Consider the following 57671-nt stretch of genomic DNA (forward strand, 5'->3'; position numbering starts at 1 on the left):
CTTTTGCAGAGAAAAGACCGTCTACAGTTACAAGCGCAGCCAGATCGGTCCGATCCCCCACTTTCGCACCTTCAAAGCCGATGGATGCGAAGGTTTTTTCGATATCATCTGGATAGGCTCCCGGTTCCTTTGGTGTGTAGCTGATACGAACAGGTTTGCCGTCGATAAACATGATATCCAACGCACCATCTTGATAGACAGCAGATACAGCCGGTACTCTTGTCTCCGTACCAGAAAGTCGGAAATTTTGCTCTTCTCGGCTGGATGGTTCACCGAGCAGTTTTTTCACTTCTTCCTCGCTCTTGCCGAGGATTTCTTTGACGTTGAGCACTGGCTTCACAGCTTCTGCTTTAGGAGCGTCTGCTGCCGGTTGAGCGGCTGCTGGCTGGGCTTGTTCTGCCTGTTTGGCGGCCTGTTTTTCCGGACTATTCGATCCACCAGTAATAGCATTGCTGATTCCACTTAGAATGACAAATGCAAGCACCCATACCCACCATTTTTTCCATAATGGTTTTTTCACTTTACATGACCCACTTTCGATAAGAATATGAGGCACTATCTATTTTTAATCGAATTTCCTAAAAATGTCAATCGAATAAATATTAAAAAGGGACCGATTGTAGGTATTCGGTCCCTTTTTACCATTGTTATGTATAGTCACGCAGTCTTATTCGGCCCATTCATCACTTGGCTGTCTGTCGCACGGAAGACTTCCCCATGCTCCCGGACAATCACCCGGTCCACTTGACGGCCTGCGATGGCAAGCAAGCGTTCCAGCGGCTCGTGTACTGGTTCACGCGACAGGACGAAGGTATCCCAGTGGATCGGCGCGATGTATGTAGCACCTGTGTCCATGAACATATCCCACGCCTGCTCCGGTGTGCAATGGGTGCCTTGGTATTCATCCGGGAAATACGCCCCGATCGGCATGAACGCTACGTCGATCCGTCCGTACTTGCGCAGATCGCGGAAGGTCGGAGTATAGGCGGTATCCCCTGCGAAGAAGAGCCGATATCCGTTCTTCTCGATTAGGAAGCCTGTAAAACCATAGGTGACATTCCACGGGAAGCGGTTCCCCCAGTGTCTGACCGGAACAGAGCGGACAGAGACACCTTGCTGGGTATGGATCTCCTGACCAAGCGGGATCTCCCGCACTTCCCGGAACGGCAAGCGTTTGAGCAGATGACCGATTCCCTGCGCCGTGATCACCCGTGTGCCTGGACCTGCCAGCTTCTTGAGTGTCGGCATATCGAAGTGATCCAAGTGAGCGTGGGACAGTAGGATCAGGTCTACATGTCCGATCTCCTCGATGGACAAGGCTGGAGCCGTGATCCGCTTCGGACCGATCTGCCAATTGCCACCGAGATGAACACCGACCCGCTCACCGAAGACCGGATCGGTCAGAATTTTGGTTCCATATAGATTAATGAGCACGGTAGAATGCCCGATCCACGTAAACGTGACTTCTTCATCAGACCATTGACGATGGTTGGGTTTGAAACGGGGATGCTTGTAATCCGGATTCGGCACGTTGTGATGATGCTTGAAGTACATGTATCCAAGTGCCGCAAGTGAAACCACGACGATAGCTGCAATGATGACTCCGACCATAACAATTGTATCCATATGTACTTTCATCCCCTCTTTTTAAATATTCATTACCCTATTATTTCCATTTTAAAACTAGTTACTTCCATGGTAAAGAGACCGAAAACCTACATATTCTTACAAAAAAATACACCCATCGAACCTTTCGACAGGTGTATTTTAATAGGGTTGCCAGTACTCCTAGGTCTATAGTAATTCTAGCAACTATTTTCCAAACGACAGTTCAGGAAGCTGGTACCATTCACCAGACATCCATTCTCCTGCTTTCCAGCGGAGCACGTCTGCATTGGCGAGCGGCATGATCTCTTGGAAAAAGGCAAGACGCTCAATCTCGGTCATCGGGGTGAACGCGACGGCGGCAGCCACGTCTTTTTCCAGCTCCTCCATCTTGCTGACACCCAAGATCGCTGTAGAGACAGGCAGGCTCCACGTGTAGCGGAGTGCTTGCTCATACCACGGAGCCAGCTTACCCAGAGCCATGACCTTCATCCCGATGACGGCGACGCCTTGTTCGACCGCGAGCGGTACGAAGTCATGGGCGAAGCTGTAGATGAAGTGATCCAGTGCAGACAGTGCAACCAAGGCACTGTCGAACGGATAGCGGCGGATCGCCTCAGCCAGCAGGCGTGGGTCGGTATGGCCGCTGATGCTGATTTTTTTGACCAGGCCTTGTTCCTTGGCTTGGATCATCGCTTCCAACACACCACCCGGGGCAAAGATCGCTTCGAGATCCTTGGGCTGCATAACGTTGTGGCAGCGCCATTCATCGACATAGTCGGTCTGAAGACGCGTCAGGCTGGACTCCAGCTCACGCAGAGCCTCGTCACGGGTGCGCTGCCCGGTTTTGGTAGCGATGCTTACGCGGTCACGCAAGCCCACCAAGCCAAGACCGACACGCTGCTCGGACTGACCGTCGCTGTAGCTTGGGGCGGTATCAAAATAATTGACTCCCAGCTCGACAGCACGGCGGATAATCTGAATCGCCTCTTCTTCGGTACAATCGTGCTCATCCACGATCCGCTGTGCCCCGAAGCCGAGCAGAGATACTTGTTCATTGTGACGGCCAAACTGGCGTAGTTGCATCTATGACAACCCTTTCTGTATGTAAAATTCCCGCTGCCACTCATTGTTCCCCACATCCCAAACGGAAACACGCCTAAGCACCGCAACTTCCAAGCGGGTTTAGGCGTGTAGTGGTATTATCTTACGTCAGGGATTAGTCGCAGTACTTATCGAACGCGTCAGTCAGAGACTTAACGATGCTCATGCCTTCGTTCCCCTCGATTTGGTGACGCTCGATCATCGCTACAAGCTTGCCGTCTTTGAGCAGAGCGTAGGATGGGGAGGATGGCGGATAGCCTTCGAAGTATTCGCGTGCTTTAGCTGTTGCCTCTTTATCTTGGCCGGCGAATACGGTGTAGAGCTTATCAGGGTGTTTGTCATGCTTGAGGGCATGAACAGCCGCTGGACGTGCAAGACCTGCTGCACAGCCACACACAGAGTTCACCACGACAAGCGCGGTACCTTTGAGATTATCGAATGCTTCTTGCACTTCTTCTGGTGTGCGAAGTTCAGTAAAACCGTTGTGAGTGAGTTCATCACGCATCGGTTGGATTACTTGGCTCATATACGCTTCATAAGACATCATAGCGAAAGACACGCTCCTTTTTGTTCCGTATGCTTCTTATTATAACCCGCTGACCACGATTGGAGAATACCGGGTTACACTTCCATGCTTGTGATTTTCAATCTTATCCTATTTTGGCTGATTTCCTAACATTTCACTCCCTCAATCTGATTCGCAGTTATCTCTTATTGACAACGATTCTCATTTTCAATATACTGATATCAATGATACTGAGAATCATTTTCAACTTAAAGAGGAGCGCTCATCCTATGGCAAAACTGATTATGATTTACGCGAGTATGACCGGTAACACCGAAGAAATGGCTGAACTGATCGCCTCCGCTGTCCGTGAAAGCAACCTCGACATCGAAGTCAAAGATGTGATGTCAGCCAAAGCATCTGACCTAAACGATTATGACGGGATTATATTGGGTGCCTATACATGGGGTGACGGTGAGCTGCCGGATGAATTTTTAGACTTTTATGAAGAGCTTGATTCGATCTCGCTGCTCGGTAAAAAAGTAGCCGTCTTCGGTTCGTGCGACTCCGCCTACGAGCATTATGGAGCCGCTGTAGATATTCTGATCCACAAAGCCAGAGAACTGGAAGCCGAAGTCGTACTCGAAGGGCTGAAGGTAGAGCTTTCCCCGGATGGAGATGACCAGCTCCGCTGCCAACAGTTCGGTCAAGCATTTGCCACATACTTTCTAAACTAAAAGGAGGCCAATCCCAATGGAAGTAACCCGCGACCTGATCCCCGTCACCACCATTGCCGATTTTCATTTGGAAGACTTTTTACATAGCCCAAAAGAATTTCTTCAGAAGCATGTCCTAAAAAAGGGGGCATCCGCTCTGACGTGGCAACAGCTTGCACAAGCCACGGTGAATCAGGTCGTTCGGGACTACCACAAGTTGCCGCCTGACAAGAGACATGCCCAGACGATCTTAGAAATGGTGCAGCGTTATTGGGTGAAAAAAGTCGAGGTCTTCGAATCGCACGCCCATTATTATATGGTGCTGGCACAGATCACAGATCACTTGCTGCAATTTTTGCTCCCCCTGCGCGGTCATCAGGAGCCTGTGCTTTTGCACGAACGTCTGCGGGTCTATAGTGAGGAGGTGCAGGTGGAATTATCCATGACGTTTCAAGTGATGGAGTGGTCGGAGCAATCATTTGTCATCCGCAAGTACATCGTCAAGGATGATGCACAGGTATGGGATTCGTACCGATTCATGACCACGCTGTTCTGTGCCAAAGCCTTTCAACAGCTTCCTGAGAAAATTGAAGTGTACTCGATGCTGTCAGGCAACGTCTATCAATGCCAGCCGTCACAGGATGATATCGGAAAAGCGGTTGATTATGTTCATCTGGCAAAGCACGCTCTGCAGGAAACCCGTTATTACGCCCACAAGCATGTGAATACAGAGAAACATGAACCATCCGGGATTGCAGCCGTGTACCAATAGAAGATAGACAAAAGAGCCAAAAACCTTGAACGTCCAGGGTTTTTGGCTCTTTTACATGTAGATGGATCTATACTTCCATGACGATGGTCAGGATCATCGGATTGCGCCCCGTTTTTTCAAAAATAAACGGTTTGAGCACCTGATTGATCTGGGATTTCAGCTCGGACCATTCTTTAACCTTCTTGTCGAGCACCTCAACCAGCTTGTTTTTGACCAGCACGGTTGCTTCTTGGATCAGCGATTCGGAGCCGCGTACGTAGACGAAGCCACGGCTGACGATGTCTGGGCCGGTGAGGATTTTGAAGTTTTTCATGTCGATGCTCACGACCACTACCATCAGACCGTCTTCGGCGAGATGCTTGCGGTCGCGCAGGACGATGTTGCCCACGTCACCTACACCAGAGCCGTCGATCAGCACGACGCCTGCTGGTACTTTGCCTTTGCTGGTGGATTCGCGGGTACAGCGGAGGACTTCGCCGTTGTCCATGACGAAGATGTTTTCTTTTGGTACGCCTGCCTGTTCGGCCAGCTTGCCGTGTGCCTTGAGCATACGGTATTCCCCGTGGATCGGGATGAAGTAGCGTGGACGGATGAAGTTGAGCATCAGGCGAAGCTCTTCACTACTGCCGTGACCAGAAGCATGGATGTCGAACAGCTTGCCGTGAATGACATTGGCGCCTGCACGGTACAGCTTGTCTATCGTACGGCTGACCGCTACCGTGTTGCCCGGGATCGGGGACGCGGAGATGATGACGGTATCATCTGGATAGATCTGGACAGAACGGTGTGCACCACCTGCGATACGGGTAAGCGCTGCCATCGGCTCTCCCTGGCTTCCGGTACAGATGATCAGAACTTCGTTGTCGGTGTAGTTGTCGATGTTTTTGATATCGATCAGCATACCCTCAGGCATCTGGATGTAGCCGAGCTCTTGTCCGATCAGGAATGCTTTTTCCATACTGCGTCCGATGATGGCGATCTTGCGGTCATCCTCGATCGCGGCATCGACGACCTGTTGCAATCTATGTACGTTGGATGCGAATGTAGCGAGGATGATGCGTCCTCTCGCTTTGGAGACGATCTCCGAGATCCCTTCGCCGACTGTGCGCTCAGACATAGTGAAGCCCGGACGTTCGCTGTTGGTACTGTCGGAGAGCAGCGCCAGTACGTCACCGCCGCCGATTTTTGCCAGCTTGTGGAACTCGGTTGGGCGGCCTACCGGAGTCATATCGAATTTGAAGTCACCTGTATGTACGACCATACCCTCCGGTGTATCCACTACGACCCCGAGTGAATCTGGAATCGAGTGATTGGTGCCGAAGAAAGAAACTCTCAGATTGGCAAATGGGATGACACTGTCCTCATGCACTGGAATCATCTGCACGTCATTGACCATGCGGTGCTCTTCCAGCTTCGCTTTGACCAGACCCAGTGTCAGGCGTCCTCCGTAGATCGGTGTCTTGATCTGCTTGAGTACATACGGAATCGCTCCGATGTGATCCTCATGCCCGTGGGTCAGGAACAACCCTTTGATTTTGTGTTGATTATCGATCAGATACTGTACGTCAGGGATGACCAGGTCGATCCCGAACATCTCTGACTCAGGGAATTTGACGCCACAGTCAATGATGACGATCTCGTCTTCGTACTCGACACAGTACATGTTTTTCCCGATTTCAGCGAGACCGCCCATCGCAAAGATTTTTACTTCACTCAACAGTAATACCTCCTACGACTCGAATCAAAAGGCCGTTCTTCCTTTATCTTTTCTATTTTAGCATATTGCGGGACAAACTTCTTAGCAGATTTTCTCAGAAAGTTTCAGCGGGGATGAAGAGATTCCCAATATCTGTTTGTAAATCTACTATTAACGTATCATGAAGTTTTATCCGGCAGTATCGACTGACCATGCCAACTCTTCTACAATATCCCTGTAGCCTCGCAGGTTGTTTGAGTCTAAAAGGAGAGTGAGTTCATCCCTATGAACAAAAAGCAAGGGTCGATCCTACATAAGCTGCTGCTCGGGATTTCTGCCATTGTCTTGTTTACCATGGCAACCACCGGACTGGTCATCGGCTATCAAGCCCAACAGACGCTGGAACAGAAAGCACGCGACCGATTAGCGGAAGCCTCCCAGACATCTCAGAACACCATCACCCTTCAGGTGCAGAACATCATCACTTCCCTGTCCACCTATGCATCCACCGCTCATTATGCCAAGATCAGTCAAGGTCAGGCTTTTGATATTTTCACCGAATTGGTGCAGAACAACCCCAATATCTCCGAGGTTCAGTTCGCCACACCGGATGGGCGTACCATCTCCTATCCCGGCTCCCCTACAGACAGCTCCTACGACCCCCGCGAGACCGTCTGGTACAACGGCGCGATTGCCGAAGACGGTGCCTATGTCTCCGAGGTTTTTCAATTCTCCGAGACCGAATTCCCCAAGTTCGCCATCTCCCATCCGATCTATGATGAAAAAGATGAGATCAGTGGGATCATCGTTGCCTTTGTCTCTGTTCCGAAGCTCAGTGAGTTCGTCCAGACGATGAAAATCGGGCAAACCGGATATGTCTTCCTCGTCGACCGCCAAGGCAAGCTGATCGCCCACCCCAATCAGAAGCTGGCTCTCGCCCGTGCGGATATGAGCCATCTGCCTGTCGTCCAAGAGATCGTCAAGGGGAACAGCGGCAACGGGGCTTTTGATGAGAACGGCCAGTCTTACCTAAGCTCTTATGTCTATAACACCAAGCTGGGCTGGGGCATCATCGTCGCCCAATCAGGTGCAGAGATTGAACAGGATGTCCATTCGATTCAATTTTCCATTCTTATTATTTCCATGATCAGTCTTGCTTTAATCGCCGTGGCCCTCTTCTTCTATGTCCGCAAAATCATTACCCCTGTCCGCGAAGTCCAGACCAAGATGGAGCAGCTCAGCACAGGCAACCTCACGCAGACCATCGAGATCAATACCAATGACGAGACACAGCAGCTGGCTGCCAGCTTTAACACGATGACGACCCGTTTCCAACATATTATTTCCAAAATCTCGACGGTTACTTCGGACGTACAGCAAATCGCCGAAAAAGTCACCTATGGCTCCGAGCAGACCAACCAGATGCAACGCGGTGTCGTGACCACGATGAATATGCTGGCCAATGAGATGGAACAGCAAAAGCTGCAGATGACCGATATCCTGACTACCATTGACGAGATCACCAAAGAGATCGACACCATTCACGAGACGATTCAGACCGCCTCGATCTACAGTGAGCAAGCCCGTCTCCAAGGCACAGAGGCCAATACAGCGATCGCCTGCCTGCATGCCGATATGACCCAGATCACCAATGACATGAGCAACTCCCAAGCGGCTTTTGACGAATTGAACCAGAGTATGCGCGAAGTCAGCGGCATCCTCACCTGGATCAATGACATCTCCAAAAAGACCAAGCTGCTCTCGCTCAACGCCCGGATCGAAGCCTCCCGTGCCGGTCAGGCGGGCCTTGGATTCAGTGTAGTGGCAGACGAAATCCGCGGACTCTCCGATCAGACCGAAGAAGCAACCGCCAAGATCGAATCCGTCCTGAGCGCCGTCCACGCCAAGCTGCAGATCGTCGCCGCCCATCTGTGCAAGACGGACAAAGCCGCACTCAACGGCATCCAGAGGCTCGGCTCCTCCAGTGCCCTCGTCAGTGAAGTCGTCTCGATGATCGCCGAGCTGCATACCCGCTTCATCACGATCAGTGACAACGCCAATCAGATCAAGCAGCAGAACCATACGATCCGGGAAGATATCAACCACCTGTCTATTTCCTATCTCAATGTGGTCGCAGGCACACAGCAGGCAGCCGCCTCCACACAGGAGTCGTCCGGTATTTTGGAAGAGTTCCAAGTCGAGTCCCAACGTCTGATCGAGCTGGTGGAAGGCTTGGAGCAGGAAGTCAGTTATTTTCAAATCAAATAAGCCTCAAACAAGAAAAACTGACCATGAATTCGGTCAGTTTTTTGTTTTTTTTCTAATAGGAAAATATTTGCAACTAATTTTCTGACTGGTTCGTATAATAAATGTATGCGAGAGAAAGAAGGGAGAGAGTTTTTGAGATGAAATGCTTCAACCAAGTTGCTGCTGTGCTACTCACTACAAGCATGCTATCGTCCGCCACACCCGCTTCCGCCCATAACCATACGGACTCAACCTCTCCACATTCCCCCAAATCCAATGAAAACGAAGGCACCCCGATCACTCCAACCAGCGCGATCCAGACCGCTGAGCTCTTTTTACAGAAACACCTCGGTCCTCAGGCCAAACACTACCGCCTGCTGGTACAAGACAGGATGACTGTCCCCGAAATCGTCACGGGTGACGCTGACAAGCTCACCGCGAACAGTCCCCTCACCTATGCCTATCCTATCCGGTTTGAACGACTGATCAACGGGATTCCGCTTGATCACAGCACAATCACCGTGTGGGTCGGCCAGACAGGTGAGATCCTCCGCTATGAAGATCACTCCCAGATACACGACCCCTCCGCCTTCCCCATTCCCTCCAGAGCGATCACGATGACGGAAGCCAAAAAAGCATTCACCAAGCATCTGGAGCTGTATCCATACTACCGCAAACAACAGCTGTTCACCTCTATCCAATCAGGTGAGCGACCTAAGACCGCACCTGTCCTAAAATACGAAGTAGAAACCGCCGTGATCAACGCCCTGACCGGCGAAAAAATATGGCTGGAACCAGCATCCCGCCACACCCAATACCCGGATACCATCGTTCCCTTGAAAAAAACCGGTACGGATCTGCTGATCTATTCGCAGGCAGACGCCGCTGCACTGATACAGCAACAATTCGGCATCCATCCTGATCAGATGCAACACTCTGTCCAGCTCGGGATTCATCCCGCATCAGGTCTGCCAGAGGACACCTACCAATGGGTGGATGAGCCTACCGGAAGAACCATCACCATGACCATCGATCACGCCCGCCGCCATATCACCTCGCTCATCCTGCCGGAGCCGCTAGCCACGCATACACCAGGCAAACGGATCACATCAGAGGCCGCACAGAGAGCTGCCATCTCCTATCTCGAGGGCTTCCTCAATACGAACGAGACGATGAAGATCACACAGGTCTTCCTCTCCAGCAGAGACAGTCTCATCCCCGGCTGGGTCGATCAGGGCAAGCTGGCGATGGAATCCCCCATCCGATTTGACGGTGACCAGTATGTTATCGTGTTCTCCAGACTGCATGACGGCATTCCTGTGCAGGATGACTCCTTCGGTGTATCCGTGGATGCCGCTACAGGAGCGTTCCGAAGCTATTACGCCTTTTCACCCGCGGCTACAGACAGCCTGCCAGCAGTCCCTGCCAAGCTGTCCGTCGACCAGGCGCGCAAAGCTTATCTCGACCAGCTTTCCCTCGAATTACGCTATGTCTGGCCCCGCTTCCACGGGCAATTCGCACCACAGCCCTATCTAGTCTATGTACCGAAAAACAAATTCAGTTTCATCGACGCCACAACAGGAAAAATGATCTAACTTACAGCGCCCCCTCTAGGAATTTAGAGGGGGTCTATTTTTGTTTATAATTTTTTATTTGTAGCAGATGTAACTTATTTCCTACCACCTGCGTCATACCATACAGAAAGAGATAATTAAAATATTTAATAAAGGGAGTCGAGGTTCAAATGAGACACAAAAACAAAATCATGAGCACTGTCATCGCAGCAATTCTTCTTTCTGCAACACCAGTATGGGCCCAAGAAGGCGGGATCCAAATCGTACAGAGCGAAACCAAACAAGCTCCAACCCAAGAAAGCGTTTCTGTTGACAAACAGGTGCCTGCCAAGGTAGCAGCATCCCTTGCCAAGATCAAAAAGCTGATCCCTTCCCTGGCTGATCTGACCAGCATGGAAAAGCAATTGATCCCAAATAAATACGGCAACGGGATCAAAACCTGGAGCATCATCCTCTCCGACAGACCGGAACAGGCCGACGATGAGAAAGAATATACTTACGCTTATCTCGATTTCAATGCCAAAACCGGTCAACTGGTTAACATGACCTACCGTAATCCAGAATTTGCTTCCCCTGATATGCCTTCCGACGATCTCGCCAAGGAAAAAGCAGAAGCTTTCATCCAAGCACTCTTAGGTGATGAGATGAGCGATTACAAGTTGTCCGACCGTATGGGATCTGGTATGACCAGCTACCGTGACCCAGCAGGTAAGTATAAGCAGAGTGTGTATGCGAACGTCCAGTTCAACCGCTTGGTGAAGAACGTACCGCTGTCCGGTTTTTATGCAATTGTAAGCGTCGACGAAAAAGGAAACATCCTCGGATATCAGAACATTCCGACTACTGAGATTGATGAGAGCAAATTTGCCGATCCATCCAAAGCCCTTTCCGCTGACGAAGCCAAAGAAGCATTCAGCAAGCAGCTCGAAGGCCAACTCGCCTACAACAGCAAACAACCGGTTGTGATCTACATCGGCGGCTCTGGTAACATGGAAACCAAGCCTTTCCTCAAATACGAATTCAACGCCCCTATTATCGATGCCATCACAGGTGAAGTATCCGAAGAGCTCTCCCATGGCCGGACAGGCAATACCAATATCCCTGTCACCTTGAAACCAACCGGAGAAGGCTTCTCCATCCGCAATCAGGCTGAAGCAGAGGCTTTCCTCAAAGAAGAGCTTCACCTTGATCTGACTGATCTCGAATTCGAGAAGGTCGATCTTCCAGAAGAAAATGAAATCTACTATGTCTGGTCCAAAGGCTACGGCGACAAGAACGATGAGCCACGACGCATCAGACTGCACGTTAATACCACCAACAACCAGATCGAATATTTCGCCACAACCGATGTAACTCCATCCAAAAATGACGACCTGATCTCAAAAGACCAAGCCCAAGAGTTCGTCGAGACCTTCCTCTCCAACTATGTGACTGAGGAGAAGCAAGTCGTGATCTCTCATCTGGAATTAATTGATTCTCCAATCAACATTCCTGATTGGGTTGATCAAAACAAGCTTGATAAAGACATACTGGATAACTCTACCCCTCACTATCTCATCCGTGTGAACGGCCTCCACAATGGCATTCAGGTAGAAGATGAGTCCTTCTCCTTCACACTGGACGCTCACACCGGTGCCTTGAAAAATCTCAACGCCCGCAACGTCAGAGCCAACGTCGAACTGCCTGCAAGCGATAAGCTCGTCTCCAAAGCAGATGCACAACAAGCGTTCGCCGATGCGACCGAACTCCAATTGGAATACATCTGGCCGACCTTCTTCGGTCAAGTGGCTCCAGAACCAGTCCTCGTCTACTCTCCATCCTCTGACTGGAAGTTCGTCGACGCGGTCAGCGGCAAAGTCATTACCGTCGAACACCGTTCCGACAAGAAATAACACCACATCTTCTACTATCACTCAAAATGACTCCGGTATGATTTCCGGGGTCATTTTTTCCTCCGTATGGATAGACATCTGGAGTGACGAATCACCCGGTCCTTCGTCATAACTATATAGAAAGATAAATTGATAATTAAGGGAGTAGAGGTAAAAAATGAGACACACAAATAAACTCATGGGTACCATCGCCGCGGCCATCCTGCTTTCCACTACACCAGCCTGGGCCCAAGAAGCAACACAGCCCAAGGCAGGCGCCATCCAAATCGTTCAAACCGATACGAAGCAAGCTCCGACCAACGAAACCACTTCTGCCAAACAACAGCTGCCAGCCAAGGTAGAAGCATCCCTTGCTCAACTCAAAGAGCTGATTCCCTCGCTGAACAGCCTGACGACTATGCAAAAGCAATACATCCCAAACCTGTATGGCAACGGTATCAACGGCTGGAGCATCACCATCTCCGACAGACCTGAAAAAGCAGACGATTCAAAACGGTATACGACTGCTTTCCTCGATTTTGATGCCAAGTCCGGCAAGCTGCTCAATATGAGCTACCGCAATGACGCATGGGCTTCCCCTCAGATGCCCACCAAGGAATTCGCCAAGGAAAAAGCCGCAGCTTTCCTACAGTCTCTCATCGGAGCAGCCGCGAACAACTACAAGATTCGAGATCAGATCGGCAATGGTATCGACAGCTATCCTGACCCTGTCACCGGGGAGAAAAAGCAGAGTGCACATGCCACCGTCCACTTTACTCGCCTGATTAACAACATCCCGCTTGCAGGCTATGAGATCATCATCGCCGTCGATCAAGGCGGACATATCCTCCACTACCAAAGCATTGAATCAGCGGAACCGGATGTCAGTAAGTTCCCGGATCCATCCAAAGCCTTATCCCTTCCAGCAGCCAAAACAGCTCTTAGCAAGGAGCTCCAAGGAAAACTCACCTACAACAGCACACAACCGTTGTCCGTAAATCAACAGACTGGTGCGACCGACACCAAGCCCGTCCTCAAATACGATTTCAATGCCCTTCCACTCCATGCACTCACCGGAGAAACCGTGGAATATTACAAAAGTCCAGAGGAAGGTCCTGGCATCCCGCTTACCCTGAAGCCCTCAGGGAAAGGCTTCACCATTGATTCTCGGGCAAAAGCCGAGAGCTTCCTCAAAGAGGAATTGAACTTTGACGTGACAGGCCTTGAGTTCCGCGAAACGAGCTATCCACGGGAAGATGGAATCCAGACAATCAATTACAGTTGGATGGCTCTAGACGAACACCATAAAGACCCGCGTCATGCTACTGTCGTCATCGACAAAAGCAACCATCAGATCGTGCACATCACCACGGAGCGCACTACTCCAGCTAAAAAAGACGGCTACATCTCCAAAGAAAAAGCCCAAGAGATCGCAGAACAATTCCTCTCCAAGTATGTGACCGCTGAGAAAAAAGCTCTGATCACCCATTTGGAACTGGTTGAGAATCCATTCACACCACCTGCATGGGTAGATGAGAGCAAGCTGGATAAAGACCTTCTGAAAGACTACCGTGCCCAATACGGTGTAGTCATCCATGGTCTTCACAACAACATTCTGATACAAGACGACAGCTTCAGCTTCTCTATTGACGCGGCTACAGGGGAATTCAATCACTTCAGCGCCCATACGGTCAAACCAGGCACCCCACTTCCATCCAGTGACACCTATGTCTCTCTCGCCGATGCCCAAAAAACATTTGTAGAGGCAACAGAACTTCAACTGGAGTACGTCTGGCCACAATTTTTCGGTCAAATGGCCCCAGAACCTCTCCTCGTCTACACTCCATCCGATGATTGGAGATTCGTCGATGCAGTGACAGGCAAGTTGATCCCGGTAGAGATGAAGTAAGCCTAGAGACCGAGCTTCCCTCGTCAGCTTATCATTTGCTGAAAAAAAGTAGCGTTCAACCACAAATCAAAAGCCACTGAGCCAGAATAACCGATGGCTCAGTGGCTTTTTTGGCTTACCCTCTCCCACTTGATGATTTACCGTAAGGCACTAATTATTTCACTGGTGCTTCCCCCAGCTTCTTCCCATCTGGAGTGAGCAGGGTCAGCTTATTCGCGGCGAATTTATCATCTTGGAGCTTGTAAGTCGTCTCCAGTATCGCGATCCGATGCGGATGGCTTACCCCGATGACCGCCTGCTTGGTGACCACCTCTTTGATCTGATCCCCATCTACGTCAGCAACGGCGTACTCATTGATCGGATCAATCCATGTTGTTATGCGGGGGAGCATTTCCTTCATATCCTTAGCCTCGTTTGGATCAAGTGGAATCACCGCTTGCAGGCCTGTTTGTTTGTCTGAAAAACGTACCTTGTATTCACCTATATAGCTTACGTCGAAGCGATCTTTTTCAGAGATTTGCGGATTGGTATCCACGATGAAAAGCGGTTTCCAGGCATTCTGATCTGGTTGGTAGATGTTGAGCTTGATACCTCCCGCGCTGCCTGTGGATTCGCGGTACAGCAGCACCTCCGGCTTGGTATCATGATTCAGGTCATCCATCTCAACCCTTGCATGGAGGTCTGCCTCTGGATTCTCGACAGACACCCGCTCAATTGCCCCCTCATACAGCTTCCAACCAGCAGGGATGTCTACGCCTGCCTGTGGCACTTTTGCCAAGCTGTATACCTCTTCTTTTCCGGTACCATAGAGATCGGCTTCGACAGCCTGCACGAGATCAGCAGGATCGATGGGTGGTTTGCTTGGTTCACTGGCTTGCGGCGCGGCCGACGGAGGTGAGGCAGTCTGCGTATTTCCGCAACCGCCAAGCAATACAGCTGTCAGTGCCAGATAGATAAACGATTGACCACGCATGGGTTTCAAAACGATCACTCCTATTTTTCTTTTTACAATGGTTTGACGCTATAGAACAAATATATGTTTCTCCCTAATGTAAGAAATATAATATATTGACATTATTTAGTTAACAAAATAAACTAATCCATATTATCTAAATTATCATATTAAGGGAGTGGATGTGATTATGAAAAAAGTTTTTACCAGAAGCATCGTTTCAGCTTTCGCTCTTACTATGTTAGGTGCAACTTCGATCCCTGCGATCGGACCCGTTTCTGGGGCGTTTGCACAATCCAAAGACGGGGCGCCATCTGACATCGTAGCGCAAATGGTCTCCTATGAGCAGAACCACAACTGGAGTGCAGCTACACCTCTTTGGGTATCGGCAGAACAAGCCATCTACTCCGATTTTTCTAAAGACGAGAAAAGCAAGAAGGAACACCTCGGCTTACATAACATCCAGACAGCGAAGCTTGTCGATCTGAAGGAACTCTCCAAGGAGGAGGCACAAGCTTTTGTTGACTTCGAAAAATATGAAGAGCAATACGAAGAAGTTCATGTATTCTACACCGCGGTCAACTACGATGTTTTTGAAGAGAGCCCTTACTATCTGGACGGGGTCAACTACCGACTCGCTGTTGTTGTAAAAGAGCAGGGCGAGTGGAAACTGGCTGAATTGTCTTCTGCTCCAGTGAGTGCGATTGCGGAAGCAGGAATCGGTTTTCGCACAGCCGATGAAAAAGAAATGGCGAAGCTCGACTCTGAAAAGGTAAATGGCAAAATCCTCAACCGTAACGGCGAGGAAGTAGCCAAGCTGTCCACTCCAGAGAAGGCTGACCAAGATGGCGTCAATCCAGATGCTACAGGCGATCACAACAAGCAATACAATATCAACGTCCGCCTCACCAAATACGTCAACTACAGTTATTATGGCTGTGGCAGCAGCTGCACCAAAACCATTGATTTCTACTATTATGTAACCAACGTGCTTCCGAATGAAGTGTATGTGACTTGGCATACAGAGGCGTTGAAAGCATGTGCAGAAGCAACCAAAATGTTTGGCTGGTACCACATCTTCTATCCAAAATATCCAACCTATAACGCAGCGGTAGACGACACCACCAACAGCCAGAACTTCACTGTAAAAACCGCACACGCCAATACCAACGCAGCAGTGAGTGCGGTCGGTGGCATCGGCTTGGAAAAAGCGACTTCCCACGCTCTGTTTGAGTCCCAATACAACGCAGGTACCCAAGGCTCAGGTGGAACAGCATCCACCGGTAAGCTGAGCCAATGGGGTTCCCAATACTGGGCAACCAACGGCAAAACCTACCTCTGGATCCTGCACTACTACTACGACAAATCTCCAAACACAAGCTATGAAATGATGGGAACCTTCACCTATACCTATTAATCCGGACAAGGCAAAGATCTCGTCAGCATCAGGCTGTATACCAAAAGAGGCTGTCCCCAAGTCATTTGATCTGACTGAGGGCAGCCTCTTCTCTTTTTATTTGCTTTCCTTATATGTTGGATTAGCCAAATGTTGTATCAGCAACTAGTTAGATAGATTAAATACTCTGTGGCAGCTCTCCCTGCCCTGCTTTTCTTCCAAGCGCTTTTCTGTACATCGGAACCAGCCAACGGTCAATGCCGATTTTCCCTGCATTATAGCCTGCTACCAGAATGAACAAGCCGAAGATTACCATCTGTGGGTTGGTACTGGTCGTCCCGGAGAACATATAAGAGAAATTCATCACCAGACCCATCAACACAGCAAATGTTGTAAACGAACCAAGCAACAAGCCTACTCCTACCAAAAACTCTCCCCAAGGAACCAAGAAGTTAAACAAATCTACATTCGGTAACGCAAACCCATTGATAAAACCAGCCCACCAGGATTGAACAGACGGATGATCCCCAGATGCCTTCTCGATAGCCCCATGCAAAAACCCTGAGGCGTCAAATCCGCCACCTGCGATCTTTCCCCATCCTGCCTGCATCCAGGTCCAGCCCAAATACAGCCGAAGAGCCGTCAACAGATAGGATGCAAAAACAGTCTCTCTTAAAAATTTCAACACCACAAAAATCCCTCCACACTCTCTTTTTTACATTATTATCAATTCATCTTAACAACATGTCAATAGTGCAAAATGTTACTAAATACTAAAAAAGACAAGGCAGCCATTTCTCACTTTTATTGAAGGGAAATAGCTGTCTTGTCTCGTTGCAGGATCTAAATGGGATCAACCAAAACGTCCGCTGATATATTCCTCTGTCTTCTTGTTGCCAGGTGCAGTGAAGATGTTGGAGGTAATATCTTTCTCGATCAATTCGCCCATAAGGAAAAAGGCGGTCTCGTCAGAAATACGGGCGGCTTGGTGCATGTTGTGAGTGACGATGACGATGGTGTACTCTTCCTTCAGCTCCAGGATCAAGTCTTCGATCTTGGCGGTAGAGATCGGGTCGAGCGCTGATGCCGGTTCGTCCAACAGCAGGATCGACGGTTCCATCGCGATCGCGCGGGCGATACAGAGGCGCTGCTGTTGGCCGCCGGAGAGCGCGAGGGCCGATTCGTGCAGGCGATCTTTGACCTCGTCCCAGAGCGCTGCTTTGCGCAGGCTTTGTTCCACGATCACTTCCAGATCGGCTTTTTTCTTCGTGCCGTGGAAGCGCGGGGCGTACGCGATATTTTCAAAGATCGATTTGAAAAATGGGTTCGGACGCTGGAATACCATGCCGATCATCTGGCGCAGCCCTTCCATCCGAATCTGCTTTTGGTTGATGTCGAGGCCGTCGATCTCGATCTTACCGGTGACACGGCAGCCAGGGATCAGGTCGTTCATCCGGTTGATACAGCGCAGAAACGTAGATTTCCCGCAGCCGGACGGACCGATGAAAGCCGTCACGGCATTGCGCTGAATCTCCATGTTGATATTTTTCACAGCAAGTTTATCTCCGTAATAGACACACAGGTCGTCGGTGCTGATGATCGTATCGTGCAGGATTGTCTCGTTCATGTATTGGTTCTCACCCTTCTTCCTAAGATGCAGAAGCAGAAGTCATGCGGCGGTACAGCCATCTGCCGAACCATCTCGCGCCGATATTGAAGATCAGGACAGCGATAACGAGGACCGCAGCAGAACCGTCGGCAACCGCTCGCGCATCCGGTACAAGACCTTCTGTGTTGACTTTCCAGATGTGTACGGCGAGTGATTCAGCCGGACGGAATACGTTGAGCGGTGAGGTCGGGCTGTTCAGGTCAAAGTTGCTGTAGACCAGATCAGGAGAGCTCATCCCGGCGGTAAAGAGCAGGGCTGCCGCTTCCCCGAAGACACGGCCGGAGGCAAGGATCGCACCTGTGATGATACCCGGTATCGCTGCCGGCAGGATGACCGTTGTGATGGTCTTCCATTTGGTGACACCGAGTGCGTAGCTCGCTTCTTTTTGGTCGCGTGGGACAGAGCGGATCGCATCCTCGGTGATCCGCACCAGCAGCGGCAGGTTAAAGACAGTCAGGGCAAAAGCACCTGCGATAATCGAGTAGCCCCAGCCAGTCAAGTTAACGAACACCAAGAGACCAAACAGACCTACGACGATGGACGGCAGTGAGGACAACACCTCAATACTGAGTCGGATAAACTGGGTGAATTTATTGTCTGGTGCATACTCTGCCATGTAAATCCCGGCACCCAGACCGATCGGCAGTGCAATCGCCATGGTCAGAAACAGCAGATAGAACGAGTTGAATAATTGCGGACCGATACCACCACCCGGATTGAGGAGGTCTGGTGGAGAGGTCAGGAAGTGCCAGTTGAGCTTGGCAGCGCCGTTCTTAAGGATAAAGCCGAGCAAACCGAACAGGATCGCAATGATAATGACCGCAATCAGGGTCAAAAGGACGGTAGCGAGGCGGTCTTTCATTTTATTACTCATGGGTTACACCATCTTCTTTCTGCCCAGGATTCGGATCAATACGATGAAGAGGAACGACATGATCAAAAGCAACAGACCCATTGACCAAAGAGCATTGTTGTAAGCGGTACCTGGGATGGTGTTCCCCATGTTGAGCGTAATACCGCTGGTCAGTGTGCTGGTTGGGTCAAGCAGACTGCCAGGAAGCTTGGTGGTGTTACCGATTACCATCTGCACCGCGAGCGCTTCCCCGAAGGCACGGGCCATCCCGAGGACTACCGCTGTGAGACAACCAGGCATCGCGCTATGAAGTACGACATTCCAAATCGTCTGCCAACGGGTCGCACCCAGAGCCAGAGAAGCATTGCGGAGATCTTGGGAGACAGTCTCAATCGCATCGGTCGCGACACTGGTCACGGTCGGCAGGATCATGATGGAGAGCACGATACCCCCTGCGAGCAAGCTGAATCCAAGAACATTGAAGCTGTCACGAATCAAAGGAACCAACAGCGTAAGACCGACATAACCGTACACAACAGACGGAATACCAACGAGCAGCTCGACGACCGGCTTCAGTACTTTTTTCCCGAAGTTCGGTGCGATTTCGGTCATGAAGATGGCTGCCCCGATCCCGAGTGGAGCCGCAATCAATGCCGCGATTACCGTTACGATGAAAGAACCAAGAATATAGGAGAAGGCACCGAATTGGGCTGGTTCATCTTCCGGGTCCCATTTGCTGCTGCTCAAGAACTCGGATAGGCTCACTCCGTCGAAGGCAAAGGTAGCAATCCCTTTGGATGCGATGAAGTACGTGATCGAGAGTGTTACCACAATCAACAGACCCGCACACAGGAGTGTGATCACACGTCCTGACAGGTCTCCGAACATATGCGATTTATTTGGCGTCAGCAGCTTACGATGAATTTCTGATCGATCGGCAGAGCTCTTCCCATGTTGTTGTGGCACGGACTGGCTCCCCACCACTGTCGATCTCTCTACTTGATTCATGACGTACCCCCTATGAATGGTTAGAAGAACACACGAAGGAGGGGCAGACTAGCCCCCCTCAATGCGTTTCCATACGATATGGTCACATTTTCGTTACAATTTCGATGTGTTTGAATTATTTTTGAGTAATTTTGCCTTCAGCGTCGCGTTCTACTTTCATTTCATCACCAGGGATGTAACCAAGCTCAGTGATGATTTTTTTCACGTCATCAGAAGCCATGAACTCGAGGAATGCTTTTGCTGTACCGGTTGGCTCGCCTTTGGTGTACATGTGTTGGTAAGCCCATACTGGGTAGGTGTTGGTGGTGATGTTTTCAACAGTTGCTTCAACGCCGTCAAGCTTGAGACCTTTTACAGATTCATTGATGTAAGAAGTACCGAGGTAGCCGATTGCACCTGGAGTTTCTGCGATGATTTTACGAACAGTACCGGAGGAATCCTCTGTGATGCCTTCTGCTTCTTCAGCGCCGCCCAGAGCGAACTTGATGAAGGTTGCGCGAGTACCGGAGGACTTCGGACGGTTTACGAGGGTGATTTTTTGATCAGCACCGCCAACTTCTTTCCAGTTGGTGATTTTGCCTGTGAAGATGCCTACGAGTTGATCCTTGGTCAGGTTGTCAACGCCCACTTGTGGGTTAGCCGCTGCTACCATCCCTACTACTGCTACTTTATGGTCGACCAGCTCAGCTGCTGGAATTCCCTTTTTCTCTTCTGCGAAGATATCGGAGTTACCTACGGTTGCCGCACCACCGGATACTTGGGAGAGACCGGTACCGCTACCGCCGCCTTGTACTTGGATTTGCGCACCAGGATTCTTCTCCATGAAAAGTTTCGCTGCTTGCTCAGCAAGTGGTTGGATCGCAGTGGAACCTACAGCTGTTACAGGAGTGCTATCTACAGCAGGTGTTTCTGGAGTAGTTGTCCCTGCTTGCTCTTGTTGTCCTTGTTGAGCCGCTGGTTGTTGTGCGGTTTGACCGCAACCAGTCAGGAGAAGACCTACAGACATAACGCATGCCATGAAGACAGATGAAAACTTTTTCAAGGTAAAGCCTCCTTAAAATAAGTGGTGTTTGGTGTCATTCCTTCTACACTTGTTATGATAAAGGTCTAGCTTGAAGTGGGAGTTAAGCGTTTGTTAAGCAATTGTGAAGTTTGACATGCTTTGTTTCCTTCATATGGTTATGTCTTGTGCAACAGGTCTGCATTCTGTATGCTAACGGCATAGTTGTCATTGACAGGGAGTGATGATCGTGGATAAAGAAAAGCTGTGGGAAGTGACAACCGTCTTTCTCAAGCTGGGGCTGATCGCATTCGGCGGGCCGGCGGCACATACAGCAATGATGAAGGAGGAGTTCGTCGAGCGGCGTAAATGGGTCAGTGAACAGCGCTTCCTCGACCTGATGAGTGCGTCCAACCTGATCCCAGGCCCGAACTCGACGGAGCTTGCGATTCATCTGGGCTATGTGCGGGCAGGGTGGCTTGGTCTGATCCTCGCAGGAGCCTGCTTCATCCTGCCTGCGATGCTGATCGTCTTGGCCTTGGCCTACATCTATATGGAGTTTGGCAATATGCCAGAGCTGGGCAGTATTCTCTACGGGATGAAGCCGGTGATTATGGCGATTGTCATCCATGCGCTCTGGGGACTGGGCAAAACCGCTGTGAAAAACACCACGCTCGCCATCATCGGTGGTGTGGCAGCAGTCCTTGCTTTTGCCGGGGTGAATGAAATTCTCCTGCTCGTCTTAGCCGGCGGCCTGATGTATTTCCTCTATAAAAGAAAAGAGCGCGGACAACAAGCCCACGCTCTCCTACCCCCTACCCTGCCATTCCTCATGGTCTCCTCGGCACCCGCTTTGTTGACAGGTGCAGCCAAGACGGCGGCGGTCGGGCAATTATTCTGGACGTTTCTCAAAATCGGTTCGGTACTGTACGGCAGCGGCTACGTGCTGCTTGCATTTCTTCAGTCTGAATTCGTGGAAAAATGGCAGGTACTCACCCCGCAGCAGCTGCTTGATGCGGTAGCCATCGGACAGTTCACACCGGGGCCGGTATTTACGACCGCTACCTTCGTTGGATATGTGGTCGCAGGGACGCCGGGGGCGATTGTCTCGACGGTAGGGATTTTCTTGCCTGCATTCGTCTTCGTCGCATTGGTGAATCCGTGGGTGGAGAAGCTACGGAGCTCCCAAGCGACCGGGGCCCTGTTGGACGGTATTAATGTAGGCTCACTTGCATTGATGGCAGTCGTGACTCTGCAGCTCGGGATGGCATCACTGATCGATGGGCTGAGTATCGTGCTGGCACTGGTGTCGCTTGTGATCGTCTTCCGCTACAAAATCAACAGTGCATGGCTCGTGCTCGGCGGCGGGGTGATCGGTATGCTCTCAGGCTACTTGAGTTAGATAGTCGCAGATTATCCCTAACACTCGGATTCTTGCCTTCTTCCTCATTTTTAGCCATACTAAGCATCTAGATAGAAATCCGGGACTCTACTGAGAGGAAGTCGCACATGGATGATCGAGACTGGCTAATCCTGAAGGTTCTCTATGAGAAAAAGAATATAACCAAGACAGCGCAAAGCTTATATATAACCCAGCCCTCCCTAACCAAGCGGCTGCAACAGATGGAAAAGGAATTCAAAGTCACCATCGTTCAGCGCGGAACACGCGGCGTACAATTCACCCCACAAGGCGAATACCTCGCCAAATGCGCGGACGAGATGCTCAACCGCCTGCGCCAGATCAAAGAAGAAGCCTTAAATATGGAGAATGAAGTGATGGGCACCCTGCGGCTTGCCGTCTCCAACTATATCTCCATCCACAAGCTCCCCCGCCTGCTCAAGCTCTTTCAGGAGAGATACCCCAAGGTAGATTACAAGGTGATTACAGGCTGGAGCAGTGAAGTCTTTAACCACGTCTACAATCATGATGTACATATCGGGATCGTACGGGGCGATTATGAATGGGCCGAATCCAAAACGCTTCTTTTTGAAGAGAATATCTGTATTGCCTCCCTCCAAAAAATCAAGCCGGAGGATCTGCCCACCCTGCCCCGGATCGAGTATGACAGTGATAACCTCTTAAAGTCGCTGATCGACAACTGGTGGAGCCGCACCTATTCGAAGCCCCCGCTGATCGGCATGGAAGTGGACAACGGGGAAACCTGTAAAGAGATGGTCCAAAACGGGCTAGGCTATGGCATCCTACCAAGCGTCCTCGTCGAAAACTATCCCCATCTGCATCTCATCCCGATCAAGGATAAAGACGACAACCCGATCGTACGCAAGACCTGGATGTTTTATCACCAGCAAACCCTCGAAATGAAGGTCGTCCAAGAGTTCGTCCAATTCGTCGAAGGACTGGATTTCAAACATGATATCTAAAGCAAACGTGGAGCATGAATGCATGCCCCACGTTTTTTATTCCTTTTCTCTATATCCAGCGATAGAGGATTTGTATTTTATTGATTCGGGAATTAAAACTATGATAAAACTGTGAACATTTTCAAGATGAATAGGTTGGTGACTTCTATGAATGTTTTTACTCTGATCATCCTTGACGTAATCTTACCTATATTTACTCTAATCGGAGTCGGTGCCTTTCTGCATCGTAAATTCAATCTGGATATGGGGACGTTGTCGAAATTGAATACCCACCTCCTGCTTCCCGTTGTGAGCTTTCTCAGCATATATGAGAGCAAAATGGCAGGTGAAACGCTCTTCCACATTATTGGTTTTCTATTGTTGCAAAGCGTTTGTATGATCATCCTCAGTGTGGGAATCGCCAAGGTAGCGCATATGGATCGAAGTCTTTCTGCCGCTTTTCAAAACAGTGTCGTTCTGTTCAACTCAGCTAACTACGGGCTGCCGATCAGCCAGCTTGTTTTTCAGCATAACCCGTTTGGCGCATCGATCCAGATCGTCATTATCATTTTCCAAACGATGCTCACGAACACGTGGGGGTTGAAGAACTCGATTTCAGCCAGTATCTCCGGATTAGGTGCTGTGAAAGAATTTATGAAAAACCCGGTCTTTTGTGCACTCTTATTAGGATTTATCTTCCATGCCCTATCCATTCAGATCCCGACATTTATCATGACCCCGATGGAGAATCTATCCACATCGTTTCTGGCGATTGCACTGGTTACCTTGGGTGCACAAAGCGCTCATCTGAATATCAAGCAGGTCTCCCGGCCGCTTGTGCTCAGTCTAGCAGGCCGCTTGGTGCTCTCTCCGCTTGTTGCCTTGGCTGTCATCTTCGCTCTCGGATTGGACGGAGTTACGGCACAGGCCCTGTTCATCGCAAGCTCATTCCCAAGCTCTCGGAACAGTGCGCTTTTGGCCCTGCAATACGGTAATCATCCAGAGTATGCGGCACAGACGGTGTTGGTGTCGACGATCCTCAGCAGTGTGACGGTTGCGCTGGTGGTGTATGTATCGAAGATTTTGTTCCCTTATTAAGAGCAGCAATGAAATCGGCTCCCTGACAGAGAGTAAAATTAAGCCGCAATTAAATAATATTAATGAAGGAAAAAATAGCGAGCCGCCTGGTAAATGAACGATGACCCTAATTGTGGACATTTAGTGAAAGGTCCCCGGCCGCAATGCTCATAAAAAGAGACTTCTGAATTCATCAGAAGTCTCTTTTTATGAGCATTGGCAACGATTTGACCTTCGAAAACAGCTGATCTGACTTCACTAACAAAAATAGAAATAAGCACTTGCTAACTCACAAAAACAATAGTAAATTAATTACATAACAGATATAGAAAGGAATGTTTTGGAATGAGTGAGGAGAGAGGAAGTAAGATACTTTTCAGGAGTATATTTCAAACAAAGGAAGAAATATGGGAAGGTCGTTTTGATTATTTCAAAAAGATGCGAGCTGAATCACCTGTTCGATATGACGAAAATGGACAACTGTGGGATATCTTTTTATACGAGGACATCGTTGATATTTTAAAGAATCCAAAAGTATTCTCGTCCGAAAGAAAAAACAAAAACATTCCGACTACTCAAAGTATTATTGCACTCGACCCACCAAGACATAGCCAAATGCGTTCATTGGTTAATCAAGCTTTCACCCCTCGAACAATCCAATCATGGGCTCCCCGCATACAATACCATATTGATCAACTACTTGACAAAGTAAAAGATGAAAATGAATTCGATATCGTCAATACAATCGCCTTTCCATTACCCCTTACCATTATTGGAACGATCATCGGCGTACCTAACAGTGACATGGACAAGTTCAGAGAATGGACCATCTCAGTCATTACGGGGCCTGCCAATAACTCTAAAGAAGCTATTGAAGAAAGTACAAAAAGGGTGTATGAAGGCTTTAAAAATCTTGCTGATTACTTTCTTCAAATCATTGAGCAAAAGCGAAAAGATCCCCAAGACGACATCATTTCTGTGCTGATCGGGGTGGAACAAGACGGTGTTAAATTAACCGATAAAGAGCTGGTTGGCTTCTCTATTAATCTGCTCATTGCAGGACACGAGACGACAACGAATCTCATTACCAACGCGATGTATTGTTTCTTAGAGCATCCGTCAGTATTTAATGAAATAAAACAAGACCCTGCTTTACTATCAAAAGCAATTGAAGAAGTACTGCGTTATCGCTCCCCGGTTCATGCTATGCCTCGAATTGTAAAAGAAGATATCGAAATACGCGGCCAGCAATTGAAAGCCGGGGACGAAGTAGTTTTATGGATTGGTTCAGCAAACCGAGATGAAAACCAATTCGACCGGGCTGATCAATTTGATTTGCACCGCACTTCCAATCAACATATTGCATTTGGTAGTGGTATTCATTTTTGTCTAGGGGCGCCTTTATCTCGTCTTGAAGCAACTCTTGCATTAACTGAAATCGTAAAAAGATTTCCAAATATGAAATTAAAAGATGTTGAGCTTGAACCCCTTCGAAGCCCGTTAATGTATGGGTTAAAAAGTTTGTATGTTACCAAAGAGTAAAGCGTTACCCAGATTGTTACATACCCGTATGTTATAGCAGTGATAAAAAAGCTGGAACTGTAATTCCATGAAAATAAGCCTCACAATTTGGTTTACACCAAGTTGTGAGGTGCTTTTTTTAAAAATTTTATCGCTCTCAAATTGTTACTTCGAGTGACGAAGCCGTAGAGTTTTGTTGAAATGGATTTAACATAAGATAATCTTTTTAAGGAGGTATTTGAGATTAATCCACTTAATTTATCTTTACGATTTTTGTTGGAGCTTGTTGCACTATTTTCCATCGGAACATTCGCTTGGACTCATTTCAACGGATTTGCAAGATACGCTTTGGTCTTGATTTTACCTGCTTTTGTCATGATTATTTGGAGTGTGTTTGCTGTACCTGGCGACCCAAGCAGAGGCAGCGACGGAGTTGTGGCAGTAAGCGGGATGACAAGATTGATTCTAGAATTCTTCGTTTTTGGTGCGGGATTTATTGCGCTTTACTATAGCAGCTCTAGGATCTATAGCCTTACATTCCTGTTGCTTATCGTACTGCATTACGTAGCTTCATTAGATCGGATAAAATGGTTGTTAGAGCGATGATTCATGATTCTTCACCCAATCTTACAACGTTAATGAGATGAAAACACAAATGACCCGTAAGACGTTCACTTTTTCAAGTGTCCATCTTGCGGGTCATCGTTCATAAAGGGCAACTTGCCCTTTTTCTCTTTGCCTTGAACTTGCGGCAATCCACATTAGCAGTGGTCTGCTATTCTTTTGCCAGTGCCTTCATATCTGCCAAAATCTCTTCTGTATCCATATCCCCGGCCATGCCGTACATCTTGCGCAGGTTCTGGTTTTTGTCCACGAGGAACGTCTTCATCGTATGGATATACAGGCCGTTCTCCTGCTTGAGCGCGCCGACGCCGAATCGGGCCAGTGCTTCTTTAATCTGATCAGGAGTGCCGGTCAGGTACTGCCAGCCGCTGAAATCAGCGTTGAACTTGGCTGCGTACTCCTTCAGCGCTTCCGGCGTATCATTTTCCGGGTCAAAGGAGATCGTCACCAGCTCCACATCGGTACCGAACAAGCCTTCGTTTTTGAGCTCATCTTGGATCTCAGACATGATCTGGGTGGTAGGCGGGCACACATCCGGACATCTGGTGAAGATGAACGAGACTAAGCGCACCTTGCCGTTATGCTGTGAGAATTGATACGGCTGTCCTGTCACTTCCTGCATGTCAAAATCATCGATGGCTTTGATCACCGGGATATCGGGCTGTCCCCACCACTTACCGTAGCCAAAGGCGGTTCCCGCGACGATGATCAGCACGAGGACGGACATGATCACCCAGTACATTTTTGATACTTGCGGTTGTTTCTGCTCCATGATCTATTTCTCCCCTTCTTACTCTTTCAGGTTGTACGTGTAGGTATAGGTCTGGCTGTTGCCTTGCTCATCCTGCCACTCCAGAGTGATCTGCCAGTCGCCCTCCATCATGAGGTGCGGCCCCTCGCCCGTCCACGTTCCGTCCGGTTGCGGAGTCAATTCCAGATCGCTTTTACCGTGATCCATATTCGGCATGGCAAAATGCAGGATGGCTTTTCCCGTCGTCAGCTTCTGATTAGACTTGTCCGTGACCACAGCGGAATATGTATTGATACCCACAATTCCCGGGGAAATAGTCAGCACGCCCTGGGTGTCCCCGCTCTTCGCTTCAAAGCGCGGCGGTGTCTTCTCCTGCCCCTCCTCTGTCTGGGTGCATCCGGCAAGCATCAGCATGACAACACTTGCACACAAGAGCAACCATCTAAGCCTGTTCATACTCGTCTCCCCCGTTTCTATAGAAAAAGCACCGAACTGGGTAAGCCCGATGCCACCAACCATTTATCGTGCGACGTTACCAGTCCATGCGAGCATGCCGCCCACCATGTTGGCCGCTTTGATTCCGTGATGAGCCAAGAATTCAGCCGCATTGTGACTGCGCATACCGCTGCGGCAGACCATGATGATTTCCTTGGATGTATCAAACTTATCGAGGTTCTCAGGTACTGTACCGAGTGGGATCAGTTCCGCTTCTGCGATATGACCTTGCTCCCATTCGTGTGGTTCACGCACATCTATGATTTGAACATTTTCCCCTTTTGTGATTTTCTCTTCTACTTCTTGAGGAGTAATTTCTTTTACTGCTTGATCCATGCGCCCCAACCTTTCGTCCTTCGTCTTTTACATCTTCCATCATACCACAAGTATGGAAAAGGGAAAAATAAGCAAGCACCCCGCAGGCTGGGCGATAGTGCTTGCTACCTGCGCCCTTTATTTCTTAGTCGGGACTCCCTGCACATATTTGGTGTCGAACAGGAACAGACGCATCAGAAGAATCAGCGATGGAACCAGCAACAATAGTCCCGCGATAAAGGCAATCACCAAAGCCACACCCATCTGCGGGCTGGTCACACTGTTCTCGATGGTGATATAGGGATAGAGCAAATACGGCAAGTGGGATTTGCCATATCCAAAGAAGGCAAAGGCGAACTGCAGCATCACGAACACGAACCCGACACCGTAGTTGCGCTGCTTGAACAGCACAGCCAACGCGATCAGGAAGCACCCGAATGACGCGAGGAACATCCAACTGTTATTCAGCATGTTCTCAAAGTGATACGGATTATGTGTACGGATCGAAAGAAATACCATGAAGCTGGCAAAAATCGTCGGCAGACTCCACATGATCGCGTACGAGCGGAGCAGCTTGGTCGCCTGTACGTCCCTTGCTTTGTCCGCATAATACGTGAGGAAGCTCGCACTGATGAACAAGACGCTCACAATCGCGAGGAACACCACCGCCCATGAGTACGGACTGGTCAAAAGCTTATCGAGCATCAGGTTGACATTCTCGCCTTTTTGCTCGATATAGCCGCCCTCTGAGATCGTCAGAACCGTCGCAAGCGATGCGGGAATGAACAGTCCTGTCACCCCGTAGATGAACTGATACAGTAGACTGTCCCGCGCTCCATAGTGGGCAAACGCGTAGAAGGAGCCGCGAAGAGACAACAGCACCAGCGCAATACTACCCGGCACCAACAGCGCCGTTCCATAATAGTAAGCCGTATTCGGGAAGAATCCGACCAAGCCTACTACGAAGAAGATCAGGAAGACGTTGGTCACTTCCCACACCGGCGACAGATAACGCTCAATGATCCCGTTGACGATGTGGTCTTCTTTTTTGATCCGACAATAAAAGGAGAAGAATCCCGCGCCGAAGTCAATCGAGGCAACGATGATATAGCCGTACAGAAAGATCCAAAGTACTGTAATACCCAACAGTTCCAATGTCATGGCGTGTGACCTCCTCTCGCTATTTCTCCACAGGGATGGCAGGCAGCTCGGCTTCGGCCGGTTTGTTCTTAAACATACGGGTCAGGACAAAAGAGGAGACGATTCCAAGGAACAGGTACAGCGCACTGAACAGAATCAGCATCTCCCCTACATTATCCGCCGTAGTCGCAGCATGTGCCGTCTTCATATAGCCCACCAGAATCCACGGCTGACGCCCGATCTCCGAGAAAATCCAACCCAGCTCAATCGCCAGCATCGCCAGTGGAGCCGCGATCACAATCCCGCGAAGCAGCAGCCGTGGTGCGCCCTGCTCCCGACGGATGCGGGTGAACAGCCAGTACAGCACCGGAATGGCCGCCATGTACATCCCAATCGCCGCCATCCCGTCAAACAGATAGTGGATAAACAGCGGTGGCCAGTATTCTTTCGGAATATCATTGAGACCGATTACTTCATAATCAGGTGAGCCACCCGCCAGGATGCTCAGCACATACGGAATCTCGATGGCGTGCTTGACCTCCTGCGTCTCTTTGTCCAACACACCGCCGAAGACCAGCTCTGCCTGTGGCTTCGTCTCAAAATGCCATTCCGCCGCTGCCAGCTTGGCTGGTTGGTACTCCGCGAGATATTTCCCCGCGATATCGCCCCAGACCGCCGTACCGATCGAGAACAGAAAGGCAAGCGTCAAGGTGAGGTTGAGTGCTTTGCGGTAGTACGAGTGCTTCTTGCCTGTTAACAGTTGAAAAGCCGCAATCGCCGCCAGCACGTACGCACTGGTCGCATATGATGAGAGAATCATATGCCCTGCCTTGGACGGGGTAGCTGGGTTGAACATCGCTACCAGCGGCTGAATATCCACAATCGCGCCATTCACCAGGTTAAAGCCTTGTGGTGCGTTCATGAAGGCATTGACTGTCATAATGAAGAAAGCCGATGCGGTCGATCCGAGAATCACCGGAATACTGAATGCCCAGTGAATATACGGATTTTTGAACCGATTCCACGTATACAGATAAATCCCGAGGAAAATCGCCTCGAAGAAAAAGGCAAAGGTCTCCAGAAAGAGCGGCAAAGCAATCGCTTCCCCAGCTATTTTCATAAAGGTGGGCCAAAGCAGGCTGAGCTGCAGACCAATACAGGTTCCTGTCACCACTCCGACGGCGACCGTGACGGTGAAGCCTTTACTCCAACGGCGGGCCATCAGCGTGTAAGCGGGGTCTTTTTTGCGGATTCCCAGCCACTCCGCGACGGATATCATCACGGGAATGCCTACGCCCAGTGCAGCAAAAATGATGTGAAACCCGAGTGTCAGTGAAGTCAGAATGCGGGCAAGCATGGTATTATCCAGTTCCATGAATCTCCCCTCCTGTTTACCATTCTATATGTGAAGTTTATCACAACATGAATCGTTTTTTTGTGCTATGGCGGGGAGTTATGTGAACAGTCAGGGGCGAAACGGTGGCAGATTTGTCACAACAGAAAAAAGCCCCCATCTTCTGATGAGGACTTTATCGAAACAGATATTATCTTTCCAATTTTCTACACGCGGCCCAAGTGGGTATCTTTAAAACCAGTTGGATATTTCAGACCGTATCCGACCAGACGATCCATGCCGATATGTGCAGCCCAGATTAACCCGATGCTCAACACCAAATTATCCTGTACCAAGATTCCATAGAGCAGCAGTGGAATCACCACTACATACGTATGCCCTACGTTATAAAGCACGCTGCCAATCTGTGGATTGATCAGATATCCAAGCATGAAGATATCTGGTGCCAAGAGTAAAATGGCAAACAGCAGCCAGTCAGCACTCACCTGATTGTAGAAATACACTGACAATACCAAAACAAATAGACCTTCCAGATGTAGAATTGCTTTGTTCATGAAACACCTTCACCTCTTACCTTAATTCAAATATGGATAGTGGAATTATCCACGAACTCCAAAAGCAATCCGCTTCATCACTTTGTATTTCAACGGGATCGCATTGAGCACCCGATAGAAACTGCGTCGTGCAAAGGCGCGAAGCGGGCCTTTGAGGGAAAGCATTCTTTCTTGTTGTCCTTGGAATCTCTGGATGAATGCCGTATCCGTCTTACGGATTTCTTGCAGCTTACGGAGAGTTTCGTCGGGAACGGTCTGATTGCCATGTTTTTGGAAATGTTCCACCAACAGCGGTGCCAATTCATATGAGTCTTGGATCGCCAAGTTCACACCTTGACCCAGAACCGGTGAGAAGGTATGGGCTGAATCCCCGATTAATACGAAGCCGTCACGGGACCACTTTTCAGCATATGCGGAGAAGATATCGAGAAGAACAGTATCTTCCCAGCTGGTCACATGTTTCTGTACGATTCCGTCAAAGGCTGGTTCCATCAAGCATACATCCTCATAGAAGTGTTGCAGACCACGAGCTTTGACATCACGGAAACCGCCTTTTGGAATATTATACCCTATACGGAGTAAATTTGGATAGGTAGGAAGAATAATCAAATGTTTGTTTTCAAGCGCCTTGATTCGGATGACAGTCCCCCAGTCATCTGGACGAGGAAGACGGAACCAGATCAAGTCACGGTCAAATGTAGAGATGTTTGCTTCCAGACCGGCCAGTTTTCTCATGAGACTGTAGCGCCCATCCCCTGCAACGACGACAGAGGAGCGGATTTCGAAGGTTTCTGTGCCTTGTTTGACTATGACACCCACCACTTTGCCCTCTTCCTCAATCAGCTTGCTGCAGTTGGCTCCCGACATCATGCTGAAATTCGGATAGACCGAAGCCAAATCGATCAACGCCTGCATCAAGCTCGGTTGCGGCAGGTCGATACTCAGTGTTTTGAATCGACGGTAATCCATTTCGAAGATGCGTTTGCCTTCACCGTACATCATCATTCCTTCTATATTGATGTAACCGTCTGGACGCAGCTTTTCTAACACACCCAGTTCTTCTAAAATCTCTACCGAACCGGATGAAATCGACTCTCCACGGAATTCGCGTTGAAACGAGGTGTTGCGCTCCAGCAAGGTTACCTTAATTCCTTGTTTCGCCAACATCAGGGCCAGTGTAGACCCAGCAGGACCGGAACCGACAATACATACGTCAGTCTGAATTACGTTAGACATATGACTTTCCTCCTCATGCTTTCATAAGTCTATGGTAAATAAAATACCAGTTCCCCTTTGGACGCTTTCTTGCCCGTGTTGAGAATGGTCAAGGTTGCTTTGGTAGTGTAGTAATTGCCCACGCGCTCCTTCATCTCAACGACGATTTTGAGGCTGTCGCCTGGTTGCACCGGATTGTAAAAACGGAAATCCTTGTTCTGCACCAGATAGCCAATCAGCGGCTCTGCACCGTCTGACTCAGACATCGCGATGGTCAGCAGCATGCTTGCCTGCGCCGCCATTTCGATCTGTAGAACACCCGGTACGATTGGTTCACCTGGGAAGTGGCCTGTGAAATATGGCTCGTTGTACGCAAGGTTTTTGATACAGACGATTTTTTTCCCATTGACTTCCTCTACTCGGTCGATGAACAGGAATGGAGGGGCTTGCTTGAGAAGCTCGTGAGGCTTTTTGGTCAGTACAACAGAAGGAGTTGCTTTTTCTTCAGTAACAGTCGTCATCTCAGACATAAAAGGTTCCTCTCCCGACGTTTTCTATATGTTTTTCAGACGCTCTACGATTCCCGGATGGGCGAAGCTGTCGATCAAATATTGCTTTTCCAGTTCCAGCTGATCTTCTAATGATGCCCTTTGTCCGTGGCGCAACAGCTCTTTGAACCGGACGATGTTGTCTGTCTCGCCGGTGAGCAGTTGATTGCAGAACTCCTCGACCCGCTGCATCATAGCGCTTCTTTTTTCGATGACCTCATGGAACAGACCCCAGCTCTCTGCTTCTTTGGCTGTGAACAATCCGCCTGAGAGCAGAAGCTTCATCGTACGGGACTCCCCGATCAGTCTTGGCAGGAAGTAACTGGAGCTAAGGTCAGGAGTAACCCCCATATAATAGAAGTTTTCGATGAACTTCGCTTTTTCCTCAGCAATCCGGTAGTCGCAGGCCAAGAAGATGTTGAGCCCGCCGCCATAGGCATATCCATGCAGAGCAGCGATGGTGATCTTAGGAGAATAGTAGATCGAGAGAATGATCTGGTTGAGCTTGGAGACAATCTCGTCAAGCTCATACATCCCACGCTCCTGCTCGGTCAATGCAATCAGCCCTTGAACATCCGGCCCTGCTGAAAAATACGCCCGGCCTGTGCTTGTGAAGACAATCACTTTGCAATCCGGATTGATATTCTCTTGCCCGATGGCTTCCAGCAAAGCATCTGCCATTTTCATATCCAGTGTATTTTTGCGGTCAGCATAATCCAGTTCGATATAGCTGACACCCTCGACATGGCGTACCTTGACAACATCCATCACTTGGGTTGCTTCCATCATCGACCCTCCCCTTTGCTGACCAGTACTTTACCAGCTTGGGCAGCTTGAATCTTATTGAAGAGCTTGTAGGCAGAGAGAAGGACAGAGACGATGCCCCCACCTGGATCGGTCCAGTGCCCGGAGATGTAAAGACCTTGGATTGGCATCTCATGTTGCGGACGGGAAATCATCTGCTTCATGTTCTGCTCCCAGCCATAGATCGCACCACCTGTGTTGTTCGTGTAACGCTCCATGGTTAGTGGTGTGCCTGACTCGACGAAATCAAGATGCTTGCCAAGATCCGGAACCGCCTTTTCCGCTATACGGATGATCGCTTCTTCGTATCGCGACTTCGCCTCTTTCCAATCCTCGCCGATGTCGTACGGTACAAACGTGGTGATGATCGCCGTATGCTTACCTTCTGGAGCAAGCGACGGATCTACCAATGTCGGAGCTGAGATCGCTGCCGCTACAAGCGCGTCTGGTCCAAGCGTCGCCGCGTTCTGATGTCTCTGGAAGATATCTTCGTAGTCATAGCGGTCGGATACGAAGGTCTCATGTGCCAGTCCCATCTCATGCAGCGGCAAATCCGTTCCGATGAATACCTCGAAGGCAGAAGGGGATACCGTGGAGTTGGAGATACGCTTGAGGAAGCGGCCAGTGAAGTGATCCGCCCCGACCAACTGATGAACCATCTTGGTAAAGTCACCGTTGCAGATAATCAGCGGCGCCTCGACGAATTCACCTGTCTGCAGCTGGATGCCTTTGACCTTCTTATCTTCGACGAGGATCTTCTTGACCTCATTGGGCAGGCAGACTTCCCCGCCGCATTCTTCGATCCTCTTGACATAGGCATCTGCGAGTCCTTGAAAGCTGCCCTTCAGATAATAGATATCTTCTTGGAAATAGCTCATGATCGCATAGGCGTAGTACAAGGTGCTTCCCGACTTAGGCGGTGTACCGAAGTAGATCCACAGAGTCGAGAAGGCGTAGACAGCCTTCGGATCCTTCAGATAAGAAGCGACGAAATCATGGAACGATACCGTCCGATATTTCATAATCATTGGATTGGAGAGTACCATCATCGGGTCGCTTGCGTGCAGCATGTCGATGGTTACCTTGTACAGCGCCTCCATCTCCCGCACCAGTTCCTTGATATTCTCCCTCTCATGCGGGAACTGAGCACTGTATGCTTCGATCAGACCCTCTACTCCCCGTGGTACCACGAATTGATGATCTGGATAGTGAGCACTGTACACCTCATCCAATCGAATGAATGGCAGCTTACCTGCCAACCCGACTTTATCGAGCAGCATGTGAAGCAATCCGTCCTCATGCTCAGCCCCTGCTACGATCCGCACCGCTCCGTCAAAAGTATATTTCTTGCGCGTGAAGGAGTGAGCATACCCTCCGGCACGGTAATGCCGCTCTGCCACAAGTACGGAGTAGCCTTCCTGGGCAAATAATGCTGCTGCTCCAAGTCCCCCCATACCTGCTCCGATTACAATCACATCATACTTGCTCTTTTTCGGTCTTCGGGCCAAATCCGGTCACCTCTCCTCCGCAAAATTTTCAACATACGTCTTCACATCAGCCAAGATATCAGCCGCCATCCCGCCATCAATCGCACGATGGTCAAAAGCCAGGCTCAACCGCATCATCGGACGAACAATAATCTCGCCGTTGCGCACGACTGGCTTGTCCTCGATCGTGCCTACGCCAAAACAGACCGTAGCAGAGATAATCGGATAGAACGACTGAATCGGCTGATGCCCCAGAGACGTGATACAAAAAGTTCCTTGCAGCTCTTCCCGTTTCGCAAGGTTGTTCAACACGCGGTTATATACCCATTGGCCGATGCCAAGCGGCAACGATTGCAGCTTGCGCACAGCCGCGAACTCTTCCAATTCTTCAAACGAATGATCCCGGAAGTGCTCCACGGTCTGCTGAATCTCTTTTAACCCAATCCGATCGGAATGACTGACCAATCCCGACAACACCACCCGCTTGTCATTGATCACCTTGTCGATCGTGAACTTGGCAGTGATGTCAGAGTAATAGGCCATTTTCGGGCGGAATCCGTGCTTGATCGTCGAGTTGGCTTCCGGGTATTTGCGCAGCACCTGTGAGATCGCGTGGATGAGAAACGTCACATAGCTGATGGTATCGCCTTTTGACTTATAAGCTTGACGAGCAAGTTTCACGTTCGTCATATCCACATCTACATCCAGATAAACAGGACGGAATTCTTGTGCATGCTCTAAAAAGTAGTAGGTATGCCGTCTCTCTTTTGGGAATAGGACGGTACGTAGACCTGCCATGTTGATCACCTACCCCACCAATGAAGCCAGATCGGAAACGGTCTTCACTTTAGAGAAGTCTTCCATGCTGATGCGGACACCGAACTCGCTTTCGATGTTGGTCAGCACGCGCAGAGCGTTAACGGAATCCCAGCCTTCGAGCTGCTCCAGCTCTGTTTCATGGGTAAAGTCTTCTTCGATATCGAGGATGTCGCAGAGAAGTTCAACCAGTTGTTCGGTTTTAATCATGAGTGAATAGCCTCCTTATTCAAATGCATCGTAATCCATGAAACCGATTCGCCGATCTCTTGCAGAGAGTGACGGAAGATCTTGAGTTCGCCGTCCTCTTCCACCAGTTCGAAACCATGGTTAGGATAAAAATCTTTGACAATGCCGTTCTTCGGACTTGGGATATATTCACCAAATACCTCCTGCACCTGCTGCTCTTGGGCCAGCTTCAGGATATGGCGCAGGACAGCGGTCTCGATGGAACGGGAGAATACCCGGCAGCTCATCAGGAAGTTGCGGATCGTCCAAGCTGTCGGAGAGATTTTTTCGATAATGACACTGCCGATCAAGCCGTTGTCACCGAAGCGGTCGGTGGTCTGAAAGCCAATGATGAGGAAATCATCGCTGTTAGCCATGCTCTCCATCTCAGCCTCTTGATAACGGCGGGTGGTCATGTTGAACTGATTGGTACGTACGTTCAGCTGGGCCAGACGCGGCAGATAGAACGGCTCCGGCGGGAGAAGATACAGCTCGATATTTAAGCCTTCGAGGTACTCTTCTACAGAAGCGGTCGCGGTACGGAACATCTCGCGCTGGGCGATCTCTTTGTACTGCTGGGTACGCTTCTGGTCCTCTTTGGTCAGGCTGATGGTGTTGAAGTAGCCTTCATGGACCAATGTCGTCAGGTAATAAGATGGATCCTCCGGCATCTCAGGGACGCTAACCATCGGGAGATGCTCACGAACCATATTGCGCTCGAACGGATTGTCATCGACGAACACCAAGCTGTCCAATCCGATGTTTAACAGCTTCGCGATGTACTCGATATTGCCGTGCTTGACTTCCCAGTTGGCGCAGATCACGACAAAATCTTTTGGACGCAGCTGCATGTCCGGATGCTTCTCCAGCGCCTCCATGACATTGCTTTCTTCATTTTTACTGTTGATGGTCAGCAGCACGCCTTGGCGTCCGATCTTTTTAATGGCCTTTTGGAAATGGACAAAAATTTTCCCCGGTGCGGAGTCGCCCAGTTGGATGCCGTTGAGTCCGTCATCCCCGATGATGCCGCCCCACAGGGTATTGTCGAGGTCAAGTACCAGACACTTTTTGCCCTGTCCAAGCACGGCGCGGGAGATTTTAACCATCTCTTTGGCAATGGTTGCGAGCAACTCAGGCCCCATGTACATGCCGGCATAGTAAGCCAGACGTTGATCCAACAGCGGCGCTTCGGATACCTGCTGCGAGATCACTTCCATATCGATGGTGACCACTTGCGGCATCTCTTCGGCCAGTGTCAGCAATTGTGTATTAAGCGTGCGCCACACCTTACTGAAGCTTGCCTTGGACTTGTAGTCGATGATCATCTGATAGGTCTCAGACGGCATCGGGATCGTGTTGGTCACGAACAGGCCCTTGGACAAGCTTTGGTAACGGGAGATCAGCTGGTGCAGCTCAGATACCTTCTGTTCTGCAATCGTCGCGATCTCATCGACATCCCACTCTTCTGACAGGTCATCGAGAATGATGTGGGCATCCAGCAGGCAGAGCGTGATATCCGGCTGGAACGCGTACAGACCGCTCTTTTCATTGAGCATCTCGTAGATATATTGGTTAAAGTCCGCCACATAGACGTCGAGCACGATTCCCTGTTGGACGAGCAAGGTACGGAGCATATGTGCAATCGCATCGCATGTGAAGTTACTGAGGATGGCGATTTTGATCGGGCGAAGTGTCGCCGGTGCGTCTTGGTTCCAATCGGCAAGGGTTACCTCTTTCGCCAGGTATCCTACCTTTTCCAGCACAGCTGCTGTTTTGGCTTGCTGAAGAGTCTGGATGACCTGCTTCTGATTGACACCCCAGGAGCCTTCCTTTTTCACCGTGCGTATATATTGAATGATTTCTTTATCGTTCATAAAGATCACTCCCTATTCTTTTCGCAAAGCAATACCTGTTTTGAGCCATTTGGAAGATTCGATCGCGACACCGACTGCTGTCTCACCGGACTGCATTCTTTCCGCAAGCATGCTGAGCTGAATATAGGGGAGAGCATTCCCGTTGTTACCTGTCTCCGCTACGCAGTTCAATGCTTTACCCTCTGCCAGCTCCAGATAGGTACAGATCTTATCAGTCATGATGCCGCCCAGCTGTGGTGGCATATAGTATGAGACGTCCTCTTTACTCCAGCCCGTCTTGGTCAGCAGCTCGTCCATCATCTCGCCCGCCATCGCAGGGACATGCGCTTCAATTGCTTTGTAGTCTTCCTTGGCCGACTGGATTCGCTTGCCTTTGGAATCCTTCATACTGCTGTCGACAATCGTACCGAACCAGTTCATGACCTGACCCGGCTCACGGCCCAGACCTTCGAATCGGGTGACGATCTGTTCGATCTTGATTCCGGACTTCTCTGCATCATTGGACATGACGACCGCACCCGCACCGTCTCCAAACAGAGCCAAGTTGATCAATTCGGACGAGCGGATCTTCTTAAAATCGCGGGAAAAATCAAGGTATTTGTTCATCACGTCGCCACCGATGACCAGACCGTTTTTGAATGCGCCACTCTGAAGGAAGCGATAGGCCACTTCAAGACCCTGGAGCGCACCGGAGCAGCCTGCCTGGATTTCGAATGTAGGGACATTGTTCATACCCAGACGGTCTACGACGAGGTTGACAGTCGCTGGCATCAGGTGGTCAGGTGTCGCGGTGGACATCACCACGAAGTCGATCTGTTCTGCGGAGAGACCGCTGTTTTCCAATGCTTTCTCAGCCGCACGGGTGCATACATCCACGAGTTCGAATTTAAAGACTTTTTCATCCAGATCGCAGGCAAAATAGCGCGTCTTAGTGCCGATCATGGTATCGATCCAGTCTTGGCGCAGCCCAAAGATCTCTTCCATCTTTTCGTTCGTAATGGATTCACCTGGCAAAAAGCTCCCCAGACCAATCAATTTTACATCCAGCATGAAGACATCTCCTTTTTACAGTTGAGTTTCGATTCCGGCACTGACATGGAAGTTCTGTCCGCTGATATTGCCGATAACAGGTGTAACGAACATATCAATCGCAGGGATCATCTGTTCCACTGTATACAGCGGCACCTTCAACCCGAAGATTTCCAGAGTGGAACGCTTCGCCTTTTTGGTCTCACGGTCAAACTCTTCGTCGTAGTAACCAAGCGTGAGTACGTTGGTCATAATCTTGAAGGCGACCAGTTCACGAGACAGGGATTTCATCATCGAAATCTTGCCTTGTGTAAGTACTGGTGAACTTGGATAGCCGGCATAGACAAGCGCATCATAAATCACCGGGAAAATGATCGCCCCTGACTTGCGCTTCATCATGTCCCCAGAAGCAAAACGAGTGAACAAATACATTTTGCGGAACTGCTCCTCGACGAACAAACCGAAGCCCTGCGGATCACGCTCAAAAAACTCTTCATCGTTGATCATTTCATTGCCGTGAATGAGCACATCCAGACCGTCCATCTGTGCTTTCGCTTGCTGCAATGATTCATTGACAGAATTTTCGCTAAATTCCGTATCAACTATGTATGAAAAACGCTCCGCATGCTCTGGCGCAAGGGTTTGCTGGTAGGCTTCTGCCGCCGTCTGATCTTCAAATTGAAGCGTGACGCGGTGGTCTTTGGTCAATAGGTGGCTGGCAATCATTTGATTAAATTCATGATCGCCCCATGTAATAAATATCGCTTTGCTCATCGTTTTCTACCTCTCTATCGAATGAATCCGCCATCAACTTTAATGACTGTATCAGTTACATAGTCAGATAAGTGAGTAGAAAGATAAAGCACCGCATTGGCCACTTCTTCCGACTCACCCAGGCGTCCTATATTAGTGTAACGCAAGAAATTTTCGATCTTTTCTTTCGGCACATGATCAATCATTTCGGTGCGGATCATCCCTGGTGCAACTGCATTGAAATAGATCCCTTCCTGCACATATTTGCGTGAGAGCATACGTGTCAGGCCGATGATTGCCCCTTTGGAGGCTCCATAGTTGGTTTGTGCTTCCCGGCCTAACACACCGGTAACAGATACGACGTTGACTACCTTACCTGCTTTTTGTTCGAGCATATAAGGGAGGACTTCTGTGCAGCAGTTATAGGTACCGGAAAAATTGGTATGGAAAACCGCTTCCCAATCCTTTGACGGCATCTGGGAAACGAACTGGTCACGCACAATTCCGGCATTATTGACAAGAACATCGATGGAACCATACTGCTCTTTCACATCGGCGAACATCTGTTTAATGAAGTCAGTGTCTGTAATGGAGCCTTTGAAGAAGTGCCCCTGCAGACCGCGCTCAGCAAAATCATCGAGGATCACTCGTGCGGACTCATCGCTACTGGCATAGACACCGATGACACGCGCTCCTTCTTCTGCTAAGCGGTAAAAGATAGACTTACCAATACCACGTGTGGCACCTGTTATGATTACATTTTTATCTTTGAGAAGCATAGGATTCTCCTTTATGGCAAAATTCAAAGGATGGATTTGCACGGCGTTTTAAAAAAAAGAGCAGGGGTCCAGAGTTTCCAATGATTCAAACATGACTCCAGACATCCCTTTGCCCAATAAATTTCGCTCTCATACTTCGAAGAAATTGTTGCCGGTATTACCTTACGCGGATACGGATTCTTGCAGCTTTTCGCTTACGAATTGTGCCAAGGTTTCTACAGAGTAGAAATGCTTTTGGATTTCTTCCTGAGGGATCCCTTGGATTTTGATACCGAACTCTTCTTCAATACCTGCAACTACGTCCAAAGCTTCAACGGAGTCAAGACCAAGACCGGAGCCAAAGAGCGCGTCCTCATCGTTGATTTCTTCAGCCGTGATATCTTCAAGTTCAAGACGATCAATCAAGATGCTTTGTTTGATGGTTTCTTTGATTTCTTGTACGCTTTTCATGGTTAATCTCCACCTTTTTGTTTATATAATATATTTGAATTTCTACGCAACGGACGTATTATTCGATGGCGGACAGAACAGCCGCAATATAATTTCCGTTCGTAGAAGACCCAACAATGAGACCGTGCTTAGCACGAGGAGGAATGGCAGGATTTGCTGTTTCTTGTGCAGCTGCTGCCGCTTCCAGCTCAGCTTGTCCACTGTGTGCTTGTGCGAAAATCGATTCCGCCGCCATGTACATCTGGACGAGAGAGCTTGTGGATTCGGCATAACCAAGGTATTGGTCAAACGAAACAACCGGAATTGATCTGTCAGCAACCAGTCCATCCAATACTTGTTTGGTAGTCGCAACAGTGTCAGTCAGGCTAAGGGTGCTGTAGTAGACAAAACCGATGTCATCCATGCTAAGGCCGGAACGCTCCAGAGCGGTATTGACAGCGCGCTCCAGCTGTTGGCTGTCGCCTTGGCTGCCGCCGAATGTAGAGCCAAAGCCCTTCAGTTCGGAGTAGACGCGCAGTCCTTGTTCTTTTGCCTGATCCAGATCAGCAAGGACAAGGAAGCAGCTGCCTTCTGCCAATGGATAGATGCTTTCATTGAGGCCGAGTACATGGTCTACCTCAGTGGCCAGTGGGGAGAATTCATCGCCCGCCCCTACCAGGCAGTAGGCTTGGATGCCTTTTTTGATCGCTTCGTACCCGTAGAGAGCACTTGCCAGACCATCATTACCACCTGTGCTAAGAGAGGTGCCGTAGCCCTTGACTCCCAGCTTCATTGCCACTTTACCCGCTGTCGAGTTGAGAACCATGTCTGGGAAGTAAATGGAGCTTGCATATTCAGGGCCCTTCTCCAAAATACCTTCCAAATATTTTAACGAGCTTTCCAGACTGCCGCGGGACGTACCGTAGATCAAGCCAATCTGCATCGCATTGGAGTCATCAACCGTAATGCTGGCATCACGTAATGCTAAGTCAGCGGCTCCAATACTGAATTGGGCAAGACGGTTCATCCGTCGCTCGTAGAGGTTAGCATCGTATTTTTTCAATTGGAATTCACACTCTTTGCTTGCCTTCTCCGTTTGGAATACCTGTGGCAATGCACCGCTTTGGAAAGTTCCGAGCGAGTTGATGAGACCCATCCCCACAATCCCGACACGGGTTTGTTTGGGAACATCGATTGTTTTCTCTTCCGTTTGGCTCACTTTCCAGTTACGGGAGACGATGGAGGCATTGTGACCACCGAACGCGGAGTTATTGCATAAGAAGAACTCAGGGCTGCATTCGAGCATCTCGTTGCCGATGATGTTGGCATCCTCACAGCCTTCGCGCTTCTCTTCGAGGTGAAGCGTCGCCGGCAAGAAACCTTCCTGCATTGCAAGCAGAGTGGATACATATTCGATAGATGCAGCTGCACCTAGATTGTGACCAAAGTACGCTTTGCTGGAGCTGATCGGCAGCTTCTTGAATTCATCTTCACCGAAGATGCTACGAAGACCGATTAATTCAGCCGGGTCATTGGCTTTGGTACCGGTACCGTGGGTATTGACGTAGCCCACTTTGGTTTTGTCCAGACCGGCATTTTCCAGTGCGATCTCGACTGCCAGCTTGATCCCGCGGCCTTTTGGCTCTGGAGCAGTCGCATGATAAGCGTCCACGCTCAGACCATAACCGCAGATCTCTGCATAGATATGTGCGCCGCGCTCCAGTGCAGAAGACAGAGTCTCCATGACCACAAAGGCAGCACCTTCACCAAGACTGAGACCAAAACGCTTGTTATAAGGCGAGCATGGCACCGGGCTTAAGGCCTGCAGGGAGTTAAAGCCTGCATAGACGGACAAAGACATCGAGTCGGAGCCGCCTGCGATCATGACATCTGCATATCCTTCAGCAATCATGTCATACGCATAACCGATGGCATTGCCGCTTGCAGCGCAGGCTGTATTGATCGTATTGACCGGGCCTTGTACGCCGAAGAAGCTGGCTACATCATCACCTTGCTGGAAAAACGGATAGCGCTTGGTCAGATGCTGATCCAGATTGTTCATGCGGCCTTGTACTTCCAGCGAGTTGATCCCGCCGTTACATGTACCAAGGGACAAGCCTACACGCTCAGAACCTACTTGGCCCAGCTCAAGACCACTGTCTTGGAGCGCTTCTTTTGCCGCAATAATCGCGTATTGCGCACAACGGTCATAGCTATCCTCTTCTTGAGCGGAGAAATATTGAGATGGGTTGTAATCCTTTACCTCCGCTCCCATGCTGCTTAAGAATTTGTCTGTCGCGAAGCTTTTGACAGTACCGATTCCTGTTTGATTTTTCTTCATGTTGGCGATGACTTCGTCTTTATTACCGCCTAAACCGCAGATGATTCCTACTCCCGTAACCACAATTCTTTCTCTTTGTTTCAAAGCAGTTACCCTCCTATACAGTGAACTTCTGTCGGAATACACGCTTCATTGCTTCTAGTCTGAATCCCATTCCCAAAACGAACTTGGCCATCACGAGATTGCTTCTCTGCTGACGCAAGACGCTCAACGGAATGTACTTCTGAATCTCGCCCATATGTCCAGGTGACCCGTGAACATCATCAAACTCCAGCAATTCGAGGTTCTGCACATTCTCTAGCAAGAACGCCTTTTCGCTGAGTGGGATGATTTCGTCTCGCAGACTGAACACATAGTGCAGAGGAATCTGCAGCTTTTTCATATCGTCTGGACGGATCTGCCATGACTGGATGTGTTCGAACACCTCGTCAGGGGCTTTTTTCATCAGATGGGCCAATGTCCGCTTAGTCGTCTCCGGCACCGTCTTCCACCAGTCCTGATCCCGGTAAAAGTGACATAACGGAGCACCAACTGTCGTGATTCCCCGGATACGCTTGTCCACTAGAGCCTGTTGAATCCCGAGTTGACCGCCGAAGCTCATCCCGACGTAGTAGGTGGAAGATACGTCAATCCGACCAGCCAAAGCATCCAACACACATCCGATCATCTGATGAGAGTTTTCATCATACACAAGAGGATTTTCCCCGACCCCCGGGCATTCCGCTACTACGACTCCAAATCCCAACTTCTCAGAAGCGAATAAAAATTTCGACCATTGTTCTTTGATAGAAACAATGCCCCCAATAACAAACAATAACGGTCGATTAGGGTGGTCCAATCCGGCCGCATAGACTTTGATCTCGTTTCCTTGGTAGGGAACCGTAATGATCTCTACTTTTTTCTTTGATTGTTCTACCAACGTCAGGAAAGTTTGAATACACAGATTATGCGCCTTTTGTCGAACCGTAGAGTCGATGTAGGGGAATCTGGCGAAATTGTAGCACTGGATCGCTTGCTCAGTCTTATTGGAGCTGAGTAATTGATTGCCAAGTCCTATCCACTCATAGGCCCAACTACCTGAATCGTCCCCTTCCTCTCGCTGAACCCGGTTCAGTAAAGATTTCAGGTCGGCATCGTTCAGATGTTGTGAGCGAGCATGAAGAACGACTAAATCTTTCAACTCACTTAGATAATCCAAAAGTCCTCCACCCCAAAAAACGACATTTTTTTATATTTTTTTCCTGTTGATATAATTATTATCATGTATACACTATGTTGTAAAGGCACATTCCTAGAAAAAAATAGTTTTTTATATAACTTTCCAAAAATGTTACTGAAGCTTAACATACTTTTAAATATTTATTAAAATCCTGAACTTCTTCTTGTTAACTTATGTTCAACGTACATATACCAAGAATTTTTGGGGAAAATAGTGTGTAACAAACTTTTTTCAACGCATGTTTAGCTATAACGATCAACCTATATTTTTGAGAGGATTACATGAATGCCAAATTACTTCTGGTTTCTCCTCCTCATCCTATTTAGTTTAGCTATATTGTTTTATACGCTCTATAAAAAGCGAGATCCCATGGTTATGGTACAATGGTTTTTTTTAGCTGGGTTGTCTTATGTATTTGAATTGATCACCCTTGTCTATCTCAACGGGTATACGTACCATCCCCACCTGCTCCCTAAGGGATTCGCGGACAGCATTATTGGCTCCATTGCCTCTCAAGGCCTGTCTGTCCCCATCACCGGTGCGTTTATTGCAGCATTTGATTTGGGGTGGATCTGGATTCTTCTCATCAGTCTGCTGTTTGTCGGGACTGAAATCCTTTTTTTATTTCTTAACTTATATGAGCACCAATGGTGGAGCATTTATCTGACGGCAGTCATGTTGCCCTTGAGTTTTTGGTTGAGCCGTAAATGGTATCAGCTGCTAAAGGCCCGTTACCATCCGCTCGTCTGGTTCACCACGCTATACTTCTGCATTTTTTGCCTTACCGTTACGATTGTCTGGTTTATTTCCACTGTTTTTTATCAGTATCAAATGGTGTATGGCTGGTTCATTGATGCGGTACGGGACCATACTGCCGTGAATGGAACGTATTACCTGGTTACATCGTTTGTGTATACTGTGATCTTATTTTTGGATGGTCAGTATAAAAAGCAGGCATTCCTCCTGATCCTGATCATCCTGAGTGACTTCTTCCTTTATCTTGACGGGATTTTGCAAATCACATCTCCGTCTTGGTCGATCCTTTACTTCCCGGTCATGCATCTGTTGGTATTGGTATTGTATACATATGCTAACCGTTGGCTCTTGGGGTATCAGTATCAACGAATCCGTTCTCACTCCTAGATCTTATCTAGACAAAAAGGGTTCCATCCGGGAAAACCGTTTCGTTTCCCAGGATGGAACCCTTTTTACATAGGCTGTTCTTATTTCACTACTTTTCTTATTTCACTACGTTATCGATCTCTTTTGTCATTTCGGCGACAGAGATCAGACCGCCACCGGAGAGATACCAGTAGTTCGGGTCAAGATACACGATAGTGCCGTTTTTGAATGCTTTTGTGCCTTTAACCAGCTCATTCTCAATCAGAGCTTTGGCTGCGGACTTGCCTTCTACAACTGCATCACGGTCGATGACGAACAGATAATCAGGGTCTTTTTCTACGATGTACTCAAAAGAAATGCTCTGACCATGGGTAGATACCTCGATGTTCTTGTCAACTGGAGTCACACCAAACACGTCATGGATGATACCGAAGCGTGAACCTGCGCCATAGGCACTGATTTTACCGCCGTTAGCCAGAATGATGAGACCGTTTTTGCCGCCAGCAGTTGCTTTTTCTTTCAAGCCTTTGATCGTTTCGTTGATCGCTGCAAGTTCTTTCTCTACTACATCTTCTTTGCCAAAAATCTGTCCGAGAGTCTTCGCATTTTCAGTGAAGGACTCCATGTATTTCTTGGTGTCTACAGCCATGAAGACGGTTGGAGCGATCTTGGAGAGTTCTTCATAGGATTCTTGTTGACGGCCGGAGATGATGATCAGATCTGGCTGGAGGGAGTTCAGCTTTTCAAAGTCTGGTTCTTTGATGCCGCCTGCGTTTTCATACTTCGCGTCTTCATATTTGGAGAGGTAGCTTGGAACGGAGTCTTTTGGCAGTGCGATTGGTTCCACGCCCAGTTTCTCCATGGTGTCCAGTACACCGTAGTCGAATACGACAACTTTTGCAGGGTTTTTCTTCACTTTGGTTTCACCCAGTTGGTGCTTTACGGTGATTTCTTCAGGGGCTTGTGTGGATTCAGCAGCTTTTGGTGCTTCTGCTTGGTTGGAGTTAACTTCAGAAGTAGCTTGGCCGCACGCGGCTACAATTACGGCAAAAAACACCGTCATCAGAATCATAGATAATTTGGCTTTCATATTGTTCACCTCTGACAAGTTTTTCATATAGGTAAATGAATGGGTAAATCATTCATTTGACTAACAAGGGTTGGGGTGCGGTTTTTACGTGAAATAGACACAGATTTGGTTCCCATTGATATTGTGGATCTCGAAATCCATCTCATAGATCTCCTTGAGCACGGTTGGATCGATGATCTCGTCTGTCGTGCCTTCTTTGATCACTTTGCCGTCTTTGAGCGCCACGATGTAATCGGAGTAGCAGGAGGCGAAGTTGATGTCGTGGATGACGATGATGATCGTTTTGTTCCATTCACGCACCAGCTTCTGAAGAACCTTCATGATCTGGACGGAATGCTTCATGTCGAGGTTGTTCAACGGTTCATCCAAGAGGATATACTCCGTATTTTGCGCCAGTACCATCGCCAGATAAGCTCGCTGTCTTTGACCGCCGCTTAATTGATCGAGGTATTTGTCCTGGATGTCTGTCAGCTCCATATAGGCGATGGCTTCCTCGACATATTTCCAGTCTTCTTTGGTCAGATTCCCCTGTGAATACGGGAAGCGTCCGAAGCTGACCAGATCTTTGATCGATAAGCGAACATTGATATGGTTGGACTGCTTGAGAATCGAGATTTTTTTGGCGAGGTCGTTGCTGTTCCATTTGCTCAGTTCGCGGCCCTCGATGAACACCTCACCTTGGTCCATCTTGATCAGACGGCTCATCATCGACAGAACGGTACTTTTCCCTGCACCATTCGGCCCGATGAATGAAGTGATTTTACCTGTCGGGATCTGAAGGGACACATTCTCTACCACATTCTTGTTGCCATACTGTTTGGAAATGCCTCTTACCTCGATCATGCTTTGTTCCCCTTTAACAGTAGATAGATAAAGTAAACACCGCCGACAAAATTGATAATGACACTCAGCGTAGTCGAGAAGGTGAAGACCCGCTCCACCAGAAGCTGGCCACCGACTAACGCAATCACACTGATCAGGATCGAACCGAAGATCAGGGACGAGTGACGGTACGTCTTCATGAATTCATGGGTCACATTGGCGACCAGAATCCCAAGGAAGGTGATCGGCCCCACCAGTGCCGTCGCGATGGAGATCAGGATCGCTACGATGATTAAGAGTCTTTTGACTACATAATCATAGTTCACGCCCAGATTGACCGCCTGTTCCCGGCCGAGTGACAAGATATCCAAGTACTTCGCGAATCTCATAAAATACAGGGTCACTGCAATGATCCCGGCAACCGAGAGCAGGAGCAGGTCTGTGTTTACATTGTTGAAGCTGGCGAACATCTTATCCTGCACAAGCAAGAATTCATTCGGGTCGATCAGCACTTGCATGAAGGTGGAGATGCTTTGGAAAAGGGTGCCGAAGATCAAGCCGACCAACAGCAGGTAATAGATGTTCTGTCCTTCCCGTTTGAACATGAAGTGATAGAGCAACAGGGCGAAGAGAACCATGAGTCCGACAGAGATCACGAAGCCCACATTTTTGCTCATCATCGTGAGCGTGGTGGCTCCCATCACGAAAAGAAACCCTGTCTGAATCAGCATATAAAGCGAATCCAACCCAATAATGCTCGGTGTCAGAATCCGGTTGTTGGTCACCGTCTGGAACACCATCGTCGAGAGCGAGATTGCTGCACCTGTCAGGATGATGGCAAAAATCTTCTTGCCCCTTCTCGGCAGGATGTAATCCCAGTTCCCACCGGCATCAATGACCATGTAGAAGACGACTAGCAGGATGGCGAGGATGGAAAGCGTACCAAGCTTTGCCTTGTTATGCATAAGCTCTCCCCCTCATCAACATATACAGGAAGATCCCGCTTCCCAGCACACCCACCGTCAATCCGATTGAGACCTCATACGGATAGATGATGACCCGGCCCAGAATGTCACAGAACAGGACAAACACGACTCCGAGCAATGCGGTGTGTGGCAGGCTCTTTTTCAGGTTATCGCCTTGATAGATACTGACGATATTGGGGATGATCAATCCGAGGAACGGCAGCATCCCGACGGTCAGCACGACAAGCGCGGATACGAGCGCTACGATCGTCAGACCGATGTTGACGATCTTTTTATGATTCAGGCCAAGATTGGTGGAGAACTCTTCCCCCATCCCGGCAATGGTGAACTTATTGGCGTACAGGTAAGCGACGATGAGAATCGGGATACTTATGTACAGCATTTCGTAGCGGCCCTTCATAATCACGGAGAAATCACCTTGCAGCCACGCGGACATGTTCTGGATCAAATCATATTTATAGGCAAAGAAAGTGGTTGCTGAGCTGACGATATTGCCAAACATCAAACCGACCAGCGGAATGAAGATAGGATCTTTGTATTTCACTCTCTCCAAAATTTTCATAAAGATGAACGTGCCAAGCAAAGCAAAGACGAAGGCAACCAGCATCTTTTGCAACGGACTGGCCGAGGTAAACAGCAGCATAGAGATCAATATCCCAAACCGGGCAGAATCCATGGTACCAGCCGTCGTCGGAGAGACAAATTTATTGCGGCTGAGCTGCTGCATGATCAAACCGACGACACTCATGCTCATACCCGCTATGATGATACTGATCAGACGGGGCAGCCGGCTGACCAATAAGATTTGCAGTTTTTCATCACTTAGATGGAAGAGATCAAGCGGTGAAATGTCCTTCACACCAACAAAAACCGATGTGACCGATAAGATCAGGAATGCCAGGAGTAAATATCTTGTTTTCATAATCTCTGCTTACTCCTCCTCCGTTTTATCCACTAGACAGTAGTAATGATATTCATTATCATTGAGAATGATTAACAATACCGATTATACTTGATTATCTTATTTTGTCAAATATTTTAGGCTAAAAATATAGAAATTTGTTTCACGGGCATAAAAAAATCAGCCGATCTCCAGGCTTGGCAGAGATCGGCTGATGCTTATTTTAGCAGGTATTAAAAATCAGTGTAGATAAACTTGGACTCGACGCCTGTGCTTGCCATAACCACCCAGATGATCACGATCACCCAGAACGCGACACTGTACAGATAATGAAGGAGTTTCATCGCTCTTACGCCCCCATGAACATTTTATAGATCACATGTATGGCTGTGGAAAAATCGCAGTAGAAGAAAATCCAGCCAAACGCGACGAAGTGAAACGTGAGCAGGATCGCAAACACCTGACCGAGACTCTCGATGCGCGGCGGGCCCATCTTGTCTGACTTCTTCGTCACCGGCTTAGGGAACGGCTCTGGATTGCGCTTCTTTTTCCATACGGTGTAGAAGCGGACGATGGCGATCCCCATCCCGTGATAGAAGCCCCAGAAGACAAAATGCCAAGCAGCTCCGTGCCACAGACCGCTGACAGACATGGCGATCAGCGAGTTGCGTGCGGCAAAAGCGACACTGCCACGATTGCCCCCGAGTGGGATATAGACATAGTCCCGAATCCAGCTGGAGAGCGACATGTGCCAGTTGTTCCAGAACTCCGCGACATTGCGCTGGAGATACGGGTAGTTGAAGTTCTCCGGCACACGGTAGCCGAACAGTCTGGCACTACCGATGGCGATATCGGAATACCCGGAGAAATCGAAGAAGATCTTGATCGCATAGGCATACATGGCAATCCAGAGGTCCCACGTAGTAGCGGTCGCAGGTGTAAGCATATAGTTGGCGTACGGGGTCATCTGATCGGCAATCACGACTTTTTTGAACAGACCAATCAGGATACGATACAGACCCTCATACAGATATTCTTTACGGAATGTCCCCATCTCGACTGTCTGGTCATTAAACGGTGTATACCGCTTGATCGGACCAGATACCAGCGTCGGGAAGTACATGATGAACAGAGCAAATTGGAACGGCCCTGTCTTCTTCGCATGCCCGTGATAGACATCAACCGCATAGTGGATGAATTCGAACACGAAGAACGACAGTCCAAGCGGTACCACCATCTCCGGCAGGGCGAAGGCTTTTTCATAATCGATCAGGGCAAAAATCTCATTCAGCGTACTGACAGCCATTTTCAAGTACTTATAATAAGCAAGGATGGCGACGGAGAACAGAATGATCGCGGTCAGATAGAACTTCGGATTCTGATGCCAAGGCAGCTTCTCCCCTTGGTCGGCCCTCGGCTTGTACTCAAAAATCTTGAGTGAGAGCGTATACACCACGACGGTCATCACCAGAATCAACAGTGTATGCCACGGAAAATGGTAAGTAAAAAAGAGATAGCTCGCAAACAACAGCACGTGTGCCCGATACCGGCTCGGCACCGCGAACCAGTAGATCAGTAACGTCAGTAAGGAAAAGGCCGCGTAGACCCATGTATTAAAAATCAAGGCTGCGTCAACTCCTTCCCTCGAAGCCAAGGCCCGATATCTTCCTGAAGCTTTTGGGCGATGATTCGGTTGCCTTCACGCATCGGATGGAGCGAGTCAGTGAAGTGCTGGCTTGGGATCAGCTTTTCATAATCGACATAGATGGCGCCGTGCTGGACAATCTGCTCAGACAAGACCTGTACGTTCTGAGTGTAGCCCACCCGGTCGATCATATCGTACTGAGCCATCATCTCCTGATTGAGCGGAATATTAAACACCAGCATACGTGCTCCGTCTTCCTTCACGGTCTCAAGCATATAATGGAAGAAACGAAGATAGGTATCGTCTTCCTCTACAGGGACAGCCCCGCGCTTCGCGGAATTCTTCACTTTTTCCGTCCAATCTGACTTGTACCACGGCTCCAGATTGACCGGTGGGATCTCGTCATAGATGCCTTTTACCTCTTCTTCATATCGGTCATTGAGAATCTCGCGGTAGGTATAGAGCTTCCAGGTGTTGGTCACCCACAGCTGCAGCTGATCCTCGATACGGCTGCGGTCAGCGAGTGCCTTGTCTCCCTGTGCGAGCACTTCATAGAGAGATTCACCGTGATGATACTTGCTGGCAAGCTCCGGCGTCGCTTTGAAGAAGTTGACCGGCTTCTTGGTGAAATGTCCAGTGTTGAGGTCATAGACCACAATATCTCTGCTGTCCAATTCAAGCGACTTCAGGATAAAGTAGACATCAATCGGTGCGGCACCGCTCAACGCTACGTTATAGACATGATAAGGTGATCCAGTCTGCGCCAAATCTTGCTGCAAAAAGGAAGAGATCGTCTCAGAGCCGCTCCCCACTCCCCCGCCGTGAATGACAGAATCGCCAGTCAAGATCACTTTGGGTGCCGGGTCAGCATTAATCAGGTCAACAAGCGCTTTCAATTCCCCATAGGAAAACCGGGTGGACAGACGGTACTCCGGTGTGGCCTGTACTTTTGGGGCGATCAGTCTTGGAATGACAAACGTATCAATAAGCGCCAGGGCAATCACCACCAGAATGATCACCAGCGCGTTCATGCGTGGTCGTAGGAAATCTTTCAACAGCATTCATCCTTTTCCAAAAGGTCTTTCTTGATTTTATCAGTTGAGGGAAACATGTCAATATAAGAGAGGAAAGGTTGTCTGCTGGTATAATCGTATGGGTTCGAATACGTGGACAAAAAAAGAGCCCAAAGGCCCCTAAACCGTCTTTTGACAGTTACTTCACCAATCCTGCTCTCAAGGTTGTAATGCCGAATTCTACGTAAGCTTTTAAGCAGGTCAGCATATAGACCCAGCCTTCTTTGTTGTCGATCAGCTTAGGCAGCAGGTCTTCATCATCGTCACGAAAGCCCTCTTCGTTCACTACAATAATGGTACTCGCATGATCCGACTCTTCCAATGTAATCGTAACAAGATGCCGCTCCTCACCTTCCCCCCAATAGAACGCGATTCTATGGTTTGGCTCCACTTCGGCTACTTCTATATCAAATTGCGCATGATATTCTTCATAGCTCAATGTAACGGTCTTCCCTTGCTCCCATCTGGCCGAACTGGATGAGAACCAAAACTGTTTGATTTTTGCCGGGTCAACGAAGGCTTCAAATACTTCATGAGCTGGTTTTTCTATTTTCATTTTCGTAAGGTTGTTCACCAAAAATCAACTCTCTTTCCGATCTGATTATGATCCTTTCAGGCTTAGATGGAGATGGGCGGCAAGGTCTTTCCGGTTTCAAGAAGGCTTTTGAGGTTACTCAGAATGGCTGGCCATCCATTATTTAATCCCTCAAAGGTATCGTCCGAATCCATCAGGTCAGCAGGCAACAGATTCTCATGCGTAAGCGTTAATTTGACAGTCGATTCCATTGGCTTCAACTTAAAAGTAACCTGTGACGGTTGCTCGCGGTCGGTTTGATCTGCTACATAATTCCACGTAAAAGACAGGATGCGATGCGGCTCGCACTTTAGTATTGTTCCGTAATCGGTAACTTGTCCATTCCGCGAATAGGTAATGCTTGAACCCTCTTGCCAATCGGATTCGATTTTGCTTCCGAAGAAGTATTTTTCGGTAAAATCGCCGCTGGTCAAAGCTTCCCAGAGCTTTTCGGGGGTCGTAGCGATGTAGGTGACATAGACGAATGTCGTATCAGTCATATTGCTCCTCCTCACGTTTCTATTTTCGTTCACGCAATGCGTCTATCCGGTTGCATGGTATCGTTTACCTATTGATCAATTCTCCCAAAAACGCGGCAAAACACCCTGTATCACTTCCGAAAAAGCGATACAGGGTGTTTTTAGGAGTAGATGGTATCAGTTCCGTTAAATCTTAGAAACCCCACCAGTAAACGTGCATACCTTGAGCATATTGGGTAGCGAGGGATTGACGGAAAGTAGTGGTACCCAGTTTGCTAGCATCGGTTGGGTTGGTGATGAAACCAGTTTCACCGAGGATTGCTGGCATGTTGGTGTATTTCAGTACATAGAATTCAGCTGTTTTGATACCACGCAGAGTGGAGTAGGAAGCTTTCAGCTTGTTGTAAACAGCAGTAGCGAGGTTGAGACCGGTGGTGCTGCCTGGGTAGTAGTAAACTTCCAGACCGTTAGGGGTAGAAGTGCTGTAAGAGTTGATGTGCATGGAAGTGAAGAAGTTAGCACCTTTGCTGTTCGCGTAGGAAGCGCGAGCATCGAGGGATACATAAGTGTCAGAAGTACGGGTTTGGTATGGTGTGAAACCATAGTTAGCGGACATGTAGGATTTAGTGCGGTTAGCGATATCGAGAGTGAGGTCTGCTTCGCGGAGACCGTTACCTACTGCACCTGGGTCAGAACCACCGTGACCTGGGTCAAGTACTACGATTGGGTTTGCATCGGTAGTGATACCTTCTGCGTTGTTTTTCTCTTTGTCGTTTTTCGCTTTTTTCTCAGCGTCGAAGTTAGCTGGAGCTGGAGCAGCATCCCAGTTTGCTTCGTTTGCGATTTCTGGACCATTGTTTCCGCCTTTTTCAGCGAAAGCAGCGCCAGTTGCAGACAGCATGCTGAGAGCTACGAGTGAGGTTACGAGAGCACGTTTTTTCATTCTAAATCTCTCCTTTTTCTAATAAGTATTATCTATACGACACGCTAAGGCGTCTCGAATAGCGAGGGTTGGTTAACCCGCGAACAGAAGCTGTAAATTCTCAGGGAGGTCGTACCAAAAAGCAGCTAACTTACTGCGATCCATGTTTTCTCGGAACAATGCGTAAGGATGCTTGCCTTTCTGTTCTTCGAGCCATTGCTGCATGAAAGCAGCTTCTTTCTCCATCTGTACAGTCTTTTGGATTTTGCCGTAAACGTCTTCCAGCTTCTGTTGGAAAGGAAGGTCGATTCGCTCGACGTTTACCCAGAAAACCCACTGACCTGTATCATAGATGGGTCCGATGATTTGATTGGCTGGGAGTGTAAATACTTCTTTAGCTACCTTTGGCCCCATATGGGTGCTCAAATGGTTAAGCGACGTGAGTTCATGCCAACCTCCGGAGTGTCCTTCAAAGTCATTGTTGTATTTCTTTAAGAATTCCGGAAAATTCTTAGGTGCAACATTCTTAATTTCTTCCTGAATAGTCTGAATATCTTTTTTTGCCCGCAAGTATCGCACAGTGCGAAGCTCTGGTACAAAGAAAGCTTCCAGATTGTTTTGGTAATAGTTTCGAATTTCTTCATCCGAAACTGTTACATCCTTAGTAAGCAGGTTTTTCATGCGGTAGCCGGTGATGGAGCGTACGATGTTCTCTTTGCTGTCTTCCTCCGTCATGTGCATCTCCGCCAGCACTTTGGCCCGTTCTTCGGGTGTTGGGGCGATCTGGTTAAACCGCTCCATAAGCAGTTCATCGCTGACCGTAACCCCCATGGGCTTAGCATTGAGCATAACCAATTCTTCCTTGCTTCGCCGCTCAATCATGTCCCACTCTTCATCATCACTCGAAGGTCCATTCGGGAAGTAGATCGGTTTGATTCTTTCCCACTCGGACTTACGCAAAACCTCATTTCCAGAAACATACAGCAGTGGCTGATAGTAACGGGATGCCCACAGACACAACAGACCGATGAGAATCACCACTACACCTGTACCTGTAATCCAATGACGAGCTTTCATGACATCACCTTATGAGCAAGTGTTTTTGAGAATGTGTTTGTAATACATATATTACCACAACTATGTTCGGAATTTGAATAACCTTTTTAAAATTTTTGTATTTTATACACAAAGTTTATTAATCCGGTACATAAAGTTTACATTGACAACAACTTCCTGTCTTTTTTACAATGTAAAAAAAATCAATCGCTTACGTTTTCATCAAGAGAGGCGGAGGGACTGGCCCGACGAAGCCCGGCAACCGGCATGCAGAAGAGCAGCATGCAAGGTGCCAATTCCAGCAGAATCGACATGATTCTGGGAGATGATAGCGCGTATTGTTACGGTAGTTACGCCTTCTTCCTCTCGGGAGAAGGCTTTTTTTCATATCCGATCATAGCAGGGGGAATAAAGGATGACTGATCAACAATGGAGATTAGAGACCTTGGCACTACACGGTGGGCAGGAGCCTGATCCGGTGACGGGTTCACGGGCTGTACCGATCTATCAGACTTCTTCGTATGTGTTTGAGAGCACTGAACATGCAGCAAATTTGTTTGCGCTTAAAGAACAGGGAAATATTTACACGAGAATTATGAATCCGACACAGGATGTTTTTGAAAAACGGGTGGCTCTGCTCGAGGGTGGAGTGGGTGCCTTGGCTACCTCTTCTGGGCAGGCCGCAATCACCTTGGCGATCCTCAATATCGCAGGTAGCGGTGATGAGATTGTCGCTTCCAGCAGCTTGTACGGCGGTACATACAACCTATTGGCCCATACGCTTTCGAAGCTGGGGATTACCGTGCATTTCGTCAAGCAGGATGATCCGGCGAACTTCCGGGCCAAAATCAATGAAAAAACCAAAGCGCTGTTCTGCGAGACGCTGGGCAATCCACGCATCGACGTAGCTGATCTCTCGGCGATTGCTTCGATTGCACATGAGAATGGTCTGCCGCTGATCGTGGACAACACCTTCGCCTCCCCGATCCTGTGCCGTCCGTTCGAGCATGGGGCCGACATCGTGATCCACTCTACGACCAAGTTCATCGGTGGTCATGGCACGTCCATCGGCGGAATCATCGTCGACTCCGGGAATTTTGACTGGAATAACGGCAAGTTTCCAGGTCTCTCTACTCCAGATCCGACCTATCACGGCATTGTCTATACAGAAGCAGTGGGCAAGGCCGCCTATATCATCAAAGCACGCGTCCAGCTCCAGCGTGATATCGGTGCTGCTGTGGCTCCATTCAACTCGTTCCTCTTCCTGCAAGGATTGGAGACGCTGCACCTGCGGATGGAGCGTCACTCGCAGAATGCGCTTGCGGTGGCCCGCTATCTGGAGAAGCATCCTTCTATTGAATCCGTCAGCTATCCAGGTCTTGAAAGCAGCCCAGAGTATGACCGCGCCCAAAAATACCTGCCAAAAGGCCAAGGCGCGATCCTTACCTTCGAAATCCGCGGCGGGGTCAAGGAAGGCCGCAAGCTGATCGAATCCGTGAAGCTGTTCTCCCATCTCGCCAATGTGGGAGACTCCAAGTCGCTGATCATCCATCCGGCGAGCACCACCCATCAGCAGATGAAGGAGCAGGAACAGCGACTGGCAGGTGTCACGCCTGGTCTGATCCGAATCTCTGTCGGCACGGAGTCTATCGATGATATCCTCGAAGACCTCGATCAAGCACTCCAACAGGCTTTTGCCTAAAACCAAAAAAGAACCTGCTGCCTCTGCCAACTCTGGCGGACGCGGCGGGTTCTTTCTTTTTCTTTTATTTCTACGCGATTCTATTGGTACGCGAGCATCCCGTGTGTAACAGTAACTCGTTCGTGTCCCAACTCGGCTTGCAAGCTTCTTTCCATCTGAACTTGAACGTGGCTGATGTCTCTTTGGCAATACGGGCAAATCCACTCTCCGACTGTATCGCTTCCATATGAAACCTTTCTACAGCCGTCACATTTCTTTCCCAGCATCCGCTTCTCCCTCCACCGCACACTCTTTCTTGTGAAATTTTTTCTTGATGAGTGAAAAAAATCCTTACGAACACTATTTATATTACGGTATCCCTTTTCCTATGACAATGGACTGATCGTGTCGAATGAAGATCAGAATCCCGACAGGTTTTGCGGGAGTCTGGTCTTATTCTGATTATCGATTCGAAAAATATAGAATTAATCGTTCCGATGTTATAGAATGACATAAAATGGTTCAGGAGGCACTATCTCTATGAAAGTATTGGATATGACAAGCGGGCGGAGAAGCTATGAGGTACGGATTGAGCATTCGATTCTTTTCGAATGCGTGTTAGGAATCGCGGTCAGTACCTATACGGCTATCCAGGGATCACTGGAGCGGCCTGCTGACTACTGGTCGCAGCGCAGGGCTGCCTTGCCCGCATCATTGCAGGCCGAATTG

The 57671-nt window shown here is 48.9% G+C and carries 55 protein-coding genes and 1 riboswitch (2 of these 56 running past the window's edge); of the genes, 15 read left to right on the top strand and 40 right to left on the bottom strand.

Features of this window, described 5'->3' with window-relative positions; all coding sequences use genetic code 11:
• The 4 genes from FGI41_RS19230 to FGI41_RS19245 all read right to left on the bottom strand — a co-directional run.
• A protein-coding gene (locus FGI41_RS19230; protein ID WP_139491949.1) for a hypothetical protein crosses the window boundary here: on the bottom strand, positions 1-520 show its 5' portion. 62 nt of this gene lie to the left of the window's left edge; only the first 520 of its 582 coding nucleotides appear in the window; its start codon is at positions 518-520; the stop codon falls past the left edge of the window.
• A 137-nt stretch (positions 521-657) separates the two neighbouring features.
• A complete protein-coding gene (locus FGI41_RS19235) occupies positions 658-1626 on the bottom strand; it encodes an MBL fold metallo-hydrolase (protein ID WP_139491950.1) in 969 nt (322 codons plus the stop codon).
• Positions 1627-1812: 186 nt separating this feature from the next.
• The gene (locus FGI41_RS19240; RefSeq protein WP_139491951.1) at positions 1813-2691 is read right to left on the bottom strand and encodes an aldo/keto reductase; all 879 of its coding nucleotides are present in this window, start codon (positions 2689-2691) and stop codon (positions 1813-1815) included.
• Between the two features lie 133 nt (positions 2692-2824).
• A complete protein-coding gene (locus tag FGI41_RS19245; protein WP_139491952.1) occupies positions 2825-3256 on the bottom strand; it encodes a BrxA/BrxB family bacilliredoxin in 432 nt (143 codons plus the stop codon).
• 248 nt (positions 3257-3504) lie between these two features.
• Between FGI41_RS19245 and FGI41_RS19250 the strand changes: the two genes are divergently transcribed.
• Both FGI41_RS19250 and FGI41_RS19255 read left to right on the top strand, forming a co-directional pair.
• Entirely contained in the window at positions 3505-3951 is a 447-nt protein-coding gene (locus tag FGI41_RS19250; protein ID WP_139491953.1) for a flavodoxin, read from the top strand.
• A 16-nt stretch (positions 3952-3967) separates the two neighbouring features.
• Positions 3968-4702, top strand: a complete 735-nt coding sequence (locus tag FGI41_RS19255) for a hypothetical protein (protein ID WP_139491954.1) — start codon at positions 3968-3970, stop codon at positions 4700-4702.
• Positions 4703-4769: 67 nt separating this feature from the next.
• Here FGI41_RS19255 and rnjA read toward each other — a convergent pair whose 3' ends face one another.
• A complete protein-coding gene (gene rnjA, locus FGI41_RS19260; protein ID WP_255298542.1) occupies positions 4770-6419 on the bottom strand; it encodes a ribonuclease J1 in 1650 nt (549 codons plus the stop codon).
• A gap of 264 nt (positions 6420-6683) precedes the next feature.
• On the opposite strand from rnjA, the gene FGI41_RS19265 reads away from it, so the two are divergent.
• The 4 genes from FGI41_RS19265 to FGI41_RS19280 all read left to right on the top strand — a co-directional run bounded on the left by FGI41_RS19265 (position 6684) and on the right by FGI41_RS19280 (position 13999).
• Positions 6684-8666 (top strand): methyl-accepting chemotaxis protein, encoded by a 1983-nt coding sequence (locus FGI41_RS19265; RefSeq protein WP_139491955.1) that lies wholly within the window; start codon positions 6684-6686, stop codon positions 8664-8666.
• Positions 8667-8803: 137 nt separating this feature from the next.
• The gene (locus FGI41_RS19270; protein ID WP_139491956.1) at positions 8804-10240 is read left to right on the top strand and encodes a YcdB/YcdC domain-containing protein; all 1437 of its coding nucleotides are present in this window, start codon (positions 8804-8806) and stop codon (positions 10238-10240) included.
• Between the two features lie 149 nt (positions 10241-10389).
• Positions 10390-12111, top strand: coding sequence for a YcdB/YcdC domain-containing protein (locus tag FGI41_RS19275; RefSeq protein ID WP_139491957.1), 1722 nt, complete (start codon positions 10390-10392; stop codon positions 12109-12111).
• 157 nt (positions 12112-12268) lie between these two features.
• The gene (locus tag FGI41_RS19280; protein WP_139491958.1) at positions 12269-13999 is read left to right on the top strand and encodes a YcdB/YcdC domain-containing protein; all 1731 of its coding nucleotides are present in this window, start codon (positions 12269-12271) and stop codon (positions 13997-13999) included.
• Between the two features lie 154 nt (positions 14000-14153).
• Here FGI41_RS19280 and FGI41_RS19285 read toward each other — a convergent pair whose 3' ends face one another.
• Complete coding sequence (locus FGI41_RS19285; protein ID WP_497497538.1) at positions 14154-14972, bottom strand: YybI family spore inner coat protein; 819 nt, start codon at positions 14970-14972, stop codon at positions 14154-14156.
• Positions 14973-15141: 169 nt separating this feature from the next.
• Between FGI41_RS19285 and FGI41_RS19290 the strand changes: the two genes are divergently transcribed.
• Positions 15142-16368 carry a SpoIID/LytB domain-containing protein gene (locus FGI41_RS19290; RefSeq protein ID WP_139491960.1) on the top strand — a complete coding sequence of 409 codons (1227 nt, stop codon included), beginning with the start codon at positions 15142-15144 and terminating at the stop codon, positions 16366-16368.
• Positions 16369-16525: 157 nt separating this feature from the next.
• Here the strand turns inward: FGI41_RS19290 and FGI41_RS19295 are convergent, their stop codons facing one another.
• The 5 genes from FGI41_RS19295 to FGI41_RS19315 all read right to left on the bottom strand — a co-directional run bounded on the left by FGI41_RS19295 (position 16526) and on the right by FGI41_RS19315 (position 20919).
• On the bottom strand, positions 16526-17038 hold the full coding sequence (locus FGI41_RS19295; RefSeq protein ID WP_139491961.1) for a DoxX family protein: 513 nt from the start codon (positions 17036-17038) through the stop codon (positions 16526-16528).
• Positions 17039-17200: 162 nt separating this feature from the next.
• On the bottom strand, positions 17201-17974 hold the full coding sequence (gene pstB, locus FGI41_RS19300; RefSeq protein WP_139491962.1) for a phosphate ABC transporter ATP-binding protein PstB: 774 nt from the start codon (positions 17972-17974) through the stop codon (positions 17201-17203).
• A gap of 22 nt (positions 17975-17996) precedes the next feature.
• Positions 17997-18890, bottom strand: coding sequence for a phosphate ABC transporter permease PstA (gene pstA / locus FGI41_RS19305; RefSeq protein ID WP_139491963.1), 894 nt, complete (start codon positions 18888-18890; stop codon positions 17997-17999).
• Between the two features lie 3 nt (positions 18891-18893).
• A complete protein-coding gene (gene pstC, locus FGI41_RS19310) occupies positions 18894-19757 on the bottom strand; it encodes a phosphate ABC transporter permease subunit PstC (RefSeq protein WP_438358040.1) in 864 nt (287 codons plus the stop codon).
• 235 nt (positions 19758-19992) lie between these two features.
• Complete coding sequence (locus FGI41_RS19315) at positions 19993-20919, bottom strand: phosphate ABC transporter substrate-binding protein (RefSeq protein WP_139491965.1); 927 nt, start codon at positions 20917-20919, stop codon at positions 19993-19995.
• Between the two features lie 208 nt (positions 20920-21127).
• Here FGI41_RS19315 and FGI41_RS19320 point away from each other — a divergent pair, with 208 nt between their 5' ends.
• From FGI41_RS19320 to FGI41_RS19340, 5 genes are all read left to right on the top strand, one after another.
• Entirely contained in the window at positions 21128-22279 is a 1152-nt protein-coding gene (locus FGI41_RS19320) for a chromate transporter (protein ID WP_218015244.1), read from the top strand.
• Positions 22280-22386: 107 nt separating this feature from the next.
• On the top strand, positions 22387-23259 hold the full coding sequence (locus FGI41_RS19325; protein ID WP_139491967.1) for a LysR family transcriptional regulator: 873 nt from the start codon (positions 22387-22389) through the stop codon (positions 23257-23259).
• A gap of 147 nt (positions 23260-23406) precedes the next feature.
• Positions 23407-24336: an AEC family transporter gene (locus FGI41_RS19330; protein ID WP_139491968.1), complete on the top strand. Its 930-nt coding sequence runs from the start codon at positions 23407-23409 to the stop codon at positions 24334-24336.
• Between the two features lie 324 nt (positions 24337-24660).
• Entirely contained in the window at positions 24661-25857 is a 1197-nt protein-coding gene (locus FGI41_RS19335; RefSeq protein WP_139491969.1) for a cytochrome P450, read from the top strand.
• A 255-nt stretch (positions 25858-26112) separates the two neighbouring features.
• Positions 26113-26442: a YrdB family protein gene (locus FGI41_RS19340; RefSeq protein ID WP_255298543.1), complete on the top strand. Its 330-nt coding sequence runs from the start codon at positions 26113-26115 to the stop codon at positions 26440-26442.
• A gap of 169 nt (positions 26443-26611) precedes the next feature.
• Here FGI41_RS19340 and FGI41_RS19345 read toward each other — a convergent pair whose 3' ends face one another.
• The 19 genes from FGI41_RS19345 to FGI41_RS19435 all read right to left on the bottom strand — a co-directional run bounded on the left by FGI41_RS19345 (position 26612) and on the right by FGI41_RS19435 (position 44570).
• Positions 26612-27232, bottom strand: a complete 621-nt coding sequence (locus tag FGI41_RS19345) for an SCO family protein (RefSeq protein ID WP_139491970.1) — start codon at positions 27230-27232, stop codon at positions 26612-26614.
• Positions 27233-27250: 18 nt separating this feature from the next.
• Positions 27251-27667, bottom strand: a complete 417-nt coding sequence (locus FGI41_RS19350; RefSeq protein WP_176560356.1) for a FixH family protein — start codon at positions 27665-27667, stop codon at positions 27251-27253.
• 63 nt (positions 27668-27730) lie between these two features.
• Positions 27731-28042 carry a rhodanese-like domain-containing protein gene (locus FGI41_RS19355; RefSeq protein ID WP_139491972.1) on the bottom strand — a complete coding sequence of 104 codons (312 nt, stop codon included), beginning with the start codon at positions 28040-28042 and terminating at the stop codon, positions 27731-27733.
• Positions 28043-28159: 117 nt separating this feature from the next.
• Positions 28160-29182, bottom strand: coding sequence for a cytochrome d ubiquinol oxidase subunit II (locus FGI41_RS19360; RefSeq protein ID WP_139491973.1), 1023 nt, complete (start codon positions 29180-29182; stop codon positions 28160-28162).
• A gap of 19 nt (positions 29183-29201) precedes the next feature.
• Positions 29202-30536, bottom strand: coding sequence for a cytochrome ubiquinol oxidase subunit I (locus FGI41_RS19365; protein ID WP_139491974.1), 1335 nt, complete (start codon positions 30534-30536; stop codon positions 29202-29204).
• Between the two features lie 185 nt (positions 30537-30721).
• Complete coding sequence (locus FGI41_RS19370) at positions 30722-31069, bottom strand: DUF4260 domain-containing protein (protein WP_139491975.1); 348 nt, start codon at positions 31067-31069, stop codon at positions 30722-30724.
• A gap of 45 nt (positions 31070-31114) precedes the next feature.
• The gene (locus tag FGI41_RS19375; RefSeq protein WP_139491976.1) at positions 31115-32305 is read right to left on the bottom strand and encodes an FAD-dependent oxidoreductase; all 1191 of its coding nucleotides are present in this window, start codon (positions 32303-32305) and stop codon (positions 31115-31117) included.
• Between the two features lie 29 nt (positions 32306-32334).
• Positions 32335-32814 (bottom strand): FabA/FabZ family ACP-dehydratase, encoded by a 480-nt coding sequence (locus FGI41_RS19380; RefSeq protein WP_255298544.1) that lies wholly within the window; start codon positions 32812-32814, stop codon positions 32335-32337.
• 24 nt (positions 32815-32838) lie between these two features.
• Complete coding sequence (locus tag FGI41_RS19385; RefSeq protein WP_139491977.1) at positions 32839-33621, bottom strand: enoyl-CoA hydratase/isomerase family protein; 783 nt, start codon at positions 33619-33621, stop codon at positions 32839-32841.
• Positions 33618-35144 (bottom strand): phytoene desaturase family protein, encoded by a 1527-nt coding sequence (locus FGI41_RS19390; RefSeq protein ID WP_139491978.1) that lies wholly within the window; start codon positions 35142-35144, stop codon positions 33618-33620. Before FGI41_RS19390 ends, FGI41_RS19385 begins: the two co-directional genes overlap by 4 nt.
• A gap of 6 nt (positions 35145-35150) precedes the next feature.
• The gene (locus tag FGI41_RS19395) at positions 35151-35921 is read right to left on the bottom strand and encodes a 2-oxo acid dehydrogenase subunit E2 (protein ID WP_139491979.1); all 771 of its coding nucleotides are present in this window, start codon (positions 35919-35921) and stop codon (positions 35151-35153) included.
• Between the two features lie 9 nt (positions 35922-35930).
• Positions 35931-36149, bottom strand: a complete 219-nt coding sequence (locus tag FGI41_RS19400; RefSeq protein ID WP_139491980.1) for an acyl carrier protein — start codon at positions 36147-36149, stop codon at positions 35931-35933.
• On the bottom strand, positions 36146-38041 hold the full coding sequence (locus FGI41_RS19405; RefSeq protein ID WP_139491981.1) for an HAD-IIIC family phosphatase: 1896 nt from the start codon (positions 38039-38041) through the stop codon (positions 36146-36148). Before FGI41_RS19405 ends, FGI41_RS19400 begins: the two co-directional genes overlap by 4 nt.
• 12 nt (positions 38042-38053) lie before the next feature.
• Positions 38054-39091 (bottom strand): ketoacyl-ACP synthase III, encoded by a 1038-nt coding sequence (locus tag FGI41_RS19410; protein ID WP_139491982.1) that lies wholly within the window; start codon positions 39089-39091, stop codon positions 38054-38056.
• A gap of 15 nt (positions 39092-39106) precedes the next feature.
• Entirely contained in the window at positions 39107-39844 is a 738-nt protein-coding gene (locus tag FGI41_RS19415; RefSeq protein ID WP_139491983.1) for an SDR family NAD(P)-dependent oxidoreductase, read from the bottom strand.
• Positions 39845-39858: 14 nt separating this feature from the next.
• Positions 39859-40602 (bottom strand): SDR family NAD(P)-dependent oxidoreductase, encoded by a 744-nt coding sequence (locus tag FGI41_RS19420; protein WP_139491984.1) that lies wholly within the window; start codon positions 40600-40602, stop codon positions 39859-39861.
• A 162-nt stretch (positions 40603-40764) separates the two neighbouring features.
• The gene (locus FGI41_RS19425) at positions 40765-41052 is read right to left on the bottom strand and encodes an acyl carrier protein (protein ID WP_139491985.1); all 288 of its coding nucleotides are present in this window, start codon (positions 41050-41052) and stop codon (positions 40765-40767) included.
• A gap of 58 nt (positions 41053-41110) precedes the next feature.
• Entirely contained in the window at positions 41111-43456 is a 2346-nt protein-coding gene (locus tag FGI41_RS19430; RefSeq protein WP_255298545.1) for a beta-ketoacyl-[acyl-carrier-protein] synthase family protein, read from the bottom strand.
• 13 nt (positions 43457-43469) lie between these two features.
• Complete coding sequence (locus FGI41_RS19435) at positions 43470-44570, bottom strand: alpha/beta fold hydrolase (RefSeq protein ID WP_139491986.1); 1101 nt, start codon at positions 44568-44570, stop codon at positions 43470-43472.
• 306 nt (positions 44571-44876) lie between these two features.
• On the opposite strand from FGI41_RS19435, the gene FGI41_RS19440 reads away from it, so the two are divergent.
• Complete coding sequence (locus FGI41_RS19440) at positions 44877-45734, top strand: LTA synthase family protein (protein ID WP_139491987.1); 858 nt, start codon at positions 44877-44879, stop codon at positions 45732-45734.
• Positions 45735-45831: 97 nt separating this feature from the next.
• Here FGI41_RS19440 and FGI41_RS19445 read toward each other — a convergent pair whose 3' ends face one another.
• The 10 genes from FGI41_RS19445 to FGI41_RS19490 form a co-directional block, all read right to left on the bottom strand.
• Entirely contained in the window at positions 45832-46803 is a 972-nt protein-coding gene (locus tag FGI41_RS19445) for a siderophore ABC transporter substrate-binding protein (protein WP_139491988.1), read from the bottom strand.
• A gap of 84 nt (positions 46804-46887) precedes the next feature.
• Entirely contained in the window at positions 46888-47646 is a 759-nt protein-coding gene (locus FGI41_RS19450) for an iron ABC transporter ATP-binding protein (RefSeq protein WP_139491989.1), read from the bottom strand.
• Positions 47643-48590 carry an iron chelate uptake ABC transporter family permease subunit gene (locus tag FGI41_RS19455; protein ID WP_139491990.1) on the bottom strand — a complete coding sequence of 316 codons (948 nt, stop codon included), beginning with the start codon at positions 48588-48590 and terminating at the stop codon, positions 47643-47645. The genes FGI41_RS19450 and FGI41_RS19455 overlap by 4 nt, the downstream gene beginning before the upstream one ends.
• Positions 48583-49533, bottom strand: coding sequence for an ABC transporter permease (locus tag FGI41_RS19460; protein WP_139491991.1), 951 nt, complete (start codon positions 49531-49533; stop codon positions 48583-48585). The genes FGI41_RS19455 and FGI41_RS19460 overlap by 8 nt, the downstream gene beginning before the upstream one ends.
• A 328-nt stretch (positions 49534-49861) precedes the next feature.
• Positions 49862-51136 (bottom strand): MBOAT family O-acyltransferase, encoded by a 1275-nt coding sequence (locus FGI41_RS19465; RefSeq protein ID WP_176560357.1) that lies wholly within the window; start codon positions 51134-51136, stop codon positions 49862-49864.
• Entirely contained in the window at positions 51133-52212 is a 1080-nt protein-coding gene (locus tag FGI41_RS19470) for a hypothetical protein (RefSeq protein ID WP_139491993.1), read from the bottom strand. The genes FGI41_RS19465 and FGI41_RS19470 overlap by 4 nt, the downstream gene beginning before the upstream one ends.
• Before the next feature lie 157 nt (positions 52213-52369).
• A complete protein-coding gene (locus FGI41_RS19475) occupies positions 52370-52804 on the bottom strand; it encodes an SRPBCC family protein (RefSeq protein WP_255298546.1) in 435 nt (144 codons plus the stop codon).
• Between the two features lie 44 nt (positions 52805-52848).
• Positions 52849-53304, bottom strand: coding sequence for an SRPBCC family protein (locus FGI41_RS19480; protein ID WP_139491994.1), 456 nt, complete (start codon positions 53302-53304; stop codon positions 52849-52851).
• 172 nt (positions 53305-53476) lie between these two features.
• Positions 53477-54226, bottom strand: a complete 750-nt coding sequence (locus FGI41_RS19485; RefSeq protein ID WP_139491995.1) for an N-acetylmuramoyl-L-alanine amidase family protein — start codon at positions 54224-54226, stop codon at positions 53477-53479.
• Between the two features lie 72 nt (positions 54227-54298).
• A complete protein-coding gene (locus FGI41_RS19490; protein WP_139491996.1) occupies positions 54299-55282 on the bottom strand; it encodes a peptidyl-prolyl cis-trans isomerase in 984 nt (327 codons plus the stop codon).
• Positions 55283-55477: 195 nt separating this feature from the next.
• A riboswitch (SAM riboswitch) is annotated at positions 55478-55593 on the top strand.
• An 83-nt stretch (positions 55594-55676) separates the two neighbouring features.
• Here FGI41_RS19490 and FGI41_RS19495 point away from each other — a divergent pair.
• On the top strand, positions 55677-56963 hold the full coding sequence (locus FGI41_RS19495; RefSeq protein ID WP_139491997.1) for a homocysteine synthase: 1287 nt from the start codon (positions 55677-55679) through the stop codon (positions 56961-56963).
• Positions 56964-57482: 519 nt separating this feature from the next.
• Positions 57483-57671, top strand: the 5' end (the start) of a protein-coding gene (locus FGI41_RS19500) for an ArsR/SmtB family transcription factor (RefSeq protein ID WP_139491998.1). Its footprint extends 888 nt past the window's final position; only the first 189 of its 1077 coding nucleotides appear in the window; its start codon is at positions 57483-57485; the stop codon falls past the right edge of the window.

Source organism: Brevibacillus dissolubilis, assembly GCF_006170445.1.
Lineage (GTDB): Bacteria > Bacillota > Bacilli > Brevibacillales > Brevibacillaceae > Brevibacillus_B > Brevibacillus_B dissolubilis.

Bases quoted from the DNA above. Each gene is read 5' to 3' on its own strand.
- FGI41_RS19235 (WP_139491950.1), bottom strand. From the start codon at position 1,626: ATGGATACAATTGTTATGGTCGGAGTCATCATTGCAGCTATCGTCGTG.
- FGI41_RS19240 (WP_139491951.1), bottom strand. From the start codon at position 2,691: ATGCAACTACGCCAGTTTGGCCGTCACAATGAACAAGTATCTCTGCTC.
- FGI41_RS19245 (WP_139491952.1), bottom strand. From the start codon at position 3,256: ATGATGTCTTATGAAGCGTATATGAGCCAAGTAATCCAACCGATGCGT.
- FGI41_RS19250 (WP_139491953.1), top strand. From the start codon at position 3,505: ATGGCAAAACTGATTATGATTTACGCGAGTATGACCGGTAACACCGAA.
- FGI41_RS19255 (WP_139491954.1), top strand. From the start codon at position 3,968: ATGGAAGTAACCCGCGACCTGATCCCCGTCACCACCATTGCCGATTTT.
- FGI41_RS19265 (WP_139491955.1), top strand. From the start codon at position 6,684: ATGAACAAAAAGCAAGGGTCGATCCTACATAAGCTGCTGCTCGGGATT.
- FGI41_RS19270 (WP_139491956.1), top strand. From the start codon at position 8,804: ATGAAATGCTTCAACCAAGTTGCTGCTGTGCTACTCACTACAAGCATG.
- FGI41_RS19275 (WP_139491957.1), top strand. From the start codon at position 10,390: ATGAGACACAAAAACAAAATCATGAGCACTGTCATCGCAGCAATTCTT.
- FGI41_RS19280 (WP_139491958.1), top strand. From the start codon at position 12,269: ATGAGACACACAAATAAACTCATGGGTACCATCGCCGCGGCCATCCTG.
- FGI41_RS19285 (WP_497497538.1), bottom strand. From the start codon at position 14,972: ATGCGTGGTCAATCGTTTATCTATCTGGCACTGACAGCTGTATTGCTT.
- FGI41_RS19290 (WP_139491960.1), top strand. From the start codon at position 15,142: ATGAAAAAAGTTTTTACCAGAAGCATCGTTTCAGCTTTCGCTCTTACT.
- pstB (WP_139491962.1), bottom strand. From the start codon at position 17,974: ATGAACGAGACAATCCTGCACGATACGATCATCAGCACCGACGACCTG.
- pstA (WP_139491963.1), bottom strand. From the start codon at position 18,890: ATGAGTAATAAAATGAAAGACCGCCTCGCTACCGTCCTTTTGACCCTG.
- pstC (WP_438358040.1), bottom strand. From the start codon at position 19,757: ATGTTCGGAGACCTGTCAGGACGTGTGATCACACTCCTGTGTGCGGGT.
- FGI41_RS19325 (WP_139491967.1), top strand. From the start codon at position 22,387: ATGGATGATCGAGACTGGCTAATCCTGAAGGTTCTCTATGAGAAAAAG.
- FGI41_RS19330 (WP_139491968.1), top strand. From the start codon at position 23,407: ATGAATGTTTTTACTCTGATCATCCTTGACGTAATCTTACCTATATTT.
- FGI41_RS19335 (WP_139491969.1), top strand. From the start codon at position 24,661: ATGAGTGAGGAGAGAGGAAGTAAGATACTTTTCAGGAGTATATTTCAA.
- FGI41_RS19345 (WP_139491970.1), bottom strand. From the start codon at position 27,232: ATGGAGCAGAAACAACCGCAAGTATCAAAAATGTACTGGGTGATCATG.
- FGI41_RS19350 (WP_176560356.1), bottom strand. From the start codon at position 27,667: ATGAACAGGCTTAGATGGTTGCTCTTGTGTGCAAGTGTTGTCATGCTG.
- FGI41_RS19355 (WP_139491972.1), bottom strand. From the start codon at position 28,042: ATGGATCAAGCAGTAAAAGAAATTACTCCTCAAGAAGTAGAAGAGAAA.
- FGI41_RS19360 (WP_139491973.1), bottom strand. From the start codon at position 29,182: ATGACATTGGAACTGTTGGGTATTACAGTACTTTGGATCTTTCTGTAC.
- FGI41_RS19365 (WP_139491974.1), bottom strand. From the start codon at position 30,536: ATGGAACTGGATAATACCATGCTTGCCCGCATTCTGACTTCACTGACA.
- FGI41_RS19370 (WP_139491975.1), bottom strand. From the start codon at position 31,069: ATGAACAAAGCAATTCTACATCTGGAAGGTCTATTTGTTTTGGTATTG.
- FGI41_RS19375 (WP_139491976.1), bottom strand. From the start codon at position 32,305: ATGTCTAACGTAATTCAGACTGACGTATGTATTGTCGGTTCCGGTCCT.
- FGI41_RS19380 (WP_255298544.1), bottom strand. From the start codon at position 32,814: ATGTCTGAGATGACGACTGTTACTGAAGAAAAAGCAACTCCTTCTGTT.
- FGI41_RS19385 (WP_139491977.1), bottom strand. From the start codon at position 33,621: ATGATGGAAGCAACCCAAGTGATGGATGTTGTCAAGGTACGCCATGTC.
- FGI41_RS19395 (WP_139491979.1), bottom strand. From the start codon at position 35,921: ATGGCAGGTCTACGTACCGTCCTATTCCCAAAAGAGAGACGGCATACC.
- FGI41_RS19400 (WP_139491980.1), bottom strand. From the start codon at position 36,149: ATGATTAAAACCGAACAACTGGTTGAACTTCTCTGCGACATCCTCGAT.
- FGI41_RS19405 (WP_139491981.1), bottom strand. From the start codon at position 38,041: ATGAACGATAAAGAAATCATTCAATATATACGCACGGTGAAAAAGGAA.
- FGI41_RS19410 (WP_139491982.1), bottom strand. From the start codon at position 39,091: ATGCTGGATGTAAAATTGATTGGTCTGGGGAGCTTTTTGCCAGGTGAA.
- FGI41_RS19415 (WP_139491983.1), bottom strand. From the start codon at position 39,844: ATGAGCAAAGCGATATTTATTACATGGGGCGATCATGAATTTAATCAA.
- FGI41_RS19420 (WP_139491984.1), bottom strand. From the start codon at position 40,602: ATGCTTCTCAAAGATAAAAATGTAATCATAACAGGTGCCACACGTGGT.
- FGI41_RS19425 (WP_139491985.1), bottom strand. From the start codon at position 41,052: ATGAAAAGCGTACAAGAAATCAAAGAAACCATCAAACAAAGCATCTTG.
- FGI41_RS19440 (WP_139491987.1), top strand. From the start codon at position 44,877: ATGCCAAATTACTTCTGGTTTCTCCTCCTCATCCTATTTAGTTTAGCT.
- FGI41_RS19445 (WP_139491988.1), bottom strand. From the start codon at position 46,803: ATGAAAGCCAAATTATCTATGATTCTGATGACGGTGTTTTTTGCCGTA.
- FGI41_RS19450 (WP_139491989.1), bottom strand. From the start codon at position 47,646: ATGATCGAGGTAAGAGGCATTTCCAAACAGTATGGCAACAAGAATGTG.
- FGI41_RS19455 (WP_139491990.1), bottom strand. From the start codon at position 48,590: ATGCATAACAAGGCAAAGCTTGGTACGCTTTCCATCCTCGCCATCCTG.
- FGI41_RS19460 (WP_139491991.1), bottom strand. From the start codon at position 49,533: ATGAAAACAAGATATTTACTCCTGGCATTCCTGATCTTATCGGTCACA.
- FGI41_RS19480 (WP_139491994.1), bottom strand. From the start codon at position 53,304: ATGACTGATACGACATTCGTCTATGTCACCTACATCGCTACGACCCCC.
- FGI41_RS19485 (WP_139491995.1), bottom strand. From the start codon at position 54,226: ATGAAAAAACGTGCTCTCGTAACCTCACTCGTAGCTCTCAGCATGCTG.
- FGI41_RS19490 (WP_139491996.1), bottom strand. From the start codon at position 55,282: ATGAAAGCTCGTCATTGGATTACAGGTACAGGTGTAGTGGTGATTCTC.
- FGI41_RS19495 (WP_139491997.1), top strand. From the start codon at position 55,677: ATGACTGATCAACAATGGAGATTAGAGACCTTGGCACTACACGGTGGG.